Annotated in this window: 48 protein-coding genes (1 of these 48 running past the window's edge); 23 read left to right on the top strand and 25 right to left on the bottom strand. The window is 69.7% G+C overall.

The window, feature by feature from the left end; genetic code table 11:
* Positions 1 to 75 carry the 3' portion of a hypothetical protein gene (locus tag GPY60_RS17325; RefSeq protein WP_156688920.1) on the top strand. Its footprint begins 405 nt before the window's first position, so the window shows 75 of its 480 coding nt (coding positions 406–480); its start codon lies beyond the left edge, outside the window; it ends in the stop codon at positions 73 to 75.
* Here GPY60_RS17325 and GPY60_RS27555 read toward each other — a convergent pair.
* Entirely contained in the window at positions 72 to 998 is a 927-nt protein-coding gene (locus tag GPY60_RS27555; protein WP_156688919.1) for a PE family protein, read from the bottom strand. The genes GPY60_RS17325 and GPY60_RS27555 overlap by 4 nt on opposite strands.
* 196 nt (positions 999 to 1,194) lie before the next feature.
* Positions 1,195 to 2,115: a PE family protein gene (locus GPY60_RS27550; RefSeq protein WP_156688918.1), complete on the bottom strand. Its 921-nt coding sequence runs from the start codon at positions 2,113 to 2,115 to the stop codon at positions 1,195 to 1,197.
* Between the two features lie 244 nt (positions 2,116 to 2,359).
* On the opposite strand from GPY60_RS27550, the gene GPY60_RS17310 reads away from it, so the two are divergent.
* Complete coding sequence (locus tag GPY60_RS17310; protein WP_370462745.1) at positions 2,360 to 5,068, top strand: bifunctional FO biosynthesis protein CofGH; 2,709 nt, start codon at positions 2,360 to 2,362, stop codon at positions 5,066 to 5,068.
* Between the two features lie 58 nt (positions 5,069 to 5,126).
* Entirely contained in the window at positions 5,127 to 5,894 is a 768-nt protein-coding gene (locus GPY60_RS17305; protein WP_156688916.1) for a maleylpyruvate isomerase N-terminal domain-containing protein, read from the top strand.
* Between the two features lie 8 nt (positions 5,895 to 5,902).
* Here the strand turns inward: GPY60_RS17305 and GPY60_RS17300 are convergent, their stop codons facing one another.
* On the bottom strand, positions 5,903 to 6,235 hold the full coding sequence (locus GPY60_RS17300; RefSeq protein ID WP_156688915.1) for a hemophore-related protein: 333 nt from the start codon (positions 6,233 to 6,235) through the stop codon (positions 5,903 to 5,905).
* 494 nt (positions 6,236 to 6,729) lie between these two features.
* On the opposite strand from GPY60_RS17300, the gene fdxA reads away from it, so the two are divergent.
* From fdxA to GPY60_RS17285, 3 genes are all read left to right on the top strand, one after another.
* The gene (fdxA, locus tag GPY60_RS17295; RefSeq protein WP_068132416.1) at positions 6,730 to 7,056 is read left to right on the top strand and encodes a ferredoxin; all 327 of its coding nucleotides are present in this window, start codon (positions 6,730 to 6,732) and stop codon (positions 7,054 to 7,056) included.
* Between the two features lie 8 nt (positions 7,057 to 7,064).
* Positions 7,065 to 8,204, top strand: coding sequence for a succinyldiaminopimelate transaminase (gene dapC / locus GPY60_RS17290; protein WP_156688914.1), 1,140 nt, complete (start codon positions 7,065 to 7,067; stop codon positions 8,202 to 8,204).
* 186 nt (positions 8,205 to 8,390) lie between these two features.
* The gene (locus tag GPY60_RS17285; protein WP_231639699.1) at positions 8,391 to 10,727 is read left to right on the top strand and encodes an APC family permease; all 2,337 of its coding nucleotides are present in this window, start codon (positions 8,391 to 8,393) and stop codon (positions 10,725 to 10,727) included.
* 10 nt (positions 10,728 to 10,737) lie between these two features.
* On the opposite strand, the gene GPY60_RS17280 is transcribed toward GPY60_RS17285, so the two are convergent.
* From GPY60_RS17280 to GPY60_RS17255, 6 genes are all read right to left on the bottom strand, one after another.
* Complete coding sequence (locus GPY60_RS17280) at positions 10,738 to 11,388, bottom strand: GAP family protein (protein ID WP_156688912.1); 651 nt, start codon at positions 11,386 to 11,388, stop codon at positions 10,738 to 10,740.
* A gap of 231 nt (positions 11,389 to 11,619) precedes the next feature.
* A complete protein-coding gene (locus GPY60_RS17275) occupies positions 11,620 to 12,753 on the bottom strand; it encodes a YeiH family protein (protein ID WP_156688911.1) in 1,134 nt (377 codons plus the stop codon).
* A 155-nt stretch (positions 12,754 to 12,908) separates the two neighbouring features.
* Positions 12,909 to 14,792, bottom strand: a complete 1,884-nt coding sequence (gene cysC, locus GPY60_RS17270) for an adenylyl-sulfate kinase (RefSeq protein WP_197283709.1) — start codon at positions 14,790 to 14,792, stop codon at positions 12,909 to 12,911.
* Positions 14,792 to 15,709 carry a sulfate adenylyltransferase subunit CysD gene (gene cysD / locus GPY60_RS17265; protein ID WP_156688910.1) on the bottom strand — a complete coding sequence of 306 codons (918 nt, stop codon included), beginning with the start codon at positions 15,707 to 15,709 and terminating at the stop codon, positions 14,792 to 14,794. The genes cysC and cysD overlap by 1 nt, the downstream gene beginning before the upstream one ends.
* Positions 15,706 to 16,509, bottom strand: a complete 804-nt coding sequence (gene stf0 / locus GPY60_RS17260; RefSeq protein WP_156688909.1) for a trehalose 2-sulfotransferase — start codon at positions 16,507 to 16,509, stop codon at positions 15,706 to 15,708. The genes cysD and stf0 overlap by 4 nt, the downstream gene beginning before the upstream one ends.
* 618 nt (positions 16,510 to 17,127) lie before the next feature.
* Positions 17,128 to 19,761 carry a helix-turn-helix transcriptional regulator gene (locus GPY60_RS17255; RefSeq protein ID WP_156688908.1) on the bottom strand — a complete coding sequence of 878 codons (2,634 nt, stop codon included), beginning with the start codon at positions 19,759 to 19,761 and terminating at the stop codon, positions 17,128 to 17,130.
* Between the two features lie 579 nt (positions 19,762 to 20,340).
* Here GPY60_RS17255 and GPY60_RS17250 point away from each other — a divergent pair.
* Both GPY60_RS17250 and GPY60_RS17245 read left to right on the top strand, forming a co-directional pair.
* Entirely contained in the window at positions 20,341 to 22,395 is a 2,055-nt protein-coding gene (locus tag GPY60_RS17250; protein ID WP_156688907.1) for a putative alpha/beta hydrolase, read from the top strand.
* Positions 22,396 to 22,462: 67 nt separating this feature from the next.
* Positions 22,463 to 22,924: a hypothetical protein gene (locus tag GPY60_RS17245; protein ID WP_156688906.1), complete on the top strand. Its 462-nt coding sequence runs from the start codon at positions 22,463 to 22,465 to the stop codon at positions 22,922 to 22,924.
* Here GPY60_RS17245 and GPY60_RS17240 read toward each other — a convergent pair.
* Complete coding sequence (locus GPY60_RS17240; protein WP_156688905.1) at positions 22,921 to 24,522, bottom strand: PucR family transcriptional regulator; 1,602 nt, start codon at positions 24,520 to 24,522, stop codon at positions 22,921 to 22,923. The genes GPY60_RS17245 and GPY60_RS17240 overlap by 4 nt on opposite strands.
* Before the next feature lie 82 nt (positions 24,523 to 24,604).
* Here GPY60_RS17240 and pruA point away from each other — a divergent pair, with 82 nt between their 5' ends.
* From pruA to GPY60_RS17225, 3 genes are all read left to right on the top strand, one after another.
* Positions 24,605 to 26,233 carry an L-glutamate gamma-semialdehyde dehydrogenase gene (gene pruA, locus GPY60_RS17235; protein ID WP_156688904.1) on the top strand — a complete coding sequence of 543 codons (1,629 nt, stop codon included), beginning with the start codon at positions 24,605 to 24,607 and terminating at the stop codon, positions 26,231 to 26,233.
* 3 nt (positions 26,234 to 26,236) lie between these two features.
* Positions 26,237 to 27,190 carry a proline dehydrogenase family protein gene (locus tag GPY60_RS17230; protein WP_156688903.1) on the top strand — a complete coding sequence of 318 codons (954 nt, stop codon included), beginning with the start codon at positions 26,237 to 26,239 and terminating at the stop codon, positions 27,188 to 27,190.
* Positions 27,191 to 27,264: 74 nt separating this feature from the next.
* A complete protein-coding gene (locus GPY60_RS17225; RefSeq protein ID WP_156688902.1) occupies positions 27,265 to 28,011 on the top strand; it encodes an MBL fold metallo-hydrolase in 747 nt (248 codons plus the stop codon).
* A gap of 42 nt (positions 28,012 to 28,053) precedes the next feature.
* Here the strand turns inward: GPY60_RS17225 and GPY60_RS17220 are convergent, their stop codons facing one another.
* Together GPY60_RS17220 and GPY60_RS17215 are read right to left on the bottom strand one after the other, a co-directional pair.
* Entirely contained in the window at positions 28,054 to 29,109 is a 1,056-nt protein-coding gene (locus GPY60_RS17220) for a PGAP1-like alpha/beta domain-containing protein (protein ID WP_156688901.1), read from the bottom strand.
* A 5-nt stretch (positions 29,110 to 29,114) separates the two neighbouring features.
* The gene (locus tag GPY60_RS17215; RefSeq protein WP_156688900.1) at positions 29,115 to 30,329 is read right to left on the bottom strand and encodes a cytochrome P450; all 1,215 of its coding nucleotides are present in this window, start codon (positions 30,327 to 30,329) and stop codon (positions 29,115 to 29,117) included.
* A gap of 194 nt (positions 30,330 to 30,523) precedes the next feature.
* Between GPY60_RS17215 and GPY60_RS17210 the strand changes: the two genes are divergently transcribed.
* Complete coding sequence (locus tag GPY60_RS17210; RefSeq protein ID WP_156688899.1) at positions 30,524 to 31,078, top strand: TetR/AcrR family transcriptional regulator; 555 nt, start codon at positions 30,524 to 30,526, stop codon at positions 31,076 to 31,078.
* 1 nt (position 31,079) lies between these two features.
* Here GPY60_RS17210 and GPY60_RS17205 read toward each other — a convergent pair whose 3' ends face one another.
* From GPY60_RS17205 to GPY60_RS17165, 9 genes are read right to left on the bottom strand one after another with little or no spacing between them, the layout of a single operon-like run.
* Entirely contained in the window at positions 31,080 to 31,679 is a 600-nt protein-coding gene (locus tag GPY60_RS17205) for a TetR/AcrR family transcriptional regulator (RefSeq protein WP_156688926.1), read from the bottom strand.
* A gap of 11 nt (positions 31,680 to 31,690) precedes the next feature.
* The gene (locus GPY60_RS17200; protein WP_156688898.1) at positions 31,691 to 32,761 is read right to left on the bottom strand and encodes a zinc-binding dehydrogenase; all 1,071 of its coding nucleotides are present in this window, start codon (positions 32,759 to 32,761) and stop codon (positions 31,691 to 31,693) included.
* 11 nt (positions 32,762 to 32,772) lie between these two features.
* A complete protein-coding gene (locus GPY60_RS17195; protein WP_156688897.1) occupies positions 32,773 to 33,942 on the bottom strand; it encodes a lipid-transfer protein in 1,170 nt (389 codons plus the stop codon).
* Positions 33,939 to 34,391, bottom strand: a complete 453-nt coding sequence (locus tag GPY60_RS17190) for a MaoC family dehydratase (RefSeq protein WP_156688896.1) — start codon at positions 34,389 to 34,391, stop codon at positions 33,939 to 33,941. Before GPY60_RS17190 ends, GPY60_RS17195 begins: the two co-directional genes overlap by 4 nt.
* On the bottom strand, positions 34,388 to 35,503 hold the full coding sequence (locus GPY60_RS17185; RefSeq protein ID WP_156688895.1) for an acyl-CoA dehydrogenase family protein: 1,116 nt from the start codon (positions 35,501 to 35,503) through the stop codon (positions 34,388 to 34,390). Before GPY60_RS17185 ends, GPY60_RS17190 begins: the two co-directional genes overlap by 4 nt.
* Positions 35,504 to 35,511: 8 nt before the next feature.
* The gene (locus tag GPY60_RS17180) at positions 35,512 to 35,910 is read right to left on the bottom strand and encodes a Zn-ribbon domain-containing OB-fold protein (protein ID WP_156688894.1); all 399 of its coding nucleotides are present in this window, start codon (positions 35,908 to 35,910) and stop codon (positions 35,512 to 35,514) included.
* Positions 35,910 to 36,458 carry an FAS1-like dehydratase domain-containing protein gene (locus tag GPY60_RS17175; protein ID WP_156688893.1) on the bottom strand — a complete coding sequence of 183 codons (549 nt, stop codon included), beginning with the start codon at positions 36,456 to 36,458 and terminating at the stop codon, positions 35,910 to 35,912. The genes GPY60_RS17180 and GPY60_RS17175 overlap by 1 nt, the downstream gene beginning before the upstream one ends.
* Complete coding sequence (locus tag GPY60_RS17170; RefSeq protein ID WP_156688892.1) at positions 36,455 to 37,654, bottom strand: acyl-CoA dehydrogenase family protein; 1,200 nt, start codon at positions 37,652 to 37,654, stop codon at positions 36,455 to 36,457. The genes GPY60_RS17175 and GPY60_RS17170 overlap by 4 nt, the downstream gene beginning before the upstream one ends.
* Entirely contained in the window at positions 37,655 to 38,836 is a 1,182-nt protein-coding gene (locus GPY60_RS17165) for a cytochrome P450 (protein WP_231639698.1), read from the bottom strand.
* Between the two features lie 180 nt (positions 38,837 to 39,016).
* Between GPY60_RS17165 and GPY60_RS17160 the strand changes: the two genes are divergently transcribed.
* The 4 genes from GPY60_RS17160 (at position 39,017) to GPY60_RS17145 (ending at position 45,229) form a co-directional block, all read left to right on the top strand.
* On the top strand, positions 39,017 to 40,486 hold the full coding sequence (locus GPY60_RS17160; RefSeq protein WP_156688890.1) for an aldehyde dehydrogenase family protein: 1,470 nt from the start codon (positions 39,017 to 39,019) through the stop codon (positions 40,484 to 40,486).
* Positions 40,483 to 42,759 carry a CaiB/BaiF CoA transferase family protein gene (locus tag GPY60_RS17155; protein WP_156688889.1) on the top strand — a complete coding sequence of 759 codons (2,277 nt, stop codon included), beginning with the start codon at positions 40,483 to 40,485 and terminating at the stop codon, positions 42,757 to 42,759. Before GPY60_RS17160 ends, GPY60_RS17155 begins: the two co-directional genes overlap by 4 nt.
* A 159-nt stretch (positions 42,760 to 42,918) precedes the next feature.
* Positions 42,919 to 43,824 (top strand): alpha/beta fold hydrolase, encoded by a 906-nt coding sequence (locus GPY60_RS17150; RefSeq protein WP_156688888.1) that lies wholly within the window; start codon positions 42,919 to 42,921, stop codon positions 43,822 to 43,824.
* A gap of 1 nt (position 43,825) precedes the next feature.
* Complete coding sequence (locus tag GPY60_RS17145; RefSeq protein ID WP_156688887.1) at positions 43,826 to 45,229, top strand: acyl-CoA synthetase; 1,404 nt, start codon at positions 43,826 to 43,828, stop codon at positions 45,227 to 45,229.
* Between the two features lie 226 nt (positions 45,230 to 45,455).
* Here the strand turns inward: GPY60_RS17145 and GPY60_RS17140 are convergent, their stop codons facing one another.
* On the bottom strand, positions 45,456 to 45,704 hold the full coding sequence (locus tag GPY60_RS17140) for a hypothetical protein (RefSeq protein ID WP_156688886.1): 249 nt from the start codon (positions 45,702 to 45,704) through the stop codon (positions 45,456 to 45,458).
* 75 nt (positions 45,705 to 45,779) lie between these two features.
* Between GPY60_RS17140 and GPY60_RS17135 the strand changes: the two genes are divergently transcribed.
* Complete coding sequence (locus GPY60_RS17135) at positions 45,780 to 46,280, top strand: MarR family winged helix-turn-helix transcriptional regulator (RefSeq protein WP_156688885.1); 501 nt, start codon at positions 45,780 to 45,782, stop codon at positions 46,278 to 46,280.
* Between the two features lie 115 nt (positions 46,281 to 46,395).
* The gene (locus GPY60_RS17130; RefSeq protein ID WP_156688925.1) at positions 46,396 to 47,682 is read left to right on the top strand and encodes an MFS transporter; all 1,287 of its coding nucleotides are present in this window, start codon (positions 46,396 to 46,398) and stop codon (positions 47,680 to 47,682) included.
* Here the strand turns inward: GPY60_RS17130 and dapD are convergent.
* Complete coding sequence (gene dapD, locus GPY60_RS17125) at positions 47,657 to 48,601, bottom strand: 2,3,4,5-tetrahydropyridine-2,6-dicarboxylate N-succinyltransferase (protein ID WP_156688884.1); 945 nt, start codon at positions 48,599 to 48,601, stop codon at positions 47,657 to 47,659. The two genes, GPY60_RS17130 and dapD, sit on opposite strands and share 26 nt — an antisense overlap.
* Before the next feature lie 97 nt (positions 48,602 to 48,698).
* Between dapD and dapE the strand changes: the two genes are divergently transcribed.
* Complete coding sequence (dapE, locus tag GPY60_RS17120) at positions 48,699 to 49,763, top strand: succinyl-diaminopimelate desuccinylase (protein WP_156688883.1); 1,065 nt, start codon at positions 48,699 to 48,701, stop codon at positions 49,761 to 49,763.
* Between the two features lie 9 nt (positions 49,764 to 49,772).
* Here the strand turns inward: dapE and GPY60_RS17115 are convergent, their stop codons facing one another.
* Both GPY60_RS17115 and GPY60_RS17110 read right to left on the bottom strand, forming a co-directional pair.
* Entirely contained in the window at positions 49,773 to 51,260 is a 1,488-nt protein-coding gene (locus GPY60_RS17115) for a cellulase family glycosylhydrolase (protein ID WP_156688882.1), read from the bottom strand.
* 241 nt (positions 51,261 to 51,501) lie between these two features.
* On the bottom strand, positions 51,502 to 53,610 hold the full coding sequence (locus tag GPY60_RS17110) for an AAA family ATPase (protein WP_197283708.1): 2,109 nt from the start codon (positions 53,608 to 53,610) through the stop codon (positions 51,502 to 51,504).
* A 62-nt stretch (positions 53,611 to 53,672) separates the two neighbouring features.
* Between GPY60_RS17110 and GPY60_RS17105 the strand changes: the two genes are divergently transcribed.
* The 4 genes from GPY60_RS17105 to GPY60_RS17090 form a co-directional block, all read left to right on the top strand.
* Entirely contained in the window at positions 53,673 to 54,224 is a 552-nt protein-coding gene (locus tag GPY60_RS17105; RefSeq protein WP_156688881.1) for an LOG family protein, read from the top strand.
* Between the two features lie 66 nt (positions 54,225 to 54,290).
* Entirely contained in the window at positions 54,291 to 56,072 is a 1,782-nt protein-coding gene (fadD6, locus tag GPY60_RS17100) for a long-chain-acyl-CoA synthetase FadD6 (protein WP_156688880.1), read from the top strand.
* A 181-nt stretch (positions 56,073 to 56,253) separates the two neighbouring features.
* Positions 56,254 to 57,078, top strand: coding sequence for a dihydropteroate synthase (folP, locus tag GPY60_RS17095; RefSeq protein ID WP_156688923.1), 825 nt, complete (start codon positions 56,254 to 56,256; stop codon positions 57,076 to 57,078).
* Positions 57,075 to 57,671: glycosyltransferase (locus GPY60_RS17090; RefSeq protein WP_156688879.1), on the top strand; the 597-nt coding region annotated here is incomplete at its 3' end. The genes folP and GPY60_RS17090, both read left to right, overlap by 4 nt.

Genomic DNA, 57,671 nt, shown 5'->3' with positions numbered 1-57,671 from the left:
TTGGTGCTGCTGGTCCTCGGCGTCGCGCCGCCGGCCTGGGTGTTGTGGCGCGGCGTTAACGACGCGTCGAGCTAGGGACCGAAAATCGGTGGCAGTGGTGGTATCGGCGGCAACGGCGGCAGTATCCAGCCGAAGAGGTAGTAGAACTCGTCATAGAAGAATTGCCATGTCTCGTTCCAGGCGACAGTCAAGAAGTTGTTCAGCCCCTGGCTGAACGTGATGGACCCACTAAGCCAGTCAAGGGTGTTGAACAGACCGCTCTGCACCATCGGCTCAATCCAGTGGTAGAAGTACTGAATCTGCGGCGCTATCCATCCGACGTAGGGTACCCACCCCGCCGCGTATGAGGCCAAGTCGAAGCCGTACGCCACCCATGGCTCGATGGCGTTGTACAGAGCCTTGATCCCATCGCCGGATGCCGCCGGTACTGCCGCCGCGACGCCGGTGATGCCCGCGGGTTGCAGCAGCGCGCTCGCAGCGGTCAAAGCGCGGGCGGCGCCGGTCGGCAGCAGCTGAAGGGCGCTGGTGCTCGCGCTCGTTGCGGCGGCGAGCCGACCTGCGAGCGCGCCGGGACCGCCGGTGGCTTGGAAAATGCTCTGGAACTGGCTCACTGCGTTGGACACGGCGTTCTGGGCCGCGCCGGCGCCACCGGAGATGGTCCATTGCCCGAGCAACTTCTCCGCGGGCAGGGCGACCGCGTTCACCAAGTTCTGCGCGGCGCTGGCCTCGGCTGCAGCGTAGGCACTCGCGCCGGTGGTCAATGCCTCAGCGAACCGCTCGTGGAACGCCGCTGCTTGCGAGCCGAGTTTTTGAATCCACAGGCCGTGTTCGGAGAACAGCGCGGCGATCTGTGTGGAGATCTCGTCTTCGGCCGCGGCCAGGACGCTCGTGGTCGGTGCCGCCGCCGCCGCGCCGGCCGCGTTGAGCGTGGAGCCGATCCCGGCGAGATCAGACGCCGCGGTAATCAGCGCATCTGGCGCCGTCAGCAGGAATGACATCGCACACCTCCCCGTGCTAGCAGACGGAGCGCGCCCCAGCGTTGATCATCATCCGTCAATGCTGGGGAGCGTAGCGCTACGGCGGCCGGTCGGAGTCAAGACGACCTGATTCTCAGGAGGAAGGGTCTTTTGGCCCATCGCGCCCGGCCTGGGTGTTGTGGCGCAGCGGCAGTGAGCGCCCGGGAAGGCCTCTGACTTAGAGCGGCGGCAGCGGCGGCAGCGGTGGCAGGAACCCGAGGAACCAGTAGATCTCCGACTGGATGAAGAAGTTGATCGACGCCGTGGTGGCCGTGAAGAAGTTACTCAGCCCCTCCGCAAAGGTGATCTGTCCGCTGACGAAGTCGAGGATGTTGAACAGGCCGCTCTGAACGATGGGCTCGATCAGGTTGTAGAAGAACGTGATTTGCGGAGCAAGGAAGGTCACCCAGCCCGCCGCGTACTCGAGGAGTTGGAAGCCGTACTGCACCCAGGGTTCGATCGCGTTGTAGGCGTTTTCGATCGCGTCGGCGATCGGCGCGAGGGCGTTCGCCGCCGGCACCACCGCGGCCGCAGTCGCCGCGGCCGGCGACAACAGGGCGCTTGCGGCGGTGGTGAGAGCGCCGAAACCGCCGGTCGGCGCCAGGAGCAGCGCACTGGCGGCCTGGGCGCCGCGTGTGAACAGGCCGGCGCCGGTTTGGACGGCCAACTCCACCTGGGAGACCGCGGTGGACAGCGCCGCGCCGAGCCCGCTGCCGCCCGCGGACAGCGAACTCACCGCGGCGGCGCCGCTACTGATCAGGGGCTGTCCGAGCGCCGCGGCGACGGGCGCGTTCACGGCGTTCTCGAGGGTTTGCACGGCGCTCGCCTCGGCCGCCGCGTACGAGCCGGCGCCCGCGGACAGCACCTGGACGAACCGCTCCTGGAACGCCGACGCCTGGGCGCTGAGCTGCTGGAATCCGTGCCCATGCTGGGAAAACAGCGCGGCGATCTGCGTCGAGATCTCGTCCTCGGCCGCGGCCACGATGCCGGTCGTCGGCGCAGCGGCCGCCGCACCCGCCGCGCTCAGCGAAGAACCGATCCCCGCGACGTCCGAAGCCGCGGCGACCAGCGCGTCAGGCGCCGCCAGTACAAAAGACAACCCGCACCTCCCCTTTGCTTCTCATCAGCGCGGCCATCGGTCGTGGATGATGCCTTGATCGGACGGATATTAACGCGATCCCAGCTAACAGGCGGGCGAATCACGCCAAAACCTCCGCGACGGCGTTGCCGGTGGCTGCCATGGTCGACCGCTTGCGGATACGGCCCTGTCGCTACTGTTGCGCGTATGGGGCCCACCATGGTTTCCGAGAGTCCACATGCTGGGACGGGCGGATGAAATCCGGATGTGGGGGAGTTACAACAACGTGCCACTGACATCGGGGCCTTCGGGCCAGGAGCCCATCGCTCTGCCCCAACCCGTGGTTCCCGCACGGCCCGACGGGTCACGCGGCGATCGCGAGCGCGGCGAAGCCGGGCGAGGCGGGTCGCCACAGTCGTCACGCGGCGATCGCGAGCGCGGCGAAGCCGGGCGAAGCGGGTCGGCGCCACCGTCCGCGCTGCGGCGGGTGCTGCGGCGTGCGCGCGACGGCGTCGCCCTCAACGTCGAGGAGGCAGCGCTCGCGATGGCCGCGCGCGGCGACGACCTCGCCGACCTGTGCGCCAGCGCGGCGCGGGTTCGCGACGCGGGCCTCACGTCGGCGGGGCGGCGCGGACCCGCCGGCCTGCTGCCGATCACCTATTCGCGCAAGGTCTTTCTCCCGATCACGCACCTGTGCCGCGACACCTGTCACTACTGCACCTTTGTCAGCGTCCCCGGCAAGCTGCGCGCCCGCGGCGCGGGCATGTACATGGAGCCCGACGAGATCCTCGACGTGGCGCGTCGCGGCGCCGAACTCGGTTGCAAGGAAGCATTATTCACCCTCGGCGACCGTCCGGAGGACCGCTGGCCCGAGGCGCGCGAGTGGCTCGGTGAACGGGGATACGACTCCACGCTGTCGTACGTGCGGGCGATGGCGATCCGGGTGCTCGAGGAGACGGGACTGCTGCCTCACCTCAACCCCGGCGTGATGAGCTGGTCGGAAATGTCGCGCCTCAAGCCGGTGGCGCCGTCGATGGGCATGATGCTCGAGACGACGTCGCGGCGGCTGTTCGAAACGAAAGGTCTTGCGCACTACGGCAGTCCGGACAAGGACCCCGCGGTGCGGCTGCGAACCCTCACCGATGCGGGCCGGTTGTCCATCCCGTTCACCACCGGTCTACTGGTGGGCATCGGCGAGACGCTGGCCGAACGCGCCGACACGTTGCACGCGATCCGCAAGTCCCACAAGGAATTCGGGCATGTGCAGGAAGTGATCGTGCAGAACTTCCGCGCCAAGCAGCACACGGCGATGGCCGGCGCTCCCGACGCGGGCATCGAGGACTACCTTGCGACGGTGGCGGTGGCGCGGTTGGTGCTCGGCCCGGGCATGCGTATCCAGGCGCCGCCAAACCTGGTGTCGCGCGACGAGTGCCTGGCGCTCATCGGTGCCGGCGTCGACGACTGGGGCGGTGTCTCGCCGCTGACGCCCGACCACGTCAACCCCGAGCGGCCCTGGCCGGCGCTGGACGACCTGGCCGGGGTCACCGCCGAGGCGGGCTACGACCTGGTGCAGCGGCTCACGGCCCAGCCCAAGTACGTGCAGGCCGGCGCCGCGTGGATCGACCCGCGGGTGCGCGGTCACGTCGAGGCCCTGGCCGATCCGGTCACCGGACTGGCGCGCGACGTCAACCCGGTGGGCAGGCCCTGGCAGGAGCCCGACGACATCGAGTCGTCCGGCCGGGTCGACCTGCACGCCGCCATCGACACCGAGGGGCGCAGCAGCGAGGCCCGCAGCGACCTCGACAGCGCGTTCGGCGACTGGGAATCTGTGCGCGCCCGCGTCCACGAGCTGGGAGCGCGGGCCCCGGAGCGCATCGACACCGACGTGCTCGCTGCGTTGCGGGCGGCCGAACGCGATCCCGCCGGCTGCAGCGACGACGAATACCTCGCCCTGGCCACCGCCGAGGGGCCCGCGCTGGAAGCGGTTACGGCCCTTGCCGATTCGCTGCGCCGCGAGGCCGTCGGCGACGACGTGACCTTCGTGGTGAACCGCAACATCAACTTCACCAACATCTGCTACACCGGGTGCCGGTTCTGCGCGTTCGCGCAGCGCAAGGGTGACGCCGACGCGTATTCGCTGTCGGTCGACGAGGTGGCCGACCGCGCGTGGGAAGCCCACGTGCAGGGCGCCACCGAGGTGTGCATGCAGGGCGGGATCGACCCCGAGCTGCCGGTGACGGGCTACGCCGAGCTGGTCCGCGCGGTCAAGGCCCGCGTGCCGTCGATGCACGTGCACGCCTTCTCGCCGATGGAGATCGCCAACGGAGTCACCAAGAGCGGCTTGAGCATTCGCGAGTGGCTGACCGGCCTGCGCGAGGCGGGCCTGGACACGATCCCCGGCACCGCCGCCGAGATCCTCGACGACGAGGTGCGCTGGGTGCTGACCAAGGGCAAGTTGCCCACGTCGATGTGGGTCGAGATCGTGACGACCGCGCACGAGGTGGGCCTGCGGTCGTCGTCGACGATGATGTACGGGCATGTGGACACCCCGCGGCACTGGGTTGGCCACCTCAACGTGTTGCGCGGAATCCAGGACCGCACGGGCGGTTTCACCGAGTTCGTGCCGTTGCCGTTCGTCCACCAGAATTCGCCGCTGTACCTTGCCGGCGCGGCCCGTCCCGGGCCCACGCACCGCGACAACCGCGCCGTGCACGCGCTGGCGCGAATCATGCTGCACGGGCGCATCGCTCACATCCAGACCAGTTGGGTGAAGCTCGGCGTCGAGCGGACCCGGGTGATGCTCAACGGCGGCGCGAACGACCTCGGCGGGACGCTGATGGAAGAGACGATCTCGCGGATGGCCGGTTCCGAGCACGGCTCGTCGAAGACGGCGGGCGAACTCGCCGCGATCGCGGAGGGCATCGGACGCCCGGCGCGCCAGCGCACCACCACCTACGCGCCGCTGGCGGCCTAGCTTCCCGTTCGGCCGACACGCCGCAGTAAAACTCGGCGCAGCGGGGTATGGCTGCCCTATGAGCCGACACGCCATCGATGACGAGCGATTCCCCGAGTGGCGGCCGTTTGTGGACGCGGTCCAGCAGCGACGGCCCGAGGACCCCACCTGGTGCGACGGCTGGACGGTGCGCGACATCGTCGCCCATCAGGCCGGGAATGCCGAGGAACTGGCGCGGGTGCTGCGCTCGCACCTGGAGGGCAACCCCGTCGGAACGCGGAGCTTCGAGGAACGCGAGGGTCCGCTGCGATCGCTGGGCGGCGCCGAGGTGTGGGACGCCCTGCACGAGCGGATGGCGACGCTCGCCGAGGTGGCGGAGGCGGCCGAGGAGGTGCCGGCCGACACCGACGTGGCCTGGACGGGGCGCACGATGAAAGTCCCCTGGTTCGCCGAGCACATGCGCGAGGAACTCGTGTTGCACGGGTGGGACATCACGGGAGACACCGCCGCGGCGCGCGAGCTACTGGCCCAGCCGTGGATGACCACTCACAGCGTCCTGGCCGTGGGTCGGCCGCTGTTGGCCAAGGGGAGCAAAGCATTGGGACCGGGGGAGCGGATCAGCGCGCGGTTGCGCGTCGTTGACACCGACGACGTGGTGGTGAGCGCCGACTCCGACAACACGAGCATCGAACTGGCGCCGCCCGACGGCCCGGCGACGGTGGAGACCGACGCCGCCACCCGGGTGTTGCTGCTTTGGGGGAGAAGCCCAGCGGACCCGGCACGGGTATACGCCCATGCCGGGTCCGAAGCCCTAGGCCAAGTCCGCCGATTGCTCAGCGGCTACTGAGTTGAAGCTCAGTAGTTGTTGCAGCTCCCGGCCACCGCGGTCACGTCGTTGAAGTACTGCGCCGCCCCCGGTATCGCCTGGATCTGGGCCGCCATCTGCGCGCGCTTCGGCGGCGGGGAGGCCAGGAACGTGTGCAGGTAGTTCGTCGCGACCGGCGACGCGCTCAGCTGCGCGGCAGCGCTCGGGTCCGTCGCATTCAGCGCGGCCATGACCTGCCCGTAGTTACATGTCGTGTTGATCACCGCGTCCAGCGGGTCCGCAGATGCGACACCCGCGCCGGCGGTCAACGCGATTGCGACACCGCCGACCGCGGTAGCCATTTTGGTCAACGACAGCCTCACCATGTTGTGGACACCTTCCTGAGTTGATGCACCGTCGGACGACGGCGACGACATTGCCCAGCGGTTGCCGTCTGCGGACGAGATTACCAGGACCGCCGGGCTTTGTTCTATCGAAACCGTTATCGCACAACGTCCGGCGGATGTAACAATTCCCAGGTCAGAGGGTGTTCGCCAGGAGCGAAATCACTGGCGGAACCGAAGCGGCCGCCGGTGCCCTCGCCGCCGGTTCCGCCCGGTCACGCCGCACTCGCAGCGCCGCACCGGCGATCCGCGGCGCCGCCGTCGTCCCGGTGTGTGACCTCGCCGGCGCGAAAAGTGGGTGGGGGTTGCCGATCAAGCGGGTCGCCGCGACGCGTGAGGCTGGTGGTTGACGTGTATGTGCAACGTCTAGTATCAGTAACCAAAAGCTTTGTCCCGAGCGGCCCGAAGCAGTCGGGGACGCCAGGGCCGGCTGAACCCAGCCCATGCTCGCCCAGCTCATGGAGGAGACTTCTGTGACCTACACGATCGCCGAACCCTGCGTCGACATCAAGGACAAGGCGTGCATCGAGGAATGCCCGGTCGACTGCATCTACGAGGGCGCCCGCATGCTCTACATCCACCCGGACGAATGCGTCGACTGCGGCGCCTGTGAGCCGGTCTGCCCGGTCGAAGCGATCTACTACGAAGACGACGTGCCGGAGCAGTGGAGTCAGTACACCCAGATCAACGCCGACTTCTTCGCGGAGCTCGGCTCGCCCGGCGGGGCGGCCAAGGTCGGCCTGACCGAGAACGACCCGCAGGTCGTCAAGGACCTGCCGCCCCAGGGCGAAGGCGACTGAGCGGCGCGGTGCCGCAGCAGCCCACTGAAGCTCGAGCGGGGACGCGCGCCCCGGGAGGGCGGGTTTCGGCGTCCCTGCCGGAGTTCCCGTGGGATACCCTCGCCGAGGCGAAAGCCCGGGCAGCCGCCCACCCGGACGGCATCGTGGACCTGTCCGTCGGAACCCCGGTCGACCCCGTCGCGCCGCTGATCCAGGAGGCCCTGGCGGCGGCCGGATCGGCGTCGGGATACCCGGCCACCGCCGGCACCGTGCGGCTGCGCGAGTCCGCGGTCGCCGCCCTGGAACGCCGGTTCGGGATCACCGGGCTGGCGCAGGCGGACGTCCTGCCGGTGATCGGGAGCAAGGAACTCATTGCCTGGCTGCCCACGCTGCTGGGGCTGGGGCCCGCCGACGTGATCGTCGTGCCGGAGCTCGCCTACCCGACCTATGACGTCGGCGCCCGGCTCGCCGGCGCGCGGGTGCTGCGCGCCGATTCGCTGACCCAGCTCGGACCCCAGTCGCCGGCGCTGATCTACCTGAACTCCCCGAGCAACCCGACGGGGCGCGTGCTGGGCGTGGACCACCTGCGCAAGGTGGTCGACTGGGCGCGCGGCCGCGGTTGCGTCGTCGCCTCCGACGAGTGCTATCTGGGCCTGGGCTGGGACGCCCAACCGGTGTCGATCCTGCACCCCTCGGTCTGTGGCGGCGACCATGCCGGGTTGCTGGCGATCCATTCCCTGTCGAAGAGTTCGTCGCTGGCCGGGTATCGCGCGGGCTTCGTCGCCGGCGACCCGGGTCTGGTGGCCGAGCTGCTCGCGGTGCGCAAACACGCCGGGATGATCGTGCCGACCCCGGTCCAGGCGGCCATGGTGGCCGCCCTCGACGACGACGCCCACGAGCGGGTGCAGCGCGAGCGGTACGAACGGCGCCGCACCGCCCTGCTGCCGGCTTTCCGCGCGGCCGGCTTCGCGGTGGACCACTCCGAGGCGGGCCTCTACCTGTGGGCCACCCGCGACGAGCCGTGTCTCGACAGCGTTGCCTGGCTGGCGGCGCACGGGATCCTGGTGGCGCCCGGCGACTTCTACGGCCCGCGCGGCGCCCGTCACGTGCGGGTCGCGCTGACCGCCTCCGACGAGCGCGTCGACGCGGCGGTGCGGCGACTCGGCTGACCGCCTAGGCCCCGCCACCTGCGGCGCGGCCGGCGGTGACGGCAGAATGCATCGAAACGCGGTTCAAGCGGTCGACTTCGGGTTAGGACTGTGGTCGTGACAACTACGTCGGGTACGTCGGGTACGTCGGGTACGTCGGGTACGTCCGATACGTCGGGTACGTCCGGTACGTCGGGCAAGCCCCGCATCCCCCTGTCGGTCGGCGACATCGCCAAGCGCGTCTTCCTGGGCAAGCCGCTCATCACCGAGGAGCTGTCGAGCGAGAAGCTGTCGAATCCGGTTGCGCTCGGAGCGCTTTCGCCGGACGCGATCTCGTCCACCGCGTATGGCCCCGAGCAGGTTCTGATCGAGCTGCTCCCGCACGCCGGGCTCGCCGCCTTCCTGTTGCTGCTGCCCGTCACCGGCGTCATCCTGCTCATCCTGGTGCTCGTGGCCGCGTCCTACCGGCAGGTCGTGATGGTCTACACCCGGGCGGGCGGCTCCTACATCGTCGCGCGGGACAACTTCGGGCCCCGAGTGGCGCAGGTCGCCGCGGCGGCCCTGCTGATCGACTATGTGGTCACCGTCGCGGTCCAGTCGGCGGCGGGAACGGTCGCCGTCGTCTCCGCCATCCCCGCCCTCGGCCCGCACAGCCTGCAGATCACGGTGGCCGTCGTGCTGCTCATCTGCTACGCGAACCTGCGCGGGCTCAGGGAGGCGGGCTGGCAGTTCGCGTTCGCCACCTACTTCTTCGTCATCATGGTCGGCGTCACGATCATCATCGGCGTCACGCGGGTTGTGCTGGGAGACATGCCGGTCTACGACCCCGCCCACCTACCCGGTACCGTGCCGGTTCACCAGGGCGACGGGCTGGTGATGGGTGCCACGGTCCTGGTGTTGCTGCGCGCGTTCGCGAACGGCGGCTCGTCGCTGACCGGGGTGGAGGCGATCTCCAACACGGTCGACTACTTCCGAAAGCCGCAGGGCCGCAACGCGCGCCGCGTGCTCACCGTGATGGCGGTCATCCTCGGCTTCCTGCTGGCGGGCGTCGCATACCTCGCGTACGTCACGCACGCCACCCCGTATCTCAGCGAATACCCGTCGGTGCTCTCGCAGATCGCCCGCGCGGTGTTCGGAAACGGTGTGGTGGGCAACGTCGCCTACATCCTGGTTCAGGCGGCGACGGCCGCCATCTTGTTCACCGGCGCGAACACCAGCTTCAACGGCTTCCCGGCGCTGGCCAGCTTCGTCGCCGAGGACCGCTTCCTGCCGCGGCAACTGACGAAACGCGGTCACCGGCTGGTGTTTTCGAACGGCATCATGACGCTGGCTGCGCTGTCGGTGGTGTTGCTGCTCGCGACCGGCGGCTCGGTCAACGCGCTGGTCCCGTTCTACGCGATCGGCGTGTTCACCGGGTTCGCGATGGCCGGCTACGGGATGACGAAATACCACCTGACGCACAAGGAACAGGGTTGGCGCCGGCGGCTGGCGATCAATCTGAGCGCCGCCATCCTGTCCACGGTGGTGGTGGGAATCTTCGCGGTGGCGAAGTTCACCGAGGGCGCCTGGCTGGTGGTGGTGATCTTCCCGGTCCTGGTGTTCATCCTGCAGCGCCTCAATCGCGAATACCGCGCGGAGGCAGCCATTCTCGAGATGTTCCGCACCGACCGCCCGGATATGGTGAAGTACGCCCGGCACAAGGTCTTCGTCTTCGTGGACTCGGTGGACCTCGCGACCATCGAGGCGTTGCGGTACGGCAAGGGTTTGCGGGCCGACGAGCTGGTCGCGGTGCACTTCATGGTCGACGCCGCGTACGCCGCACGGCTGCGAAAGCGTTGGGACCACTTCGATCTCAGTACGCCGCTGCGGGTGGTGGACTGTCCTGACCGGCGGATCACGCGGGCCGCGCAGCTACTGGTGGCCAAGGCGCGCGACGAGCATGCGGACACCAACGTGACCGTGCTGTTGCCGCGGCGGACGTTCGCGCCGCTGCTGGGCCGGTTGCTGCATGACCGCACGGCCGACAAAATCGCCCGTGCCGTCAGCGTCATCCCGGATGCGGCGGCGACGATCGTGCCCTACGACGTCGAATCGCGGATCAAAGAGGCCTACCCCGACAACCTCGAGCAGCGCATCGCCCAGGAGATCGACAAGCTGCAGGCGTGGGTGTCGCGGGACGAGGACCGAAACGTCGAACAGTACGAGCACCCGGAGCGGTCACCCTCGGTGATCATGGTGGCGGGCCTCATCGCAGGGCAGCGTGCCACGATCGAGGGTCGGGTCAACGAGGTCCAGGACGTCGCCAGCGGCCGGCGGACCCTGCGGCAGGTCGTCGTGGGCGACAGCAGCGGCGAGCTGACGGTCACCTTCCGTCCCGGCCATGGCGGCGCCGACATCCAGCCGGGCCAGGTGCTGCGGATCACCGGCAAGGCGCGGCAGACGGGGAACCGGCCGGTCTCGATGCTCGATCCCGTCTATCACGTCGTGGAGGACCCCGCCGAGGACGCCGAGTCCGGGAAGAGCGAACAGGCCACCGAGGGCTGAGGCCGGCCGCTCACAGGCTCGCGACGCCGACCGCCAGCAGGGCGGCGCCGACCACCCCGAGCAGGGCGGCGACCTCCAGGCGCCGGCGGGCCCGGATCCACTCGTTCAGGGCGGTCATCGACGTGCGGGTCCGCTCGGGCGCGACGGCGAAGGCGACCAGCGGGGCCTCCACGAACGCGAACGCGACCACGTTGAACAGAGCCAGCGCCCCGACCTGTGCCCACGCCGCGGCGCCCGAGGCCAGGATGACGGCGAGCGCGGCCAGGTAGTCGACGGACGGCAGCGCGATTCCCAGCCCGGCCACGCCGGCCACCCACAGCGACGGCCCGCGCAGCACCCGCTGCGCCCGGGTCGCGACCCGCCCGGCGCCGACATCGCGTCCCGCCAAGGGATTCGCGACGAGCACGGCGGCGGCCGCGAGCGCCAGCGCCCCGATCGCGATCTGCACGGTGGGCAGGGTGAAGTAGTCGATCCCCGCCAGCACTCGCCGCAGAATGAACAGCACCACCAGGCCCACGCTCATGCCCATCACGAAGCCGCCGCACAGAAACGCGCCCAGCTGAAGCGCGGGCCGCGGCCTGTTGAGCATCAGCACCGTCATGCCGATCCGGAACGGTTCCAGGCTCACGGCCAGGGCCATCACCAGGATGGTGAGCAACATGGCAGGGTTCGACGCCGGCGCCTCAGGCGCCTGAACCGCCGCCGTCGCACGGCAGCGAGACGACGGGCGAGTGGGGCATGCGCGCCAGGCTACCGGCTCAGTGCGCCGAGACTGCGCTCAGCGCGCCGAGACTGTACCCAGCGCGCGTTCGGCGGCGCAGTCGCGATGTGCGGTCAGGCTCGACGCGCAGGCCGCAGGCTCAGTGCGCCGGCCGCACCGCCGTTCATCGCTCTAAACGCCCGCACCCCAATGGAACACGCGCGTGGTCAGCAGGACGAGTCCCAGCGACACCGAGGCCACGACGACCAGCCCGATGATCGCGACGACGAGCGGGCGCCAGCCCGTCCGCGCGATCTGGCGGATGTCGGTGGTGAGTCCGACCCCGGCGAAGGTCAGCAGGAACGCCCACTTCGACACGTTCGCCAGATTGGCGGCCTGGCCCTTGGTCAGCCAGTGCGCGGTCGCGATGGCCGACACCGCGAGGAACCCGAGTACGAACTTGGGGAACTTGGCCCAGACGAAGGCGCCCTTCGCCTTCGCCCCGGGCGCGATCTCGTCGGCCTCGCCGCGCGCCGCCCAGTACAGCGCGAAGCCCAGGACCACGAAGCCGATCAGCGCGTTGCGGGTGGACTTGACCAGCACGGCGATCTTGCCGGCGTGGTCGGAGAACAGGTAGCCGGTGGCCGTGGTTTCCGCGGTGTTGTCCACCGACAACCCGGCCCAGAGGCCGAATTCGTGGTCGGTGAGGCCGATCAGGTGGCCCAGCGGCGGCAACACGAACAGCCCCACGGCGCCCAGCGCGAGGATCGCCGCGATGGCGTAGCTGACGTCGGCGTTGCGCGCCCGGATCGCGCCCTTGGCGGCGACGATCGCCGAGACCCCGCAAATCGATGTGCCGATGGCCAGCAGGGAGCCCAGCTTGCCGGACAGCCCGAAGGCGCGGGCCGCCACCAGGATGATCGTCCCGGCGATCGTCATGTCGACCAGGATCTGCACCAGGCTGGTCGCCCCCAGCTTGGCGATGTCGCCCAGCACGAACCGCGAACCCAGCGCCACGATGCCGACCTTCAGCCAGAATTGGTAGGTCAGCACCCCGGGCCGGAAAACGCGATGCAGGCCAACGGTATTGGTGATCACCAGGCCGATCACGATGGCCCACAGCACGTACTCGATGTCGGGCACCGTCCAGTGGTGGTGCTTGGCCGTCGCGTTCCACCAGACCTGCGCGTACTTGCCCAGCACGCCCACGGCGATCAGCAGCAGGATGCCCGGAACGTAGTCGAGTGGGCGGTGACTGACGAAGGCGGCCTCGCCGGGCTCGTGAGCCGACGTCTCGTCGGTTTCGACGCTGCTGACGGTGCTCACCGCGTCACCACGGAATCTTCGGAAGCACGTCGGCCACCGCCAGCGCGACGATCACGCCGGCCAGCAGGGTTGCCCACCAGTCTTCGGATAACCGTTTCACGCCGATATGGTCGCGTGCCCGACCACGGCGACCAAGTGATTCGCTCGCGCTGAATCTAGGTTCGAAGGGGGCTGACCTCGTCGAGCAGGGCGATGACCCGCGCCGCGAGCTCGTCGACGTCGGCGTCGGCGGTGTCGAGCACCAGGTCAGGGTTCTCGGGTGGCTCGTAGGGGGCGTCGACGCCGGTCAGCCCGGTCAACTCGCCGCGGCGGGCGCGCGCGTACAACCCCTTGGGGTCACGCTTTTCGCACTCGGTCAGGGAGGTGGCGACGTGGACCTCCAGGAACGGCAGCTTGGCCGCCTCGTTGAGGGCGCGGGCGGTCTCGCGGTCGGAGCGGAGCGGCGAGACGAGCGACGCCAGCGCCACCACGCCCGCGTCGGCCAGCAGCCGGGTGACATGCCCGACGCGCCTGATGTTTTCGGCACGGTCGCCGGGGGAGAAGCCGAGGTCGTCGGACAGGCCGTGGCGCAGGTTGTCGCCGTCGAGCAGGTAGGCCACGCGCCCGGATTCGACGAGCGCGCGCTCGACGGCGACCGCGATCGTCGATTTACCGGAGGCGGGCAGCCCGGTGAACCAGATCGTCGCGCCCGCCTGCCCGGTCGCCCGCCAGCGGTGGCCGCGGTCGAGCGCGGAAGGGTGCCAGCGGATGTCGGTGCGCTTGTGTGTGCCGGGCTTGACCTCGCGCGCCTCGATGATGGTGCCCGCGCCGACCGTGTCGTTCGTGGTCTCGTCGATGAGGATGAATGCGCCGGTGTCCCGGTTGTCGGTGTACGGGTCGGCGATGACGACGGAACTGGTGCGCAGCGTGATCGTGCCGATGTCGTTGAGCGCCAATTCAACCGGGCCGTCGAGCTCGTCGAGCGTCTCGGGGTCCAGCCGCGAGTGCAGCTCCTGCACGGTGGCTCGCACGGTCTTGGTGGTCTGTTTGAGCGCGAGCCGGTCACCGGCCCGCAGCGGCGAGTCGACGAACCAGCACACGGTGGCATCGAGCTCGCGGGCCAGCGTGGGCGGCACCGCGTCGTCGGCGCCGCTCACCAACACGTCGCCGCGTCCGACGTCGATGTTGTCGGCCAGCTCGACCGAAACCGAGAGCGGCGCAACGCCCGTCGTGCGGTCGTCGTCGAGGGTGTCCAGCGCGGTCACCGTGGACCGGGTGCCGGCGGGCAGGGAGACGACCGGATCGCCGACGCTGAGCGTTCCGGCCGCGATCCGGCCCGTGTAGCGGCGCCGCACGTCGGCGGTCGGGCGCGACACCCATTGCACGGGCAGCCGCAGCCGCCGCGACTCGGCGTTCGGCGCGGCCAGTTCGACACTTTCGAGGTACTCCAGCAGGGTGGGGCCCTCGTACCACGGTGTGCGCTCCGAGCGGTGCACCACGTTGTCGCCGTGCTTGGCGGCGATCGGGATGACCGTGATGTGGGCGTCGCCGAGGCGGTCGGCGAGTTGGGCGAGTTGCTCGGCCACCCCGGCGAACGTGGATCGGTCGAAGTCGATCAGGTCGATTTTGTTCACCGCGGCGACAAAGCGCTTGACGCCCAACAGCTTTGCGATCCGCGCGTGCCTGCGGGTCTGGCGCAGCACGCCCGCGCGCGCGTCGACCAGCAGGATGGCGACGTGCGCGTTGGAGGCGCCGGTGAACATGTTGCGGGTGTAGCGCTCGTGACCGGGCGTGTCGGCCAGGATGTAGCTGCGGGTCTGCGTGGAGAAGAACCGGTAGGCGACGTCGATGGTGATGCCCTGCTCGCGTTCGGCGCGCAAGCCATCCGACAGCGCCGCCAGGTCGGCGACACCCTCGGAGTCGGTGACGGCGGCGAGGTGGTCCAGCGGCAGGCTGTCGGTGTCGTGCATCAACCGGCCGATCAGTGTGCTCTTGCCGTCGTCCACCGATCCGGCGGTGGCGATGCGCAGCAGTTGACGGGTGATCCCAGGTGGTGTCATCAGAAGTAGCCTTCGCGCTTGCGGTCTTCCATCGCGGCGGCCGAGGTGCGGTCGTCGGCGCGGGTCTCGCCGCGCTCGGAGACCGTTGCCGCGGAGATCTCGTCGATGACCCGGGCGATGTCGGTGGCCCGCGAGCGCACCGCCCCGGTGATGGTCAGGTCGCCGACCGTGCGGTACCGCACCCACTCGACGGCGGGGGTCTCCCCGTTGTCGGGCGAGGCGTACTCCGAGACCGCCAGCAGGATGCCGTCGCGCTCGAACACCTCACGCTCGTGGGCGTAGTATATGGACGGAATCTCAAGGCCTTCCAGCTCGATGTAGCGCCAGACGTCGAGCTCGGTCCAGTTGCTGAGGGGAAACACCCGCACCTGTTCGCCCCTCTTGATCCGGCCGTTGTACAGCGACCACGGCTCGGGGCGTTGCGCGCGCGGGTCCCACTGGCCGAACTCGTCGCGGAAGCTCAGGATGCGTTCCTTCGCGCGGGCGCGCTCCTCGTCGCGGCGGGCGCCGCCGAAGGCCGCGTCGAACCCGCCGGCCTCGAGGGCGTCGAGCAGCGTGCGGGTCTGGGCGCGGTTGCGAGACGCCCCGGGGCCGGGGTCGGGCACGCGGCCGTTGTCGATGGATTCCTGCACCGAGGCGACGATCAGCTTGTGCCCGTGCCCGGTGACCCGGCGGTCGCGGAACTCGATCACCTCGGGGAAATTGTGTCCGGTGTCGACGTGCATCACCGGGAACGGCAACGGCAGCGGCCGAAAGGCTTTCTCCGCCAAGCGAAGCAGGACGATCGAGTCCTTGCCGGCCGAGAACAGCAGCACGGGCCGCTCCAGCTCGGCGACGACCTCGCGGATGATGTGCACCGCCTCGGCCTCCAGCAGCCGCAGTTCGTCGACGCGCCGCGCCTCTGCAAGTGCGGTCACGTGGGTAGCCCCTCTCGTTCGGCATCGGCTCGGTAGCGGTCCACCCACTCGTCTGAACGCTGGTCGGCCTGGCGCTCGAGCACCGGCTCGGGAGCCAGGCGGGGGTCCAGGCCGAGTTCGGAGAGGATGTTGCCCACCACCTCGGTGAGATTGCGCCACAACGTCGGGTACGGAATCTCCATCGGCTCAACGTTCTCCTCGGCGAACCAATTCCGCCACCCCTGCTCCTGGGCGCGCAGCATGGTGACGACGTGGGCGATCGCGCCCGCGTGGTAGGTCGCGCGCGCGTCGCGCACGGGATCCGGCCTGCCCCGCCACACCCGCGTCTGCACCGCCCGCCAGAACGACACGGCCTGCGACACGACGTCGGGCCGGAAGACATGGATCAGCAGCGGGTCCTCACCGATGACATCGCGGATGGCGGCCAGCAGGCCGTCGCCGGATCGATTCGGCAGGTCCTTGGCCCGGCCCAGCAGCAGCGGCGTCTGGTTCCACATCAGCTTGCCGCCCCAAATGCCGTTGGGCGTGCGGCCGACGGTGCGGACGTAGTCGCGCCAGATTTCGGGCGGCGCCAGGTCGGGCTTGCCCTCGTCGAGCGGATCGAGCAGGCTCAGAATCGACTCGTCGTGCGCGTCGGCGAACCACTCGCGGGGCTGCGGCGCCTGGCTGGTGGTCGGCAGGTACTGGAAGAACTCCTGGGGTTCGCCCGCCACGCCGGTGGCCCGCAGCGATTCGACCAGCAGCGTGCTGCCGCTGCGCTGGGAGGCAAGCACCAGATACGACGAGGGAGAATTCGCCACCCGGGAAGCCTAGCGAATTGCAAATCCGCTGCAAGACTTGCATTTAGCTTCACCCTGAGCGTAACTCTTGCGCCGGGATTCCGGAGCCGGGACCGCGCCGGCCATCGCCCGCGAGCAAATCGAGTAGTCCATGAGTAGTGAAACGAGTAGTCGTCCTTCCGCGTCCGCGCATTGTTCGCTGGGACGATGGTCTGACCGGTCCCGGCCGGCGCGGGACCCACAGTCGAGGTGGCGGTATGAAGACCCTGACCGTTCGGCGCCTTCGCCGATTGCTGCTAGTCGTGTCCGGCAGCCCGCGAAGCGATCGCCGCCGCGCCGCGCCGTGCGATCTCCGGGCCGGCCGGGCTTCGAGCGTCCCACTCGACCGCGGCTCGATGGTGCCGCTCTGCGTCCTGTGCATCGAAGCGGGCCGGGCAACCGAAGCCACTTTCCAGACGCGGGAAATGCTCTGCGGCTGTGACGAACACATCAAACTACTCGAACAGCACGGCCGCGCCGCGATCCGCGAACAGCGGCGGGCTTCGCGGTATGCGAGGTCCGGCCCCGCCGACGAACTCGTTCGCGTGGCGGTCGGGGTCGACGTCACCCGATGAGTGCCGGGCAAAGGCCCGCCACAACCTAATTCGAGGGCGAGCGGACACCGCCCAGGTGCAGGAGTTGGTCGCGCCGCTCGACGCCGAGCTTGGCGAAGATCCGGTAAACGTGGCCCTCGACCGTCCGCACGGAGACGACCAGCCGATCGGCGATCTGACGGTTGGACAGGCCGGCCGCGACCAAGTTGACGATCTCGCGTTCGCGGTCGGTCATCTGCGGGGGTGGGGCCGCGCAACGCAGGGCGGGCGTGACGATTTCGTGTTCCCCGGCCAACCAATGCGCGCGGATCGACGACCGAATTTCCTTGCCCCGCTGCCGCGTTCGTGCGTGTTGGCGTGCCGCGTGGGCCGCTGCGTCGACGGCGAGCGCCATCGCGCCGATGTCGGCGAACCGGTCGGCGGCGGCGTCGAGCAGGTCACCGTCGGGGTGCGCCAGGCCGCGGGCGTGCTCCGCAATCGCCTCCGCCAGGGGGGTGTTGAGCGTCTTGGCGAGTTCGATCAGCCGGTCGGTGTGCGAACGGTCGTCGAACCGCAGCGCGGTGTGCAGGGCGCGCATCTCGACGGCGTCCATCCCCGATTGCCGGGCGATGTTCGCCGCGCGCACGGCGTGTGTCCGCGCCGCGGCGGTCTCGCCGACGGAGGCGCGCTCCCACGCGCGGGCCAGCTCGAGTTCCGGCAGGAACACGGCGACCTGCGGTCCGTACGCTTCCTCGGACTTGCGCAATGCCGCAGCGGCGGCCGCATTGTCTCCCCGTGCGCCTTCGGCCTGCGCCGACCACGAGGACACCAGCATCAACCAGCCCGCCGTGAACCCGGACGACATCGCCGCGACCGAATCCCGAAGCGCCGCACAGGCGGACTGCAGCTCGCCCCCCGCGAGCTCGATCAGTCCGAGCATGGCGTGCAGGAACGCGTCGGCCGCGGGCCACACCCTGGTCGCGGAGGCGTAGCGTTCCCACACCCGCTCTGCCGCCGCGTTGTCGCCGGCGGACGTGAGCGCCGCGACCTCCGCGAGCCCCAGCGCGAACCGGCACGGCCCCGATTTGTCGAACGCGCCCACCCGGCCCGCATCGGCCGCACGCTGGACTTCACCGAACCGGCCGACGAGGACCAAAGCCCAGCACGTCCACGTGGCGGCCCACGTCTTCACCACGGCCGCCACATCGGATCGCAGGACGGCGGCGCCGATCTCCTGCGCCGTGCCGACGTCTCCGGTGAAACACGCGAACGCGGACTCCATGGCCGCGATGATCGGACGCTGGGTGGCGGAAACACGCGTCCTCAGGTCGGCGAGCGCCGCTTGCGCCGCCTCGACCCTTCTGCAGCTGAAGAAGAGGTTCGCCGCGCGCAGGCAGCCCCACTGCGCGATCAGCCACTCGTCGGCGCCGTCGAGGTCGACGCCATCGAGCAACACCTCGACCTCGTCACCTCGCCCCTGCCAGCCGAGCGCCTCGGCCAGGACGAGCGCCGCGGTGGCGCCGGCGCCCCGTTCGAACGCGAACCTCGCCAAGTCCTCACCGGAAGCGACGTCGGACATGGTCATCGCACTCGCCGCCGCATCGACGATCAGATCGAGGTCCGGCGCCAGATCACTGCGCATCATGAACTGCGCCAGGCGAATTCGGGTACGAACGTCGGGCACGCCCGATCGCTCCTCCTGCGTTCGGAGCTGCTTCTGGAATTGCCGCGCGAGCCAGGTGATCAGCTGGCGCGTGCGCACCACTCCGGCTCGGTGTATCGCCACCTCGCCCATGATCGGGTGGCCCAGCCGCGCCACCGCGTGCGAGCCGTCCGCAACCACCTGGATCATGCCCCGGCGCTCGAGGGCCGCCACCACGTCGGCGTCGCAGAGTTCGCGCAGTATCTCCCAGTCCAGCACCTCGGCGGCCGCCAGGAGCTCCACCGCCTCCAGTTCCTCCGGCGCGAACGATTGCAGCCGAAACTCGAGCAGGTCGTAAAGCTGGCGGTCCGCGTGCAGCGCGCCACGAAGTTGCCAACCCGTATCGGTGTGCGCCAGCACGCCACTTTCCCGGCCGGCGATCAACAGGCTGCGCAGCAGCAGTGGGTTGCCCGCGGTCCGATGGTGCAGCTCGTTGATCAGCCGGGTGTCGACCACCCCGCTGAGCACGGCGCGGGCGACCTCCCGGGTCTGCTCCGGGGTGAACGCTTCGATCCGCAGGCTCTGCAGTAGCCGGTCCTTCAACAGCGCCGTCACCGCGTCGGGCACCGGTTCGCCGGACCGGATCGTCACGATCAACCGGGCACTACCACCGGCCGCGAGCTGGTGCACCAACGTCGAGGACAGCGGATCGAGCAACTGCGCGTCGTCTACGACGACGACGAGGTTCTCCACCCGCTCGAGGGCATCGTGCGCGGCCGCGAGCATGGCGGCCGGCTCCCGCGGGGCATCGACGGTCAACGACCGGTAGAACGCTCCCAGCGGCACCGTCGAGCCGGTCAGGGTGCCCAGGACATACCGCACCGTGGCCCCACTGGACTCGAGTGTGTCCGCGAGGGCGCGAGCGAGAGTGGACTTGCCGACCCCGCTGTCGCCGAGAAGGGCCACGCCGTGGAATTCTGTGCGGTCCCCGAGGGCCGCCAGCGCTTGGCGCCGCTCGTCATCGCGGGCCACAATCGGCCACTGCGAGCCGCTCGCCATTTCCACCAGACCTCTGACCTCCTGTGCGCAGACAGTACTGAGCCGACCCTGCAATCGCGCTGAAATCAGCCATTTCAAACCATTGCGGATAACCGTGTTTGGCGATTGCGCCCCATCAAATCATCCCCTTTGCAAGTCTTCCAGGGGGCGAATCGTACTGATGGTCATCAATCGCGGCGCAAATCATTCTGGCGGCCCATGACAAGCGGCCGCTGAGGCGTCGCGGCGCGACCCACGCAGTGGGCCGACGTGCAAATATCACACCGCTGACCGACCACGCTTCACTTGCGGCCATTCGACGGCGCACGCCGTCGAGCGATTCATTTAAGGGGTACCGCTGAATGGCGCCGAGTCCGCCGTTATTCCAAGTACATGGTGTGGATATCCCGGTTCGGGAATGGCGCACCACCGGAACGTCTCGGCGCGATCGGCAAACCGCATAAATGCGGCGTAAACGCGCGACCCCGCCCTGGTAGTACCGTGAGCCGCAAGCTTGCACTCCGAAGTCGGCGAGGTTGGCGTGCATACGGGGGACACAGGGTTGATCGGCATGGCTGGGCGTGACGCCGGGAAGCTGCGATGCGGCTGCGGTACATAAGCGTCCCGGCGCTGATCGCCGAGGCGGGCGGTGACCCCTGGGCCATCGATCGAAGCCTGCAGTCCGGCCGTCCGGGGGAGATCGCCGGCCTCGCCGGGGCCTTCCGTGCGGCGGGCCGACGGACCGCCGAGTCGACCGCCGCCTTCGAGGACGCCCGCCGCCGGTTCGAGGCGTCCTGGACCAGCGACAACCGCGAGCACGGCGAGCACCCCATCAACGACTCCGGCGAGGTCGAGCGGGTCACGCGGTCGCTAGGGGCACAGTCGGAGCAGTTGCCCAAGATCGGCGTGGACCTCGAGAACATCGCCGCGGCGCTGGCCGAGGCGCAACGAACGGCGGCCGGCGAGATCGCCACCCTCGAAGCGCAGCTGCAGCGGCTCGACGACCTGATCGGCCTGGCCGTCGACCAGGAGAAAGATCCGAAGCTCACGGCGCAGGACACGACCGCGCTGAACGCCCTGGTCACAGCCTGCGAGGACGACGCCATCGCCGACACCAAGGCAGCGCTGGCTCAGCTGCGGTCGCTGCGCGGCGGCTACTCGGACTACCTGCAGCGGTCGCTGACCACGCTGCGCACAGACGGTTACGACCCCGCGGTCCTGGGGACGGTGGACGCTCCCGAGGCGCCGAAACCCGGCGACCCGATTCCGCTCCCGCCGCCGGGAACGAGCTCCGAGGACGCCGACCGATGGTGGCGGACCCTGACCCCCGATCAGCAGCGGCAAATGATCGCCCAGCACCCGCCCGAACTCGGCAACCTGGACGGGATCCCCGCCGAGGTGCGGGGCGAGGTCAACGGTGCGGTGCTCAACGACGACCTGCACACCGTCGAGGACGTCGCACAACGGCACGGCCTCTCGCCGGAAAGCCTGCGGGACAACGCCCTCAAGGGCGAGGGCAACGACGTGTTCGCCGATCCCGGCAAGTATGGGCTGTCGGCCGCCGACATCACCCGGTACCAGAACGCGGTGAAGACGAACCATGGTCTCGAGCACGACAAGGGGTCGGTCGCGGACCACCCCCGTCCCGTCCTGTTGTGGGCGTACGATCCGCTGGCGTACAACGGCAAGGGCAGGGCGGCGATCGCGATCGGCAATCCGGACAGGTCGCAGAACACCGCGGTGATCGTGCCCGGCACCAACAGCAGCGTGCGGGGCGGCTGGCTGTACGACGGCCACAACGACGCCATCAACCTCTACGACCAGTCGCGGAAAGCCGATCCCACGCACTCGACCTCGGTGATCGCGTGGATGGGCTACAACGCGCCCGTGTTCGATTTCCAGCACCCGGAATCCGCCGTCGCGGACCCGGCGAAGCTGCAGCAGGTCGGCACGCCGTGGATGGCCCGCGCGGGTGGCGCGGTGCTGGCGGCCGACGTCAACAGCCTCGCGGTCACCCACGACCCGAACGTCGCGTCGCACGTGACCGTGATCGGCCACTCCTACGGGTCCACGACGGTGGCCGACGCGTTCGCGGGCAGCGGCATGCGCGCCAACGATGCCGTCCTGATCGGTTGCCCCGGAACAGATTTCGCGCACGGCGCCGGTGACCTTCACCTCAACGGTGGTCAGGTGTACGTGGGCGCGGCGTCGACGGACGCCATCAGCTGGATCGGGGAAGCCGGTTCTCTGCCACCCAATGTGCTCAACGTCGCCCTCGGCGAGCCCCTCGGCGCGCTGGCGGGCCTGGGCACCGATCCCGCGCACGAAGGCTTCGGCGCGGTGCGGTTCGACGCCGAGGTCGCGGGCTCACAGAGCGTGGTGCCGTGGTTCAACGATCACTCGCACTACTACGACATGGGCAGTGAGTCGCTGCGCAACATGACGGAAATTTCGACCGGACACGGCAATAATCTGGCCAATGAAGGCATGCTGGCCCCGGCGCGCGACGAGGAGCGGGTGTCCACGCCGACCGGGGTGCGCACCCCACTCGGGACGATCCCGCTGCCCCACGTCGAGGTGCGCACCAACGTCACGGTCGACCCGGAGTGGGATCGGCCGTCTGACACCGTCACCAAGGACCATGAGTTCAAGTAGCTTGCGGAAAGGACCGGTCCGAATTGCGGCCCTGATCGCGGCCGCCGTGTTGGGAGGATGCGCGCACATGTCCCCGGCCAGGCACGAACCGGACCACCCCGGGCGGCCGATGACCGATCAGCAGGCCATCGCCCAGGTCGTCGACCCGGCCAAGCAGATCGCGAAAGTGGCTGCGTTGCAGGACCCTTCCGGTGGCTTCAGCTGGGAGTCGTGCAACGACCAGGGTGAGCCGCCCTACCGGGGCCGAGTCGACATGACGTTCGCCGTTCCCGCCGGCGTCGACCACGGCGCGTACTTCCAGCGGGTCGCCGACACGATGGTCGCCAACGGCTGGACGGCCGGTGCACCCCCGGGCCAGCGTGTTGCGGGCGCGGCGATTCACCGCAACGGCGTCATGGCGACCATCGGCGCCAGCCCTTTCGAGGGCGCCGACGGAGCCGTCCAACTGTTCGGCGAGTGCCTGAACATGAACGACCACCGCCACGACAGCAACGGCTTCAGCATCAAGGATCAGCTGCGCGGTCCTTAGGTGCGCTCGACGGCCCGCAGGCCGAGCGAAAACAGCAGGCGCACATCGGGATCGGCGAGCGACGTCGACAGCGCCCGCTCGATCCGGCGTACCCGGTACCGCACGGTATTGGGATGCACCTGCAGCGCCCCGGCCGCCGCGGCGACGTCGCCGAAGCTGTCGAGGTACGCCCGCAGCGTGTCGGCCAGCACCGGATCCTGCGAGCGCAGGCGGCGGATTCGCGGATCGAGCAGGCGCTCGTCGGCACCGATCAGGGTGACGATCTCGTCGAGCAGCACGGTGGTGCGCGCCTCCGCCGGCGTGGTGACCCGCCCGATGGCGGGATGGCGCTCGGCACTGTTCAACACGCGGTCCACTTCCGCGCGGGCGCCGGCGAGCTCGCCGAGGACCGCCACCGGTGCGGCGATCACCGCCCTCAACTGCACGCCCAGGTCGCCGCTGAGCGCGGCGATCGACGCCCGGACCCACGAGGCGACGGATCGGGTCCGCGTCAGCCTGGGCAGCACCACGTACACGCGCGAACCGGACGAGGTGACCTGGGCATGCTGATGAAAAGCGCTGGCGCTCAACGCCAGAACGTTGACCAGGCGCGGCGGGCGGGCCGCCGGCTCCAGGGCGTCCCACCCGATCAGGACGGCGGTGTCCTCGGGGCTGAGGCCGAGTTCGCGGGCGGCGGCGGCGACGTCCGCTGGTTCCGGGGCAGCGCCGTCGGCGAGGCCGAGCAGCTGCTGCACCCGTCGGGCATCGGTCGATGGGCCCGCCGCCAGGCGTGACACGATCCGGGCGGCCAACACCGCGGCACCCCGCAAGAGTTCCTCGGCATCGTCGGCCAGCGGCTGCGAACCCTGTTGAACCCAGATCGTTCCGGCGAACGCCGGGGGCCGTCCGGAGTCGGCCGGCGGTAGGTGGATGCCGACCGCCAGCCGCGGACGCAAACCCAGCTCCGGGCGCTCCGCGACGCGCACCACCTCGGTGCCCGACCGCAACGCGTCGAAGATGCCCCACTGGCCGATCCACTCGAGGTGCTCCGGCGGACCGGCCCTGCCCAGGATGGACAGCCGGCGCAAGTCGTCGGCTTCGTCGTTGGAGGCCGAATACGCCAGCACGTGCGACTGCTCATCCTCGATGCTGACCATGCCGCGGATGCGGTCCGCCAGCGACTGGGCCAGCCCGAAGAGGTCGGTGCCCGGATCGTCGAGCGGATCGGCCCTATCGCCGTGGTGTTCGAAGACGTGGTTCACCAAGCGGTACAACCGCTCCCAGCGCGCACGCGGGTCCACGGCCACCACCGCCGACCCCATCCCGGCCGCCGCGCGCACCAGCGCGTCCGACGGCTCCTTGACGAAGACCGCGATCGGAGCGCGCTGGCGGGCCTGCTCTCCGATCCATCCGAGCGCTTCCTCCTCGTTGACGCCCAGCAGGAAGAAGGCATCGGCCGAGCTGGCGGCCGCGGCGAGCCCGAGCCGTACGTCGTCGGAATCGATCAGCGCGGCGGAGGCCACCGCCAGGTCCAGCCCGCGCGGGGCCTCCACGAGGGTGACCAGGGTGGCGTCCAGGGCGAGCAGCAGTCGGCCCAAGCCCACTCCGTCGCGGCGCATATTGTCGAATCCTACTAGCTGTTGACATTATCTTGTCGAACCGACCAATACATTCGCGTCCCGGGACGGGGACCCTGGCACCATGGATGCAATCACCCAGGTGCCCCTGCCGGCCAACGAGCCCGTGCACGACTACGCCCCGGGGTCGCCGGAATGCGCGCGGCTGCGGGCCGAATTGGCGAGGCTGGCGGAGCGCCCGACCGACCTGCCGCATGTCATCGGCGGCCGGCACCAGATGGGGGACGGCGAGCGCGTCGACGTCGTCCAGCCGCACCGGCACTCCGCCACGCTGGGCACCCTCACCAATGCCACGCCCGCCGACGCCCAAGCGGCGATCGATGCCGCGATGGCGGCCAAACACGACTGGGCCGCAATGCCCTTCGACGAGCGGGCGGCGGTGTTTCTGCGGGCCGCGGACCTGCTCGCGGGGCCGTGGCGGGAGAAGATCGCAGCCGCCACGATGCTCGGCCAATCGAAGTCGCCCTATCAGGCGGAGATCGACTCGCCGTGCGAGCAGGTCGACTTCTGGCGGTTCAACGTCGCGTTCGCGCGCCAGATCCTGGCGCAGCAGCCGGTGAGCGGGCCCGGGGAGTGGAACCGCAGCGACTACCGTCCTCTCGACGGCTTCGTCTACGCGATCACGCCGTTCAACTTCACCTCCATCGCCGGCAACCTGCCGACCGCGCCGGCGCTGATGGGCAACACGGTGGTGTGGAAGCCCTCGATCACCCAGACCCTGTCGGCCTACCTGACTCTGCAACTGCTCGAGGCGGCGGGGCTGCCATCCGGCGTGATCAACATGGTCACCGGCGACGGCTTCGCGGTTTCGGATGTCGCCCTGGCCGACCCGCGGCTGTCCGGCATCCACTTCACCGGGTCGACGGCCACCTTCCAGGCGCTGTGGCAGCGCGTGGGTGCGAACATCGGCCGCTACCAGAGCTATCCGCGGCTGGTCGGTGAGACCGGCGGCAAGGACTTCGTCGTGGCGCACGCCTCGGCGCGCCCGGATGTGTTGTGCACTGCCCTGATTCGCGGTGCGTTCGACTATCAGGGCCAGAAGTGTTCGGCGGCGTCGCGCGCCTTCATCCCGCGTTCGCTGTGGCAGCGCATGGGAGACGACTTCTTGGGCGCTGTCGCGGCTCTGCGGTACGGCGACGTCACCGATCTCACCAATTTCGGTGGGGCCCTGATCGACCGGAGGGCCTTCGTCAAGAACGTCGACGCCATCGAGCGGGCGAAGGGCACCGCGGGGGTGACGATCGCGGTCGGGGGCGAATACGACGACAGCGTGGGCTATTTCGTGCGGCCCACCGTGTTGCTGTCCGACGATCCGACCGACGAGGCTTTCGCCACCGAGTACTTCGGCCCACTGCTGTCGGTGCATGTGTACCCCGACGACGACTACGACCTCATCCTCGACGTGGTCGACACTGGATCGCGGTACGCCCTGACCGGCGCGGTCATCGCCGACGACCGCGCCGCCGTGCTGACCGCCCAGAACCGCCTGCGCTTCGCCGCCGGGAACTTCTACGTCAACGACAAGCCGACCGGCGCCGTGGTCGGGCGCCAGCCGTTCGGGGGGTCGCGCGGGTCGGGCACCAACGACAAGGCCGGTTCGGTGCTGAACCTGTTGCGTTGGACGTCGGCGCGCACGATCAAGGAGACGTTCGTCCCGGCGACCCGGCACACCTATCCGCACATGGGGTCGTGAGCGATGGCCGGAGCGTTCGCGCACACCCTGCGTCCGGTGATCTTGGCGGCCGGCCGGCGGGACGGGTTGCGTCGGGGCGTCGAGCGTCTGCCCGCCACCCGGAGGGTGGTGCGCCGGTTCGTGGCGGGCGAGACGGTCGAGGGTGTGCTGAATACCGTTGCTGCGTTGCGTGATTCCGGGCGCTGCGTGAGCGTCGACTACCTCGGCGAGGACGTCACCGATCCCGGCGCCGCCGAGGCGGCCGTGCGGGTGTACCTCGATCTGATCGACAGGCTCGGCCGCTTTGGGAGCGGCGGCGGCGTCCGCCCGCTCGAGGTGTCGGTGAAGCTGTCCGCCCTGGGGCAGTCGCTGGAACCCGACGGCGAGAAGATCGCGCGGGAGAATGCGTGGACGATCTGCGAGGCGGCCCAGCGGGCCGGCGTCTGGGTGACGGTGGACGCGGAGGACCACTCGACGACGGATTCGACGTTGTCCGTCGTGCGCGACCTACGGACCGACTTCCCTTGGCTCGGTGTGGTTTTGCAGGCGTACCTGCGGCGGACGCCGGCCGACTGCGAGGAATTCGCCGGGGCCGGGGCGCGGGTCCGGTTGTGTAAGGGCGCGTACGACGAACCGTCGTCGGTGGCGTACCGCGACGACGCCGAAGTCACCGACTCCTACCTTCGGTGCCTGCGGGTGCTCATGAGGGGCGCGGGGTATCCCATGGTGGCGTCACACGACCCGGCGATCATCGCCGCGGTGCCCGCCATCGCGAGCGAATCAGGCCGTGGGCCGAGGGATTTCGAATACCAGATGTTGTACGGCGTCCGCGACGATGAACAACGGCGGCTGGCCTGCGCCGGCAACTCCGTCCGCGTGTATGTGCCGTTCGGTTCGCAGTGGTACGGCTACTTCATGCGGCGACTGGCCGAACGCCCCGCCAACTTGAGGTTGTTTCTACGGGCGCTCGTGAACTGACCGTCGATCGGCCGACCGGCCGGTGCCTGCCCCGTTAACCCGCATCCCCGGATCTCCGGCGTAACGTCGCGCTCATGAGCCTGGTCATCGAAGAGATGCCCGACCTCGGCATCACCCGGCTGTCACGCTGGATCTTCAACTGTTACGTGCTGCGCGGCAGCGACGGCGTCGTGGTCGTCGACGCCGGATTGCCCAGGGTTGCCGGTGATCTGGCACCGATCGTGAACCGCCTCGGCGGGCAGCTGCACACCGTCGTGGCGACGCACGGACACAGCGACCACGTCGCGGGTGCGGCGGAGCTGGCCACGCGCTACCGCGCGCCTATCTGGCTGCCGCTCAACACGCTTGACTATCTCGACGGAACCAAACCGCGCACACCGACGCCGGCCCGCGCGGCGCGGATCTGGCCCGCCTTCCTCGACCAGCCCTTCGATCGGGTGGGTGCTGCCGGCCTCCTCGGCGGTGCGCGCGTGGCGGGATACGGCACGCCGGCCGGTATGCGGTGGAAGGGACCGCGTCCCGCGGGCGGCCTCGCCGAGGGCCAGGGGCTGCCCGGCGCTCCGGAGTGGACGGTGGTCAACGCTGGTGGTCACACGGATGACAGCATCGCGTTGTGGAATCTCACCACCCGAACGCTGCTGTCGGGCGACGCGGTGCTGGCCGTCGGCGGGAAGGTCTGGCACACGCCGGAAATCGTCGACGCCGCGAGCGCCGCCGCCACCCGCGAGCGCCTCGAGGAACTCCCGGTCGCTCACTTGCTGCCCGGCCACGGCCGGCCGGTGCACGCCGATGACACCGTCTGGCCGCTGCAGCGCCGCTGACGATGCGCTGCGGTACCTGGGCCCGACGGCGCACCTGAACTTTCACCCGCCGGGGCAGCCTTGGCGGTTCGGGGCGTCGAGTGCTTTGGGCGCGTCCTCAAGCGCGGCGTGGAGCTTGTCGAACACCTGCGGATCCCAGGTGAGCGCCGTCTTCCAGTCCAGGCCGGCCTCATTGGAGACGAAGATGCTGTGCGTGTCGTCGAATTCGTAGCAGCGCCGGTGGGGTAACCCCGAGTCGGCGACATCGACCGCCAGCGCGCTGCGCAACGCCACGATGCCGTCGTTGGGCCACACCGCGGGATTGACCTGACCCGTCTTGGTGAACTTCTTCCCGCCGATCAGCACCACCGGCACCTTGTCCAGCACCCCGGCCTGGAACTGGTTCCAGCCGTCCTTGCCCATCAGATAGGCCTGACTCACCTCACGGCCGGAGCCCGAAACAAGCCGCAACACCTCGGTTTTGAAGTTCTTCATGGCGTTCTCGCACAGCTGGTCGCCCGCGCAGTCGGTGAGCGGCAGGGTGTCGTTGGCGTAGTCGGACAGGTACGAACCCTGCCACGGTGTCCCGATGGTGGTGAGCGAGCGGACGTGCACGGGGGAGTTCGTGGTCGTCAGGACGCGGATCGCCGCGCGCGAGTAAAGGCCGCCCATCGAATGACCGATCAGGTCGACCTCGTCGATGTGCTTGTCCGTGTGCAGATAGGTCAGGAACCGCGCCAGGTGTTCGCCCGCGGTGTCGATGCTGCCGGTGGAGTTGACGGTCATGTTCTCCGCCAGGGTGATTGGGCACACCCCGAACGGGCCGAAGCCGCTCTGGTCCACCACCTGCCCGCGGCCGGCCATCGCCGGTGAGGTGAACACCTTGTAGCCCTGCTTGAGCAGGTACTCGCGGATCGCGGTGTCGGTGTTGCCCGCCGCCAGCCCGGTGGAGCACGCCTGGTCGGGGGTGGTGAACGGGCTCGTCGCGTCGCCACCCGAAACGATGACGACGGCCTGCGACTCCGGGCGCTTCCCGCCGGAGCCGCCGCAGCCCACCAGCAGAGCCACTGTCGCCATCGCGACCGCGGTCAGCGTCAGCGGCCTGCGCAGGGGCGACATCGCCGTCACCGCACGGCCAATTCCAGCCGCGTCCGCCGCCGGACGAGGATGCTGGGTAACCACTCTCCGACGTCGGCCGCCTCCAACCAGGTCGTGCGGTTGAGCAGCTTCCCCAACACAATCCGGGCCTCGAGGCGTGCCAGCGCGGCCCCTACACAGAAGTGCACACCCCGGCCGAACGTGAGATGGCCCTTGGCGCCGCTGCGGTCGAGCCGGAATTCGTTCGGCGCCTCGAAATGCGCCGGATCGCGGTTGGCCGCTCCCCACAGCAGGATTAGATGGGAATCGGCGGGGACGTCGACGCCGGCGAGGGTGGTGTCGCGCCAGACGTGCCGGTAATGGCCACGAAAGGGCGGCTCGTAGCGAAGTGTCTCTTCGATGAAAGTTCCCAACAGCCCTGGGTTCTCGCGGACCTGGCGTTGAATGTCGGGACGGTCGGCGAGAATCCACGCCGCGCTGCCCAGCAGCGACGCCGTCGACTCGCCGGCGGCGCTGAACAGCGTGAGCATGATGCCCAGCGCCGGCAGTTGCTCCAGCTCGCCGGAGCGGCAGCGCGCGGCCAGATCGGGGATGAGGCCCTGTTCGGTTCCGCCGCTTGCCTTTTCGAAGTGTTCCGTGACGTAGCCGGAGAGCTCGAGCGCGGCCGCGAAGGCCGCTTCGAGCTGATCGGGGGTGACGACGCCGTCCAGCAGGGTGGTGGTGGCGTAGCCAAGCCGGATGAGGTTGTCGACGTCGTCCTCGGGCAGGCCGAGCAGCCTGGCGACCACCATCATGGGCAGCCGGTTCGCGACCGCGCTCATCCACTCGATGCGGTCGTCGCGCAGGTTCTCCTCCCACAGGCGGTCGGCGGTCTGGTCGGCGAATTCTTCGATGATGCGCACCCGTTTGGCCGACAGGTGCGGCAGCAGGATCTTGCGGTGCAGCGCGTGCGCCGGGTCATCGGCGGTGGCCAGCGCGTGAGCCGCGCCGCCGGCCGGACCCATGTCGAACGGGGTCACGGTGCCGTCGTCGTGGAAGACCATGGTCGCGGTGAGGTTCGACGAAAAGTCCTCCACCCGGTCGACGGCCTCCTGCATGGCGTCCCAGCCGCAGACGGCGTAGAACACGGAATCCCCGATCCGGTGCACCGGCGCCTCGGCGAGCATGCGGTCGTACAGCCGGCCCGGATTCTGCAGCGCCTCGGCGCCGAAGAGCTGCACCGGATCGTCCAACACGGTCATGCGTACAGGCTGATGACGCTGACCTGCTGCGTCAATGGGGCGCGACCAAGTTGAGGAAAGACCGCGCGCGGGCCGCCGCATCGCTGAGGCCGGCGGGATAGCACGATCAGGGCGTTGTGCTGAGAAGAATTGGGCAATAATTCTCAGGGTGAGAGAAGTACTTCATTCCCGGCTGAGGAACGGACCTAGCTGACATGCCGCGCGATGACTGGCTGGTGGGACGCGATCGCCGCAGCGAAGCCACCGACCGAATCTACGCGGCGGCGGCCGACCTCATCGCCCGGCGCGGATACGACGAGTTCACCATCGAGGCGCTCGCGGCGAAGGTCCACTGCTCGCCCGCGACGATCTATCGGCATGCCGGCGGCAAGTCGGCGATACGCGACGCCGTGGTCGCCATCCAATCGGAGCGCATCCTCGCCACGGTGCGCGAGGCCATCAAGGAGCTCACCGGCCCCGACCGAGTGGTGACAGCCACCATTGTCGCCCTGCAGAGTCTCCAGTCAGATCCGCTCGCGCATCTCATGCGTTCGGTGAACACGACCCCGGTGAGCGACTGGGTCACCGACTCTCCCACCGTGACCCGCCTGGCCGCCGAGATGCTCGGCGACGACGACGCGGACCCGCTCGCCGTGCAATGGCTCATCCGGGTGTTCCTGGCGCTGTGGTGCTGGCCGCTCAAGGACCACGCCGCCGAGCGCACCATGGTGCAACGTTTTCTCGGACCGCCCTACATGCCCGCCGGATGAATCACTGGGCCCGTCGCGGCCGCGCGCGATCGTTGGCGAATCCGCGCACCACATGGGCGCGGACGAACGCGGCCACCACCTCGGGGTCGTCCATGTCCAATGTCGACGACGGCGTGCTGAACAGCGAGAACAGGATGCGCGCGAACCATTCCCCGGCGGCCTCGATGTCGAGGTCCTTGCGGACCTCGCCGGTGAGCCGGGCCGCGGCCAGATAGGGCGCGATGAAGTCGACGCACTCGCGCAGCAGCACCGCGGCGTCCTTCGTGAGCAGCAGGCTGACCGCGTCCTCGTCAAAGTACTTCTCGGAGGCGATGACCCGCCGGGCCTGCGTCACGAAGACGGCGGCCTGGCTCAACTTTTCCTCGAGGGAGCCGCCGCGGTCCATCGCTTTGGACATCTCGCGGTAGAACTGTTCCGAAGCATGCTCGGCACAGGCCTCGACGATGGCGGCCTTGTCGCTGAAGTACTCGTAGACGGTGCTTCGGGAAACTCCGGCCGCCCTGGCGATGTCGACGATCGTCGCCTTGTGCAGCCCCTGTTTGCCGAAGCAGGAAAAGGCCGACTCGACGATGAGTTCGCGGGTGTCGGTGAGCTGGTTCATCGCATGCGTGGTCACGGCACCAGGGCACCTCGCGGGACGGACCCGGCGTCGGCCGAGGCGTAGGCGGCGTTGACGTCGGCCAGCCGGTAGGGTTCGGGCATCAGCCGGCCGAACGGAAAGCGACTGTGCTGGAGGAACTTCAGGCCGACGGCCAGAGTGACCGGGTCGTACATCATCACGCCGCGGATGGACTTGTTGCCGTACACGAGGACGCTCGGATCGAGCTCGAATGTTCTTCCCATGCCGACGTTTCCGACCTCGAGCAGCGTGCCGCCGTTGTTGAGGAACCCGACCCCGTCGGGTATCACGCCGGGCGCGCCGACGACCTCCAGCACCCAGTCGGCCCCGATGCCATCGGTGCGGGCGCGGACCCGCTCGGCGACCTCGAACGTCGAGATGCCGCTCGCATCGATGCAGTGGGTGGCGCCGAAATCGGCTGCCACGTCCAGCCGCTCGGCGATCATGTCGACGACGACGACTTCCGCCGCGCCCGCCGTGCGTGCGACGGCCGCGGCGTTGATTCCCAAGCCGCCGGCGCCCTGGATGACGACGGTGTCGCCCAACCGAACGTCGCGCAGCGCGAACAACACCTGTGCCAGGGCGCAATTCAGCGGCGCGACCGCCTCGTCGGCCAGGTCCTCGGGCACCTTGTACAAGGGCTGCCGCCGGCTGGTGTAGTAGTACTCGCCGTGCGCGGCGACGAAGTGTGGCGCCTGATCGTGGGTGCGGTATTCCCCGGCCATCAGGTTCTGGCAGGCGTGGGAGCGGCCACGGGCGCAGGCGTGGCATTGTCCGCAGGTCCAGAAGTACGGCGTGACCACGCGGTCCCCGACGGCCAGCGGCTTGCCCGTCGCATCGGTCGTCAATGCTTCGCCCAGTTCGGCGATTTCGCCGACCATCTCGTGTCCCATCGCGAAGGGGCACGGCAACGGCAGCTCGCCGCGGAAGATGTGCAGATCCGAGCCGCAGATGCCGGCCATCCGCAGCTTGAGGGCCGCCGTGCCCGGGACTGGTGTGGTGAGGGGGAATTCGGCCAGCTCGATCGGCCCCCCGGGTGCGGTCAATACCGCGAGCTTGGGCATGGTGTTTCCCCCTAGTCGGTCGGCGCGAGGATCAGCCCGCTGGTGGGCACGCCGGTGCCGGAGGTGACCAGCACGTGCTCGACGTTGTCCACCTGGTTGCAGGAGGTGCCGCGCACCTGACGCACGCCCTCGGTGATGCCGTTCATGCCATGGATGTAGGCCTCGCCGAGCAGGCCGCCGTTGGTGTTGATCGGGAACTCGCCACCGAGGGACAGCCGTTCGACGGTCGCGAAGTCCTTGGCCTCGCCGCGCCCGCAGAAGCCGAGCTCTTCGAGCTGGGCGAACACGAACGGGGTGAAATGGTCGTAGATGAAGGCGGTTTGGATGTCCTGCGGCTTGAGGCCCGAGTCCCGCCACAGCTGGTCGGCGACGACGCGCATCTCCGGGAGGCCCGTGATGTCGTCGCGGTAGTAGCTGGTCATCATCTCGCCGTTGGCGGCGGCGCCCTGCGCGGCCGCGGTGATGACCGCGGGTGGCTGGCGCAGGTCGCGGGCGCGTTCGGCGCTGGTCACCACCAAGGCGACGCCGCCGTCGCTCTCCTGGCAGCAATCCAGCAGGCGCAGCACCGGTTCCACGATCCAGCGCGAATTCTGGTGGTCCTCCAGCGTGATCGGGCGCTGGTAGAACCAGGCGTCGGGGTTGGTGGCCGCGTGCGTGCGGTCGACGACGGCGATGCGGCCGAAGTCCTCGTTCGTGACCCCATAGGTCGACATGTAACGCTGGGCGTGCATCGCGACCCACGCCGCGGGCGTGAGCAATCCGAACGGCGCGTAGTGCGCCATGAACAACGGGGTTCCCAGGTCGGTGCGCCCGCTCCCGCCGAAGCGCATGCCGGAGCGTTCGTTGAAGGCGCGCCAGCACACCACGACGTCGGCAACTCCGGTCGCGACGGCCATCGCCGCGTGCACCACGGTGCCGGCCGCGGCGCCGCCGCCGTGATGCACGCGGCTGAAGAAACTCAGGTCACCGATGCCGACGTTGCGGGCGATGTCGATCTCGTCGCTCGAGTCCATGGTGAAGGTGACCATGCCGTCGACGTCGGCCGGGGCGAGACCGGCATCGTCGAGCGCGGAACTGACCGCCTCGCAGGCCAATTGCAGTTCGCTGCGCCCGGAGTCCTTGGAGAACTCGGTCTGGCCGATGCCGACGATGGCGCAGCTGCCGGGCAGCGAGCTGCTCATCTGCCGGCCCCGTCGAGCAGGCTCAGCACCGCGGTGCCCGAGACGTGATCGCCCAGGCTGTTGGAGCCCCTGAACCCCACCTCGACGAAGTTCTCTCCGTCTTGCCCCTCGGTTTTGCCGGTCACCGTCCCGGTGAAGGTCAGCGGGTCGTCCGGGAAGCACGGCACACCCAGCCGGATCGACAGTTTCTTGACCATCGCCTCGGGCCCGGCCCAGTCGGTGAGGAAGCGCACGCAATATCCGTTGGTGGTCAGGATGTTCATGAACAGGTTCGGCGACCCCTGCTTGTTGGCGTAGTCGCGGTCGTGGTGCACCGGCATGAAGTCCCGTGAGGCGATCGCCCCGGCCACGATCATCGTTGTGGTGATGGGGATTTCGAGCGGTGTGACCTCGTCGCCGACGCTGATGTCGGCCCACTTGAGGGTCGTGCGGTTCCTCGCGGTCGTCATCGGATTCCTTCCGGATAGGTGCTGCCGATACCGGCCAGCTGCGCGGTGGCGGGACCGAGGGAGAGCTCGTTGTGCTTGGCCCAGAGGAAGTAGCGGTGCAGGGGATAGGTCACGTCGATCCCGATGCCGCCGTGCACCTGCTGGGCGGTGTCGGCGACCCGGGAGCCCGCCTCGGCGGCCCAGAACTTCGCGATGCGGGCCGCGCGGTGCGCCTCGTCCGCGGGTCGTCCCCGTGCGATCAGCCACGCCGCGTGCCACGTGGTCCAGCGGATCGCCTCGACGTCGATGAAGGCGTCGGCCATGCGCTGCTGAACGGCCTGAAAGCTGCCGATGGGGCGGCCGAATTGCTCGCGCCCGGTCGTGTAACTCGCCGCGATCCGCAGCGCGCGCTCGGCGACGCCGAGCTGAATGGCGCAGAGGCCGACGAGCGCGCGGGCGTACAGGGAGTCGACCGACCCGTCGAGGCGGTCGTCGGCGGAAACGGTTGCGCCGTCGAGGAGGACGTCGGCGTGCGGCTCGCGGTTGGTCGTGGCCACGGGGCGGACCTCGACGCCCCGGGCGTCGGTCCCGACCAGGAACAGGGCGACGTCCCCCTCGTCCGTGCTCGCGGGCACCAGCACGGTGTCGGCGATCTGCGCGGCGGGCACCAGTTCCTTGACCCCCTCCAGCCGCCAGTTCGGCCCGTCGCGGCGCGCCGTGGTCGACGGGCTGAACGGGTCGGAGCGATTGGGCTCCTGCAAACCCGCGGTGAGGATGCGGGATCCCGCCGCGACGCCCGGCAGGAAGCGTTGCCGCTGCTCCGGCGTTCCGTGCCGGGCGATGGGATCGGCGCCCAGCACCAGCGTCGCGTAGACCGGCACCGGTGCGACACTCCAGCCCACCTCGGCCAGCAGGACCCCCAGCTCCAGAAACCCGCCCCCGTTACCGCCGAGCGCTTCGGGCGTCGCGACGCCGAGCAGATCGACCGAGGCCAGCTCCTGCCAGAGGGCGGGATCGTAACGGTTGTCGCCGGCCTCCAGCTCGGTCAGGCGCTCGGGCGTGGCCCGCCGCTCGAAGACCTCGCGGGCCACCTTGGCGACCGTCTCCTGTTCTTCGGTGAAGGTGAAATCCATTGCGGCGCCTAGGCCCGGGGCCGGAACTGGTGCAGCACCAGGTCGTTATCGAATGCCTGGTAGAAAACCTCGACCGGCATCCCGACCCTGACGTCGGCGGGGCCGATGCCGCACAGGTTGGAGACCAGCCGCACCCCCTCGTCGAGTTGGATCAGCGCCACGATGTAGGGGTATTCGAAGAACGGGAACTTGGGTTCGTGCGGCATGACGTAGCTGTAGACGCTGCCGTGGCCCGACGATTCGATCGCCTCCCACTGCAAGCAACGGCAGTGGGGGCACATGGGACGCGGCGGGTGGCGCAGCGTGCCGCATCCGGAGCAGCGCTGGATCAGCAGCTTGTGCTCGCGCAGCCCGTTCCAGAAGAACTCGGTGTCCCGGCTGATCGCCGGTGCCAGTCGGGGGGCCATCAGCCGGCCGGCCTGAATCGCAGGACGCGGAAGCGCTGGCGCCCCAACACCTCACCGTTCTGGTCGGTGTAGGTCGTCAGCCAGGTGAGGAAGAAGCCGGTGCCCAGCGCGGTCTTCTTCTCGTCGGACACGTCCTCGTAGACCGTCGTCGCGCTGATGACATCACCCAACCGGGGATAACGTTCGATCTCGAACTCCGAGTTGGTGGCGACGGTGCTCGTATAGCCCGCCTCGTCGAGGAAAGCCGTTGGATTGCTGGTGATCTCGATGGGGGCGCCACCCCGGTCGCCGATGCCCTCCAGCTTCGGGGACGGCATGGTCCACGTCTGCAGCATGACAGGCGGCGACACGATGCCCCCGAACCGCGACGACGCCGCGAACTCCGGATCGAGGTAGACGGGGTTCATGTCGTCGAGCGCGTGCGCCCAGTGCCGGATCATCGGCTGGTTGACGGGATCCGGGGCCACCGAGGGCTTCCCGGTGCCACCCGTGGGCTTCCCGACGAGCGCCCGCAGCTTGGCGCACACATCCGAGTCGTGATCCGTCATGATCCTCCTGACTGTTGCTGGGCCCGCAGGTCACGCGGGGCCCTGGGCATGCCCAAGCCTGCCATGGCGATGATGTCACGCTGGATCTCGTTGGCGCCGCCACCGAACGTGTTGATCACAGCGAATCGGTAGGCGGATTCCAGCGCGCCACGCAGCGGTGCGTCCGGGCCGCGGCGAATCCCGTTGCCGTCGAGCACTTCCAGGAGCTGCCGGGCGACCTGTTGGGTGAGCTCGGTGCCGAACACCTTGGCGGCCGAAGCCTCGCCCATACTCAGATCGCCCTTGGTCATGGCCGCGTTGACCCGCGCGTTGACGAGCTTGTAGGCGGCGACCTGCGCCTCGACGCGGGCCAGGGCGAGCCGCACCCAGGGCCGGTCGATGACGCGGCCGCCGTCGAGCTCCGTGGCGCACGCCCAGTCCAAGGTTTTCTCGAACAGCGGCTCGAGCGCCCCGAGGTTGCCGAGCGCGGCGCGCTCGAAGTTCAACTGTGTGGTGATCAGCTGCCAGCCTTGGTTCTCTCCGGCCACGATGGCGCTCGCCGGGACGCGGACGTCGTCGTAGAAGGTGTAGTACGTGGAGACGCCCGGCATGGTGTGCAGCGGCTGCCAGGAGAAGCCGGGCGAGGAGGTGGGCACGATGAGGATCGAAATGCCCTTGTGCTTCTTGACGCTGGGGTCGGTGCGTGCGGCCAGCCAGACGTAATCGGCGTGCGCGGCGCCGCTGGTGAACATCTTCTGACCGTTGATCACGTAGTCGTCCCCGTCGCGAACGGCCGTGGTGCGCAACGACGCAAGGTCGCTGCCCGCGCCCGGTTCGGAGTATCCGATCGCGAACTCCACGCTGCCGTCGAGGATCGCGGGCAGAAACCGGCGCTTCTGTTCCTCGGTGCCGTACTGCATCAGGGTCGGTCCGACGGTGTTGAGCGTCACGAGCGGGATCGGCGCGCCCACCCGCTGGGCCTCCTCGGCGAAGATGAACTGCTCGAGGGCCGAGAAGCCGCGCCCGCCATACTCTTTCGGCCAGCCCACGCCCAGCAGGTTGGCGGCACCCAGGGCCTTCACGCACTCGCGGACCGCGGGGCCGCCCTCGGCGCCTTCGCCCACCGCGGCGGTCCGTTCCGGCGTCATCACGCGTTCCAGCGCCTCCCGGATCTCGGCGCGGAGGCGCTGCTGTTCGGGCGTGTAGTCGAGTTCCATTCAGCCCGCCGTCCCGAGCCGCACCGGCATCCGCTTCACGCCGGGCACCATCGTCGCCCGCATCCGGTCCACCTCACCGACCAGCTCCAGGGTGGGGAAGCGCCGCAGCAGCTCGTCGAACATCACCGACGCCTCGAGACGCGCCAACTGCGCCCCGACGCAGGAGTGTTCGCCGCAGCCGAAGGCGATGTGGGGATTCGGATGTCGGGTCACCTTGAACTGTTCCGAGTCGGGGCCGAAGATGTCCTCGTCGCGGTTGGCCGAGCCGTAGAGCATCACCACCGTGTCGCCTTCGGCGATCCGCTGCCCGCGGATCTCGACGTCGGCGGTCGCGGTGCGCGCCATGTGTACCACGGGGCTGTTCCACCGCAACATCTCCTCGACCGCGGACGGAATGAGCGCGGGATCGCTTGTCAGGAGCCGGCATTGATCGGGGTGGGCGATCAACGCCAGCGTGCCCAGCGCGATCAGGTTGCGGGTGGTCTCGTTGCCGGCGACCAACAGCAGGAACGCGAAGTTGAGCAGGTCTTCGTCGGTGAGGCGGTGCCCGTCGATTTCCGCGCCGGCGAGCACCGAGAGCATGTCGTCGCGCGGCTCGGCCCGCCTGGCGCCGATGAGCTTCTGGAAGTACTCGTACAGCTGGCCCATCGCCACGAGGGGGTCGAGCTCGATCTCCGGGTCGGCGCTGCCGGTGGCCGCGTCCGACCAGGCGCGGAACTGCTCCCAGTCGTCGGGCGGGGCGCCGATCAGCTCGGCGATCATCCGGGTGGGCAGGGGGGCGGCGAACTCCTCGGCGAACTCGTGGACGGATCCCGGCTCGACGCCGTCCAGAAGGCCGCGCACGATCTCGCGGATCTTCGGTTCCAGCACGGCGACCCGGCGCCGGGTGAACCCGGAGTTGATCAGCTTGCGCAACTGCCGGTGCCGCGGCGGGTCGGTGAAGATGAGGTTGCCCTCCTGCACGGGGTTGGGCTGGTCCGGGTCGGGGATCGTGATGCCCTTCGTCGAGGTGAACAGGGCCGGATTGCTCGACACGAAGCGAATGTCCTCGTACTTCAGCAGCGCCCAGAAGTTGGTGACGTCGTTCCAGCACACCGGCGACGTGGCACGCAATTCGCGGTAGGCGGGGTAGGGATCGCCCGCGTAGAAGTCGGGGGAGTGCAGTGGAAACGTAGTCCGCACGGCGAACCTCCCTGACCGAGGATCCGACACATTGGTCCAATGTGTCCTGCGCGTCGTGTCTACTCCGTACGGGCCGCCCCTGTCAATCATGTCGTCATAGCGCAAAATTGGTGATTGACGCGTGGTGACGGGAGGTGAACACTGGCCCTCTAGATGACCGACTCCGGGTGAGGGACACACATGGCCGAACTAGCGCCTGCGGTACCACTTGTCGACACCTACCAGCTCTACATCGACGGCAGATGGGTGGAACCGGAGGGCGGCCGCTACGACGACGTCGACCCGGCCACCGAGCAGACCATCGCCACCGCGCCCGATGCGAGCGTCGGACAAGTCAGTGCGGCGGTCGGGGCCGCGCGCCGGGCTTTCGACAGCGGACCGTGGCCCGCGATGGGCCCCGAGGACCGCGCCCGGTGCCTCAACCAGCTCGGCGACGCGCTGCTCAAGCACGCCGACGAGTTCTTCGCCCTGTCGCAGGCGGAGTGGGGATGCGTCGCGAACGAGCGGATGATGCAGATCGACGGCACCGGATACATGTCCATGTATGCGGCGCAGCTCGCCACGCAGCTGGTCGACGAGCCGGTCACCGGCGTCGGTGCCGGGACGACGCTGCTGCGCCGCGAGCCGCTCGGCGTCGTCTCCATATTGACGCCGTGGAATTTTCCGCACTGCCTCAACGTGATGAAGGTGAACAACGCTCTGGCGGCGGGCAATACGGTCGTGCTCAAGCCCTCGCCGCTTACGCCGCTCGCCGGCCTTGCGCTCGCCCGCATCATCGACGAGCACACCGACATCCCGCCCGGTGTCGTCAACGTCGTCACCCCGTCGGCGTTGGACGCCGCCAAGCTGCTCACCACCGACCCCCGGGTCGACATGATCAGCTTCACCGGCAGCTCGGCCGTGGGCTGCGAGGTCATGCGGACCGCCGGCGATTCCATGAAGCGGCTCTTGCTGGAGTGCGGCGGGAAGTCGGCCAGCATCGTGCTCGACGACGCGCAGGTCGACGACGACATGCTGCGCCAATTGCTGTTCGACTGCTGCTCGCTGCACGCCGGCCAGGCCTGCATCCTGCACAGCCGGCTGCTGCTTCCCGACTCGCTGCACGACGACGTGGTCGACCGCCTGGTCACACTCGCCCGCGACGTGAAGGTGGGTGACCCGAGGGACCCGGATGCCCAGATGGGTCCGCTGATCAGCGCGGCGCAGCGCGACCGAGTCCAGGCGCACGTCGACACGGCCGTCAACGAGGGGGCGAAGCTGGTCGCCGGCGGCGGGCGACCGGCCGGCCTGGACACCGGGTTCTATTTCGAGCCAACGATTTTGACCGACGTCGATCCGGATTCGACCATCGCGCAGGAGGAGGTGTTCGGCCCCGTGCTGTCGGTGCTCCGTTATCGCGACGACGACGACGCGGTCGCGATCGCCAACAACTCGCGCTACGGGTTGTCCGGCGCCGTGTGGGGCGGCGACGTCGACCGGGCCGTCGGTATCGCCCGCCGCATCCGCACCGGCCAGGTCGCGGTCAACGGCGTCGGCCCGGGGGACGCGCCGTTCGGCGGGTTCAAGCTCAGCGGGTTCGGTCGCGAGAGCGGCGCCGTCAGCGGACTGCACCAGTACATGGAGGTGAAGGCCATCGGGGTTCCCGCATGACGGGACCCCTCGCCGGGCTCCACGTCGTCGATCTCGCCACCGAAATCTCAGGCCCTTACGCCGCAAAGCTTCTCGTCGACCTCGGCGCCGAGGTCGTCAAGATGGAGGCGCCCGGCGGTGACCCGCTGCGCCGGTGGGGCCCGTTCCCCGGCGGGGTGGTGGATCCACGGCGCGCCGGCCTGTTCGAGTACCTCAACGCGGGAAAGACCGCTGCCACAGCCGATCTGGCCACGCGGGAAGGCTCGCAATTCGTCGGTGACCTCATCGCGCGGGCGCACTTGCTGGTCGAAGACTTCGCGCCCGGGACGCTGGACGGCTGGGGGCTGGGTCCGGACGCGCTCGCTCACCTGAATCCAAGCCTGGTCGTGCTGCGGATCTCTCCGTTCGGCCAGTGCGGGCCGTGGCGGCACCGGCCGGCAACGCCGCTCACGCTCGAGGCCGCGTCGGGTTGGGTCTCGTCGCGCGACCCCCAGCGCCCACCCGTGCAGGTGGGCGCCCGCATCTCCGAATACGTCGCGGGCGCCTACGGCGCGCTGGGCGCGCTCACCGCGCTGCGGGTGCGCCCCGACGGCCGGCTTCGGGAGGTCGACGTCTCGCGGTTGGAGACTTTGGTGTCCACCTTGCCGTACCCGATGCTGATGGCCGAGCGCATGAAACGCCTTGGCCTGCCGCCGAACCTGCGTTCGGCGCCGATGCTGGGTGTCGTCCGCGCCGCCGACGGATGGGTCGGCATCAATTGTCTGACCGGTCAGCACTGGCTCGACGTCTGCGCGATGCTCGGCCTGCCCGAGTACGGCGAACACCAGATCGCGATCATGATGGGCGGGCCCGAGCGCGACGAGTTCTTCGCGAAGGCGGAGCCGCTGCTCGCCGCACAGACCGTCGCCGAGATTGTGGAATTGGGCCAGGCGCTGCGGATTCCGACGGCCCCGGTGAACGACGGCGCCACCGTGCTGGACTGCCCGCAGTACGCCAAGCGCGGGTTCTTCGTGCAGGCGGGGTCGTTTCGCCGACCGGGCGCGGCGTTCAGGTTCTCCAAAACCCCGGTCGGGCAGCCACTTCCGGGCGCGGGCGAACCGCCCCGCCAGTTCGCCACCGAACCGCGGTTCCTGGCGCCGGCCGGCGGTGGACTGCCCTTCGACGGCGTGCGGGTGCTCGACCTCACCACCTTCTGGGCCGGGGCCTACCTCACGTGCTACCTGGGCGCGTTCGGCGCCGACATCGTCAAGGTGGAGTCCATCCAGCGGCCCGACGGGCACCGCTACTCGGGCGCCTTCGCCTACGAGGGCGACGACTGGTACGAGCGCAGCGCCATCTGGCAGGGCACCAACCTCAACAAGCGGGACCTGACGCTCGACCTGACGTCGGCCCGCGGCCTGGACATCGCGCGGCGACTCGCCGCGCAGGCCGACGTCGTCATCGAGAACTTCTCCCCGCGCGTGGTCGAACAATTCGGCCTCGACTACGACTCCCTCGTCACGCTCAAGCGCGACATCGTCGTCGTGCGGATGCCGGGCTTCGGCCTGGAGGGCCCTTGGCGCGACTACGTCGGCTGGGCGCTGAACATCGAGCAGACGTCGGGCATGTCCGCGGCCACCGGCTATCCCGACGGGCCGCCGTGCAACCCGCAGGGACCGGCCGATCCCATCGTCGGCGTGCACGCCGGCGTCGCGCTGGTGGCCGCCCTCGAGCACCGCGCCCGCACCGGCGAGGGGCAACTGATCGAGGTGGCCCAGATCGAGGTCGCGGCGTGTGTGACCGCCGAACCGGTGATCGAGTATTCGATGAACGGTGTCGTGCGCCCGCGCGAGGGCAACCGCCGGCGCGGCTACCTCCAGGGTGTCTACCCGACCGCCGAGGAGGGGGTGTGGGTGGCGCTGGCACTGCGCGACGACGGGTCGATGGACCACGACCTGTTCGACGTCATGGTCAGCGCATGGACCCGCACGCAGGCTGCCGCGTCTATCGTGACAACGCTGCAGGCGCAAGGCATTGCTGCGGAACGGGTGATGACGGGCGACGACCTCTACGACCTTCCCCAACTCGACGCGCGCGGTTACTACGAGCAGCTCGAGCACCCCATCACCGGGCCGCACCGCTACCCCGGCTGGCCGTTTCGGATCACCCACGGACCGGCGCGCCACCACCGCACCGCGCCGCCGACGTTGGGTCAGCACAATGACGAGATCTTGCGCGGGCTGGGCTTGTCCGACGCGGAGGTGGAGGGACTGCGGGCCGAGGGGGTCATCGGGGAGAGGGTGATGAACGCGTAGGGAAGCCACATCCGTCACGTTCGCACCATCACGTGGGTGATAGTGCTCTTCGCAAAGCGATATCGCCGGTGATAGCGGATTGACGAAACAACCCCACCGGTTGGACAGCCGCCGCCCTCGGGCTTTGGGCAACCGCCCGTCGCATGCGAAGCTCTGGGCATGGCCATCGAGATCGCCCGTCCCAAGCTCGAAGGAAACATCGCGGTCGGCGAGGACCGCCAGATCGGCTTCGCCGAGTTCGGCGACCCGCAGGGGCGCGCGATGTTCTGGCTGCATGGCACCCCCGGCGCGCGGCGGCAGATCCCGGTCGAGGCCCGCGTCTGCGCCGAAGAGCGCGGCATCCGCCTGATCGGCCTCGACCGGCCCGGCATCGGTTCGTCGACGCCCCACCGGTACGCGAACATCCGGGCGTTCGGCGACGACCTGCGCACCATCGCCGACACGCTCGGCATCGACAAAATGGCGGTCATCGGGCTGTCCGGCGGCGGCCCGTACGCGCTCGCGTCCGCCGCGGTGCTGTCCGATCGCGTGGTCGCGGTCGGGGTGCTCGGCGGCGTCGCGCCGTTCCTCGGCGACGAGGGAATCACCAGCGGCCTGATGAACCTCGGCAAGCGGGTGGCTCCGCTGCTGCGGCTCGGGGGCGACCCGCTGCGCATCGGCGCGAGCCTGGTGGTGCGGTCCATCCGTCCCGTCGCGAACACGGCGCTGCAGCTTTACGCCGCGATATCGCCGGAAGGCGACCGGCGCCTGCTCACCCGGCCCGAGTTCGGGGCCATGTTCCTCGACGACCTGCTCAACGGCAGCCGCAAGCAGCTCGCCGCCCCCTTCAACGACATCATCCTGTTCACCGGTGACTGGGGCTTTCGGCTCGAGGACGTCAAGGTCCCGGTGCGCTGGTGGCACGGCGACAGCGACCACATCGTCCCGTTCGCACACGGCGAGCACGTGGTCTCCCGCCTCCCCGACGCCGAGCTCATCGTGCTGCCGGGCGAAAGCCACCTCGGCGGGCTCGGCCGCGGCGAGGAGATCCTGTCCACCCTGACGAAGATCTGGGACCAGCAGTAACGTGCTGCTGGCCTCCCTGAATCCCTCGGCCGTCAGCGCCAACGACGTCGCCGACGCGGTCCGCATCGACGGCGCGGTGCTGAGCCGTAGCGACCTGGTCGGCGCCGCGACGTCGGTGGCCGAGCGGGTCGCGGGGGCCGGGCGCGTCGCGGTGCTGGCCACCCCGACCGCGGCGACGGTGCTGGCCGTCACCGGCTGCCTTATCGCCGGGGTGCCGTTCGTTCCGGTTCCCGCCGACGTCGGCGCGGCCGAACGACGGCACATGATCACCGACTCCGGGGTGCGTGCGTGGCTCGGGCCGCCGCCCGATGACCCGGAAGGGTTGCCGCACATACCCGTTCGCTTACACGCCCGATCCTGGCACCGCTATCCGGAGCCGTCGCCCGACGCGACCGCGATGGTCATCTATACCTCCGGCACCACCGGTCTGCCCAAGGGGGTGATCCTGAGCCGGCGGGCGATCGCCGCCGACCTCGACGCGCTCGCCGAGGCCTGGCAATGGACCCCCGACGACGTGCTGGTGCACGGCCTCCCGCTGTTCCACGTGCACGGGCTGGTGCTGGGGCTGCTCGGGTCGCTTCGGATCGGAAACCGCTTCGTGCACACGGGAAAACCGACGCCGGACGCCTATGCCCGGGCGGGCGGCACGCTCTACTTCGGGGTGCCGACGGTGTGGTCGCGGGTGGTCGCCGACGAGGCGGCCGCCCGGGCGCTGCGACCCGCCCGGCTGCTGGTGTCCGGCAGCGCGCCGCTGCCGGTGCCGGTGTTCGAGGGACTGGCCCGACTCACCGGGCATCAGCCCGTCGAGCGCTATGGCGCCTCCGAGTCGCTGATCACGATCTCGACGCGCTTCGACGGCGAACGGCGCGCGGGCTGGGTGGGCCTGCCGCTGGCCGGTGTGGAGACCCGGCTGGTCGACGACAACGGCGACCCGGCGCCGCGTGACGGCGAAACCGTTGGGCGGCTTCAGGTTCGGGGTCCGATGATGTTCGACGGCTACCTCAACCGCCCCGACGCGACGGCCGAGGCGTTGGACGCCGACGGCTGGTATCGCACCGGTGACGTCGCCGTCGTCGACCCCGGCGGCATGCATCGCATCGTGGGCCGGGAGTCGGTGGACCTCATCAAGTCCGGCGGGTACCGCATCGGTGCGGGGGAGATCGAGACGGTGCTGCTCGGACACCCGGACGTGCAGGAGGCGGCCGTCGTGGGCCTGCCCGACGAGGACCTGGGCCAGCGGATCGTCGCCTTCGTCGTCGGCTCGGCCGAGCCGGATGGGCTGGTCGACTATGTGGCCCAACAGCTTTCGGTGCACAAGCGGCCCCGCGAGGTGCGCATCGTGGAGGCGTTGCCGCGCAACGCCATGGGCAAGGTGCTCAAGAAGCAGCTGCTGTCCGAGGGCTGATCCAGGGGGCTGACAGCGCGAGCGTGCGCTCGAAACTGCGTCCAGCGCGCCGAGACTGCACACTGCGCGAGATCCGCTGGGTCGTTCGCGATCTGTATGCAGGCTCGGCGCCGCCAGCGCAGTCTCGCCCGCGGCGCCACGGGCGCGCCGGATGCCGCGAGCGTGCGCGGATGTACGCGCTCAACGGCGTGTCGCCGGGCAAACACGCACGCTCGCGGCGGGACGGCTAGGGCACCAGCGCCCAGAAGGGGTGCGTCACCGACCAGACGGGGTGCGTCAGGTCGTCGGCGTAGTGGTAGATCGGGTGGTCCGGCGGCGGCACCGGGTGCGTCGGGGCCCCGCCCGGGTGCGCGTACGGCGCCACGGCCGGCGGCTGCCCGGGGGCGGCGTTGGCCACCGCGGGGCCGGCGAGCATCCCGGCGAGTGAAAGCCCGGCGGCGCAGAGGACGCCGGCCGACAGGGTGCGGATCTTCATGGTCGTGCTCCCTTCTGGGAATGTCATACATGGTTGACAATTGCAGAGTAGGCGCCCGCCGGTAGACTGTCAACCATGGTTGTCGAATCGGGGTACCGGTCGCCGCAGACGGATCTGGGTCAGGCCCTGCGCGTCGCGTGGTGGAGCTACGTCCACCGGCTGGACGCCGACATGGAGGCGGCGGGCTACCCGGAGCGGCGCGCCGCGATGAACTACGTGTTCGCCCTCTACGCCCAGCCGGGGCCGATGACGATCTCGGAGATGGGCCGGCAGTTCGACGTCAGCCGGCAGGCGGCGAGCAAGATCGTCGCCGAACTGGGCCGCCGGGGCTACGTCGAGACCGCCGCGTCGGAATCCGACCAGCGCGAGAAGGTCGTCGTGCTGACCCCGAAGGCGATCGAGCACGTGACGGCGCGGCGCAAGGCGGCGGCCAAGCTGGACCGCGCCATCCGCAAGCGCGTCGGGGACGCGGGCCTCGCCCGGCTACACGAGGTGCTCGACGCCCTCGGCGAGGTGTCCCGGGGCACGGCCGAGTTCGACCCGGCCAACCTCTACCGCGCGCCCAACCTCTGGTGAGACGCCGTAGTGCGACACGCAGGATGTTGCCAGGATTTCAGGCGAGCGCGACGGCAAACCTTCACCTACCGTCGTAGGCGTGCAAACGGTGGTGGCCTCCCGGCGCTCCACGCCGATGCGGCGCGTGGCGGCCGCGTGCCTCGTCGGCTCGGCGATCGAGTACTACGACTTCCTGATCTACGGCACCGCGGCGGCGCTGGTGTTCCCGTCGGTGTTCTTCCCGCACCTGAGCACTACCGTGGCCATGATCGCGTCGATGGGCACCTTCGCCGCGGCCTTCCTGTCGCGGCCCCTCGGCGCGGCCGTTTTCGGCTACTACGGGGATCGGATCGGCCGCAAGAAGACGCTGATCGCGACGTTGCTCATCATGGCGGTATCCACGGTCACGGTCGGCATGGTTCCCAGCACGGCCTCCATCGGCGCGGCGGCCCCGCTGATCCTGGTGGTCCTGCGGCTCCTGCAGGGCTTCGCCGTCGGCGGCGAGTGGGCGGGCTCGGCGTTGCTGAGCGCGGAATACGCCCCCGCCGACAAGAGGGGCCGCTACGGCATGTTCACCCTGCTGGGCGGGGGCACCGCCGGCGTGCTCAGCAGCCTGACGTTCCTCGGCGTCAGCTACAGCATCGGTGAGACGAGCCCGGCGTTTCTGCAGTGGGGCTGGCGGCTGCCGTTCCTGATCAGCGCGGGCCTGATCGCCATCGCCCTCTACGTGCGGCTCAACATCGACGAGACCCCGGTGTTCGCCGAGGAGAAGGCCCGCAACCTGGTCCCCAAGGCGCCGCTCGCCGAGCTGCTGCGCCTGCAGCGCCGCGAGATCGTCCTGGCCGGCGGCAGCATCCTGGGCGGCCTGGGCTTCGCCTACATGGGCAACACCTACCTGGCCATGTACGCCCATGCGCACCTCGGGTATTCGCGAACCTTCATCTGGTCCGTCGGCGTGCTCGCCGGGCTGGTCAGCATCACGGCCGTCGCGCTGTCGGCCACCCTGTGCGACCGTGTCGGGCGCCGCCGCATGATGTTGATCGGGTGGTCGGGCTGCGTGCCCTGGTCGTTCGTCGTCATGCCGCTGCTGAATACCGGCAACCACGCGCTGTACGTAGTCGGGATCGTCGGGATGTGCGCTTGCGCCGGCATCGGCGGGGGCCCCACGGCCGCCTTCATTCCCGAATTGTTCGCGACCCGCTACCGCTACAGCGGTTCGGCGCTGGCGCTGAACCTGGCCGGCGTGGTGGGCGGTGCGTTGCCGCCGTTGCTGGCCGGAACGCTGCTGGCCACCTACGGCAGCTGGGCGATCGGCGTGATGCTCGCCGTGCTCGCGCTGGCGAGCCTGGCGTGCACCTATCTGCTGCCAGAGACCAACGGGACGGCGCTGGTGCCGCTCAGTTGGCGTGCAGCTCCTCGTTGAGCGCGATGCCCTGACCGTCGCGCGCCACCACCTCGACGGCGCCCGACACCGAATTCCGCCGGAACAGCACGTTGTTGGCGCCGGACAATTCCCGTGCCTTGACGGCCGTGCCGTCGGGCATGGTGACCTTGGTGCCCGCGGTGACGTACAGGCCGGCCTCGACGACGCAGTCGTCCCCGAGTGAGATGCCCAGCCCCGCGTTGGCGCCCAGCAGGCACCGCTTGCCGATCGAGATGACCTCGGTGCCACCGCCGGACAGCGTGCCCATGATCGACGCGCCGCCCCCGACGTCGGAGCCGTCGCCCACCACCACGCCCGCCGAGATGCGGCCCTCGACCATCGATGCGCCGAGCGTGCCGGCGTTGTAGTTGACGAACCCTTCGTGCATCACGGTGGTGCCGGGCGCCAGGTGGGCGCCCAGTCGCACCCGGTCGGCGTCGGCGATGCGCACCCCGGTCGGCAGCACGTAGTCGACCATGCGGGGGAACTTGTCGACGCCGTAGACGGTCACCGGGCCGTGCCGACGCAGTCGCGCGCGGACCGCCTCGAACCCCTCGACCGCGCAGGGTCCGCGGTTGGTCCACACCACGTTCGTCAGCACTCCGAACATGCCACCGGCATTCAGCCCGTGCGGCGCCACGAGCCGGTGCGACAGCAGATGCAGCCGCAGGTAGGCGTCGTAGGCGTCGGTGGCGACGTCGTCGAGCGAGCCGATGACCGTCGCAACGGCGATCGTCTCGGTGCCGCGATCGTCGTCGCGGCCCAGCAGCGCCGCCAGCTCCGGCGGGATGTCGGAGAGCGCGAGGCGCGACGTGCCGGCGGCGCCACCGTCGGTCAGCTCCGGCGCCGGGAACCACGTGTCGAGGATCGATCCGTCGAAGGCCAGCGTCGCCAGGCCGATACCCGCAGCTCCAGTCACGCCTCGACACGGTACTTGCCTCTGCCGAGCAGACACAAAAGCACTCGACACGCCGGCGGAAAGGGTGCGTTTGCGTCTTCTCGGCATACTTGGGGGTGTGCTGGACTTGGGCGGCGATCCGATCGAGCTGACCGCGGCGCTGGTCGACATCCCCAGCGAATCGCGGGACGAGGCGCGCCTGGCGGACGAGGTGGAGGCCGCGCTGCGCGCCCAGGCGCCGGGCTTCGAGATCGTCCGCAGCGGCAATGCGGTGCTGGCGCGGACCTCGCTGGGCCGGCCGACGCGGGTGCTCCTGGCCGGGCACCTCGACACGGTCCCGGCGGCGGGCAACCTGCCCAGCCGGTTAGATGGCTCTGACCTTTACGGCTGCGGCACCGCGGACATGAAGTCGGGCGACGCGGTCTTCCTTCACCTGGCGGCGACGGTCGCCGAGCCCGCGCACGATCTGACGCTGGTGCTCTACGACTGCGAGGAGATCGATGCGGCCTCAAACGGTTTGGGCCGCATCGAGCGCGAGCTGCCGAAGTGGTTGTCGGCGGACGTCGCGATCCTCGGCGAACCAACCGCGGGTTTCATCGAGGCCGGGTGCCAGGGCACGCTGCGCGTGGTGATCAGCGCCACCGGAACCCGGGCGCACTCCGCGCGATCGTGGCTGGGGGACAACGCGATTCACAAGCTCGCCGCCGTCCTCGACCGGTTGGCGGCCTACCGTGCGCGCGACGTCGAGATCGACGGCTGTGTGTACCGCGAGGGCCTGTCGGCGGTGCGGATCGACGGTGGTGTGGCCGGCAACGTGATTCCCGACGCGGCGTCGGTGACGGTGAACTTCCGGTTCGCGCCGGACCGTACGGTGGCCGCGGCGCTGCAGCACGTGCACGAGGTGTTCGACGGTCTCGACGTGCGGATCGAGCAGACCGACGCGGCGGCGGGCGCTTTGCCCGGCCTTTCCCAACCCGCGGCCAAGGCGCTGGTCGAGGCCGCCGGCGGTCAGGTGCGGGCGAAGTACGGCTGGACGGACGTGTCGCGGTTCGCCGCCCGGGGCGTGCCGGCGGTCAACTTCGGACCCGGTGACCCCAACCTTGCGCACACGCGCGACGAGCGGGTTGCGGTCGCCAACATCACCGCCGCGGTGGAGATGTTGCGCGGCTACTTGAGTGCGTGAACGCCGTCGTCACGGCGTCACGACCACGTCTACGGTATCGGCTCCGGGATTCGCCACGACCGTCAGCACCGGTGCGTTGGGTGGCGAAACCGCCTGTCCGCCTTGCACCGTCGCGTGGTAGCCGTTCGGGTACTCGATGGGCGGCGTGGACACGAGCGTCTGTGCGGCGGGGCCGAAGCGTCCCGCACGGTCGGCCCGTACGGTCGAGTAGCACAGCCGGAAGGTGCCGTTGCGAAATGACCACTCCCGCGGCGTGCCCGCCACCACTTGCGGATACGGCGCGGCGAGCACCGCGAGCTTGCCCACGTTGACGTTGCCACCGGCCGGCGGCTGGCTCGGATCAAACACGAGCGCCTGGCCGTTGGGCGACGAACTCGTCTTGTCGTTGCCGGTATAGGCCCACTCCAGCCAGCCCATCCGGTGCCGGTCGGTGTGGCGCATCACCTCGGCCAGGTTCGCGAGGTCGTCGGTGGCGCCGAACTCCGTCAGCAGCGGCGGAATGTGATTGATGTCCGCGTACAGGCCGGCGTTGGTGATCGTCAGCCCATCCTGCAGTCCGCAGCCGACGTTGCTGTGCAGCGCCGACTCGATGGCGCAGTAGTCGTGGAAGGCGAAGCCCGTGCTCGGGTCCACGACGTGGCCCATGTCGGTGTGAATTCCCTCGTCGAACAACAGGTCCGGCTCGTAGAACACCAGCGTCGTGGGGTCGGCCGCACGGATCGCGGGAACCACTTTGCGGTAGAACTCGACCATCTTGTGGTCCTGCAGCGGGCAGCCCAGGACCGGGTTGAAGCAGCCCTCCCAGACGAATCCGGCCCACGGTTCGTTGAGCACCTCGTAGCCGAATACGCCCGGTTTGCCGCGGAAGAACGCCGCGACGTGCGCCCAGGCCCGCGTGTAGTGGTCCTGCAGCCCGATCCCATCGGGCGCGGGGTTGTTCCGCCAGAAGGCGTGCCAGGCGTACTCCTCGGCCGGGTTGGCGAAATAGCTTCCCGGGAAACCCAATTGCGGGTTGGGGAGCCCACCGGTCTGCACCGCCCACGCCGGTGCCCCCTCGCCCTGGAACGCCTCGTTGTACAAATCCTGATGGAAGTCCAGCAGGCTGACGATGCCGTGGGACGCCAGCGTCGCCACGGTTTGCGCGATCGAGGCGAGGTAATTGTCGTCGTAACCCAGCGGCTGCGGCTCGACCGCCGCCCAGATGACACCGATCCGCATCGCGTTGAAGCCGTTCGCCGCAAGGAAAGCCGCGTCGTCGTCGTCGAAGCCGTCGGCCGAGGGCGTGTAGGGCGGCACCTTGTACACCTGGTTGAGCCCGTGCAGCACCACCACCCGCCCGTCGGCGTCGGTCACCCACCTGCCGACGTGGCCGAGTGGCATCGTCGGCCCGGTGGCCGCCGCGCGCGCCGCCGGCGGGGCGACTACCGACGAAGCATCAGTCGTCAGCGCGGCGAGCAGTAGGGCCGCCGCGACGAATCTGGCCGCACGGATACGCATCGTGCCTCCAAACCGGCGGCTGAACTGTAGCTCGCGCAATCACTTTGGAAACAGTGAGGGCTGATGGTCACCGCGCAGCCACGACGCGGTCACGGTTGGCGCACGATCGCGCGCGTCCGTTGCCGAGGCCGCTGCCCCGCGGCAGTGACGCGCCGAGGCGATGTGCGACGGTCGAGCGTCACGCTGGCGTGACACTCGGCGCCGGCGGTCACGCTGGCGTGACGCTCGGCGGAGCATCACCCTACCGGCGCGAAGCCTGCGCGGCGGCGTCGGCGGCGGCGGCGCGCAGGCCGATGCCGGCGAGCTCGTCCGACACCGCGAGGAGCGCCGCGCCGTCGCCGGCCGCCAGGGCACGCGCGTGGGCGAGAGCGAGGTGCCCGGCGGCACAATCGATTTCACCGACGAGGCGGGCCAGCGGATCGGCGGCACGGGTGTCCCCGAGGCGGACGGCCTCGTGCCAGGCGCTCACCGCCACCGCCGACTGCCCGCCACGTTCGGCCATGCGCGCGGCCTCGCGGGCGGTCGCCACCGCGCCGGGCCAGTCACGCACGCAGGCCATCCGCCAGGCCCGGGCGATGCCCAGTTCCGGCGCGAAGAGCGCTGACTTGGTTCCATGCCGGGATTCCGCGCGGCTCATCGCCTTTGCCGCGGCCGCGGTATCGCCCTGCCGGGCAAGCGCGGTCGCCAGCAGGGTCAGCGAGAGCGGCCCCCAGGAATATCCCGTGCGTTCGAGGGTGGCGGCCGCCGGCGCCAGCAGCGTTGCGGCGCGGTCGAATTGACCCTCGACCAGCAATGCATGCGCCAGCAGCACCTCGCCGATCGCGCGGCCCGGCTGCTGCAGCTCGGCGAAATCGGTGTACTGCTGCGCGATTTCCCGCGCCTCGTCGTATCGGCCGGTCATCATCAGCGCGCTGGTTTGCGCCAGACCGATCGTGAAGCGCAACAGCCCGGGATGCTCGGCGGCGAAGGCGCGTCGCGCGAGCGGTTCGACGTCGTCGAACCGCCCCTGCCGCGCCGAGCACAGCGCCGCCGCGCTGGCGGCCCAGGCCACCGCCTGGTCGCCCGCCGCCGGCGACGCCAGCACCTCGTGGCCGACGCGGACCGCGTGCCCGACGTTGCCGGCGTTCATCGCGAACGTGGCGCTCAGCGCGTCGAGGGTGGTGCGCGCGCCCGCGTCGCCGATCCGGTTGCGGACGGTCCGCAGGAACGCGGTGGCGCGCTCGGGCTCGCTGAGCATCCAGAACTGGTTCGCGGCGCGCAGCAGCGCCCAGTCCATCAACGCGGGCTCGGCCAGGGCGTCGGCGTCGACGGCCGCCAGCACGGTGTCGGCCTCGCGGCCCCTTCCCCGCCACGCGAGGGAATGCGCCAGCGCGAGGCGGGCCGCCAGGCCGCCGGAGCGCTCCAGCGCCGAGCGGGCCAGCCGCTCTCCGAGCGCGAGGTCGCCCAGCCGCAACGCCTGCTGCGCCGCCGCGACCACCTCGGGCACCGGCCGTGGCGCGTCGCAGTCCAGCGCCAACGCCGCCAGCCGCAGGCGGTCGCTGAGGTGGTCCGGCGAGCCCTGGGAGAGCAGCTTGACCACCTCGGTGCGCCGGTGCCGCGCCTCGTCGGTGCCCAGCGACGCGCGCGCCCGCTCGGTGAACAGGGGGTGCGCCGTGTAGACGACCGGATCGTCGCTGCGCCCGCCCCGCTCCCGCGTCTCCGCCGCCCCCCATTGCACGGCCTCCTGCACCGCCCCGTCCCCGGCCAGCGCGGTCAGGTCGGCGAGCGACAGCGGTTCGCAGACGGCGAGGTAGTCCATTACCGAGCGCGCGGGCGCCGGCAGCTCGGCGAGGAAAGCGTCGACCTCCGCGGCGGTGGTCGCCCCGCCGGGTGCCTCGATGTCGATGCGGTCGAGCAGGCCGTCGGTCCACAGGGCGGCGACGGCATCCGGGGCACCCCGCGCGCGGCCGGTCACGATCATCCTGGCCGAGCCCGCCAGCGCCAACTGGTAGACCAGCGTGGCCGACAGGAGGTCCAGTTCGTGGGCGTCGTCCACCACCAGCAGCAGCTCGTCACCGCCCAACGACGCGCGGGCCGCCCGCAGCAGCGCCGCCGGCTTGCCCAGTTCGGATATCTCCACCAGGTGGCTGAAGGCACCGAACGGAACCGCACGCTCCGTCGGGGTGCCGGTGACCCACCGGGTCAGCGTCGCGGGATGCCGCCGGCCCACATTCTCGGCCGCCACCCGCGCCAGGGTGGACTTGCCGCAGCCGTCGGGGCCGAGGATGACGGCGACGCGGCCGTCCGCGAGCGCGGCGTCGAGCCGCTCCTGGGCCGTCGCGTGTTGCGGCACGTTCCATCGAATCGGCATTGCCCGCAGTTTATTGCGCGCCGTGTGCGGGCCGCATCGGGCGTGGACTACCTTTGGCGGATATGCGCCAGGGACGGGAATGGGCGGTATGCGTGTACTGCGCGTCCGGTCCCGAGCATCCCGAATTGGTCACTCTCGCGGCCGAACTCGGCGAGGCGATCGCCGAGCGCGGCTGGACGTTGGTCTGGGGCGGCGGCCGCGTGTCGGCGATGGGTGCCGTGGCGAGCGCGGCGCGGGCGCGCGGTGGGCGCACCGTCGGCGTGATCCCCGAGGTCCTGATGCGGCGCGAGATCGCCGACGCGGACGCCGACGAGCTCATCGTCACGGCGACCATGCATGAGCGCAAGCAGGTCATGGAGGAGCGCGCCGACGCGTTCGTCGTGCTCCCCGGCGGCGTGGGCACCCTGGACGAGCTGCTGGACGCCTGGACCACCGGCTATCTCGGGCTGCACGACAAGCCCGTCGTGTTGCTGGACTCGCTCGGCCACTACGAGGGCCTGTGGGTGTGGCTGTGCGGGCTGGCGGACAGCGGTTACATCTCGCAGGCGGCGATGGACCGGTTGGTGCTGGTCGACAAGGTCAGCGCGGCGGTGGAGGCGTGCGCGCCCGCCTGAGCCGATTGGGGTCGCGGACTCCCTATTAAGCTGGCTTGACTTGTTCGAGAGGCAGTAGGGAGTCACGTGTCCGATCACGACGGGGGAGCGCGCGCGTCGGTCAGCCTGACAGACATCGCAACGCGGGTGCCGGGCCTGCTGGCCGACGCGCCGGTGATCATGCGGGGCGCGCTGACCGGGTTGCTGGCGCGGCCCAATTCCAAAAAATCGATCGGCACGGTGTTCCAGGATCGCGCCGCCCGCCACGGCGACCGGGTGTTCTTGCGCTTCGGTGACCAGAAGCTGACCTACCGCGACGCCAACGCGGCCGCCAACAGGTACGCCGCCGTGCTGGCGTCGCGCGGGGTCGGCAACGGCGACGTCGTCGGAATCATGCTGCGCAACTCGCCGAACGCCGTGCTGGCGATGCTGGCGGCGGTCAAGTGCGGCGCCGTCGCGGGCATGATCAACTACCACCAGCGGGGCGAAGTCCTGGCCCACAGCCTCGGGCTCCTGGACGCGAAGGTGCTGATCGCCGAAACCGATCTGGTGAGCGCCATCGCGGAATGCGGGGCCGAAACGACGGAGACGCTCACCGTCGAGGATCTGGAGCGATTCGCCGCAAGCGCACCGGCCACCAACCCCGCCTCGGCCTCGGCCGTCCAGGCCAGGGACACCGCGTTCTACATCTTCACGTCGGGCACAACGGGTTTCCCCAAGGCCAGCGTGATGACCCATCTGCGGTGGCTCAAGGCGCTGGCCGCGTTCGGCGGGATCGGGTTGCGGCTCAAGGGTTCCGACACGCTGTACAGCTGCCTGCCGCTCTACCACAACAACGCGCTGACGGTCGCGCTGTCGTCGGTGATCAATTCCGGGGCGACGCTGGCGCTCGGCACGTCGTTCTCGGCGTCGAGGTTCTGGGACGAGGTGATCGCCGCGGAGGCCACGGCGTTCATCTACATCGGCGAGGTGTGCCGGTATCTGCTCAACCAGCCGCCGAAGCCGACCGACCGCGCGCACAAGGTACGCGTGGTGGCGGGCAACGGCTTGCGCCCGGAGATCTGGGACGAATTCACCGAGCGGTTCGGCATCGCGAGGGTCTGTGAGTTCTACGCCTCGAGCGAGGGCAACACCGCGTTCATCAACGTCTTCAACGTGCCGAGGAGCACCGGCGTCTTCCCGCTGCCGTTGGCCTACGTGGAGTACGACCCCGACACCGGGACCCCACTGCGCGACGAGGCCGGCCGCGTGCGGCGGGTGCCCCCGGGCGAGCCCGGCCTGCTGCTGAGCCCCGTCAACAAGCTGCAGCCGTTCGACGGCTACACCGACAAGGAGTCCAGCGAGAAGAAGTTGGTGCGCAACGCTTTTCGGGAGGGCGACGTCTGGTTCAACTCCGGTGACGTGATGAGTCCGCAGGGCCTGGGTCACGCCTCGTTCGTCGACCGGCTCGGCGACACCTTCCGGTGGAAGGGCGAGAACGTGGCCACCACCCAGGTCGAGGCGGCGCTGGCGTCCGACAACTCCGTCGAGGAGTGCACGGTGTTCGGCGTCGAGATCCCGCGCACCGGCGGGCGCGCGGGGATGGCCGCGGTCAAGTTGCGCGACGGCGCCGAGTTCGACGGCAAGTCGCTCGCGGGCGCGGTGTACGGACACCTCCCGCCGTATGCCCTGCCGCTGTTCGTCCGTGTGGTCAAGGAGCTGGCGCAGACGACGACGTTCAAGAGTCGCAAGGTTGAGCTGCGCGACGAGGCCTACAGCCCGGACGTGACGGATCCGCTGTACGTGCTGGCCGGCCGCGACGAGGGCTATGTGCCGTTCTACGACGAATACCCCGACGAGGTAGCGGCCGGTAAGCGGCCGCGGGGCTGAGTGCGGCGATCGAGTCTGCGTTGACGGCGCCGAATCTGCGCCCAGCGCGCGATTCCGCGGCGTGGGCTAGCACTGGGCGCAGTCTCGATCCCGCTGAGCGCCCGACGCGCTGACCAGGCACAATGTTGGGGTGCAGTCCACGCTCTGCGGCCGCCCGGTTGCGGGCGATCGCGCCCTGATCATGGCGATAATCAACCGCACGCCGGACTCGTTCTACGACAAGGGCGCGACGTTCCGCGACGAGGCCGCTCGTGAGGCCGTGCACCGCGCCATCGCCGACGGCGCGGACGTCATCGATGTCGGCGGCGTCAAGGCCGGGCCGGGCGAGACCGTCGACCCCGCCACCGAGATCGCGCGGCTTGTGCCGTTCGTCGAATGGCTCCGGGGCGCCTACCCCGACCAGCTGATCAGCGTCGACACCTGGCGCTCCGAGGTCGCCAAGGTGGCGTGCGCGGCGGGCGCGGACCTGATCAACGACACCTGGGGCGGCATCGACCCGGCGCTGGCCGAGGTGGCCGCGGAGTTCGGCGCGGGACTGGTGTGCTCCCACACCGGCGGGGCTCTGCCGCGGACCCGGCCGTTCCGGGTCAGCTACGGATCCACCGTCCGCGGCGTGGTCGACGACGTCATTCGCCAGGTCACGGCCGCGGCCGAGCGGGCGGTTTCGGTGGGAGTGGCCCGCGACCGGGTGCTGATCGACCCGGCCCACGACTTCGGCAAGAACACATTCCACGGGCTCGTCGTGTTGCGGCACGTGAGCGATCTCGTTAACACCGGATGGCCCGTCTTGATGGCTTTGAGTAACAAGGACTTCGTCGGGGAGACTCTGGGTGTGGGATTGACCGAACGGCTGGAGGGCACGCTGGCGGCCACCGCGCTCGCGGCGGCGGCCGGCGCGCGGATGTTCCGGGTGCACGAGGTGGTCGCCACCCGGCGGGTGCTCGAGATGGTGGCCTCGATCCAGGGGACACGCCCGCCCGCGCGCACCGTGAGGGGGCTGGCATGATGGCATCGGATCTGGCTCTGGCCAACGACAGGGTGCTCGCCGCCCGCCCCGGCGACACCTGGCTGCCCTCCGGCGGCTGGAACCGTCGGCGCCGGACAATCGGCGAGCTGGCGGAGGCCAAGGCAGGGCGGACGATCTCGGTGGTGCTGCCCGCGCTCGACGAGGAAGACACCATCGGCTCGGTGATCGACAGCATCTCGCCGCTGCTGGATGGTCCCCACAGCCTGGTGGACGAGCTGATCGTGCTGGACTCGGGTTCGACCGACGACACCGAGATCCGGGCCATCGCGGCGGGCGCCCGCGTCGTCAGTCGGGAGCAGGCGCTGCCCGAGGTGCCCGTCCGGCCCGGCAAGGGCGAGGCGCTGTGGCGCTCGCTGGCGGCCACCAGCGGGGACCTCGTGGTGTTCGTCGACTCCGACCTGATCAACCCCCACCCGATGTTCGTGCCGTGGCTGGTGGCCCCGTTGCTGACCGGTGACGGCATCCACCTGGTCAAGAGCTTCTACCGGCGCCCGCTGAAGGTCGGCGACGCGAGCGGCGGGCCGGGGGGCACCCGGGGGGCGGTCTTTTATACCACCGAGACCCGCGGCGGG

This window comes from Mycobacterium sp. Marseille-P9652 (assembly GCF_902652685.1).
Lineage (GTDB): Bacteria > Actinomycetota > Actinomycetes > Mycobacteriales > Mycobacteriaceae > Mycobacterium.
The sequence above is the reverse complement of the archived record's forward strand: the minus strand, read 5'-3'. Positions and strand labels throughout refer to the sequence as shown.

What these genes read in the sequence shown, in the direction of transcription:
- GPY60_RS27555 (WP_156688919.1), bottom strand. Translation starts at nt 998, where the DNA reads ATGTCATTCCTGCTGACGGCGCCAGATGCGCTGATTACCGCGGCGTCT.
- GPY60_RS17310 (WP_370462745.1), top strand. Translation starts at nt 2,360, where the DNA reads ATGTGGGGGAGTTACAACAACGTGCCACTGACATCGGGGCCTTCGGGC.
- GPY60_RS17305 (WP_156688916.1), top strand. Translation starts at nt 5,127, where the DNA reads ATGAGCCGACACGCCATCGATGACGAGCGATTCCCCGAGTGGCGGCCG.
- GPY60_RS17280 (WP_156688912.1), bottom strand. Translation starts at nt 11,388, where the DNA reads ATGTTGCTCACCATCCTGGTGATGGCCCTGGCCGTGAGCCTGGAACCG.
- cysC (WP_197283709.1), bottom strand. Translation starts at nt 14,792, where the DNA reads ATGACACCACCTGGGATCACCCGTCAACTGCTGCGCATCGCCACCGCC.
- GPY60_RS17255 (WP_156688908.1), bottom strand. Translation starts at nt 19,761, where the DNA reads ATGGCGAGCGGCTCGCAGTGGCCGATTGTGGCCCGCGATGACGAGCGG.
- GPY60_RS17250 (WP_156688907.1), top strand. Translation starts at nt 20,341, where the DNA reads ATGCGGCTGCGGTACATAAGCGTCCCGGCGCTGATCGCCGAGGCGGGC.
- GPY60_RS17245 (WP_156688906.1), top strand. Translation starts at nt 22,463, where the DNA reads ATGTCCCCGGCCAGGCACGAACCGGACCACCCCGGGCGGCCGATGACC.
- GPY60_RS17240 (WP_156688905.1), bottom strand. Translation starts at nt 24,522, where the DNA reads ATGCGCCGCGACGGAGTGGGCTTGGGCCGACTGCTGCTCGCCCTGGAC.
- pruA (WP_156688904.1), top strand. Translation starts at nt 24,605, where the DNA reads ATGGATGCAATCACCCAGGTGCCCCTGCCGGCCAACGAGCCCGTGCAC.
- GPY60_RS17230 (WP_156688903.1), top strand. Translation starts at nt 26,237, where the DNA reads ATGGCCGGAGCGTTCGCGCACACCCTGCGTCCGGTGATCTTGGCGGCC.
- GPY60_RS17225 (WP_156688902.1), top strand. Translation starts at nt 27,265, where the DNA reads ATGAGCCTGGTCATCGAAGAGATGCCCGACCTCGGCATCACCCGGCTG.
- GPY60_RS17220 (WP_156688901.1), bottom strand. Translation starts at nt 29,109, where the DNA reads ATGTCGCCCCTGCGCAGGCCGCTGACGCTGACCGCGGTCGCGATGGCG.
- GPY60_RS17215 (WP_156688900.1), bottom strand. Translation starts at nt 30,329, where the DNA reads ATGACCGTGTTGGACGATCCGGTGCAGCTCTTCGGCGCCGAGGCGCTG.
- GPY60_RS17210 (WP_156688899.1), top strand. Translation starts at nt 30,524, where the DNA reads ATGCCGCGCGATGACTGGCTGGTGGGACGCGATCGCCGCAGCGAAGCC.
- GPY60_RS17205 (WP_156688926.1), bottom strand. Translation starts at nt 31,679, where the DNA reads ATGAACCAGCTCACCGACACCCGCGAACTCATCGTCGAGTCGGCCTTT.
- GPY60_RS17200 (WP_156688898.1), bottom strand. Translation starts at nt 32,761, where the DNA reads ATGCCCAAGCTCGCGGTATTGACCGCACCCGGGGGGCCGATCGAGCTG.
- GPY60_RS17195 (WP_156688897.1), bottom strand. Translation starts at nt 33,942, where the DNA reads ATGAGCAGCTCGCTGCCCGGCAGCTGCGCCATCGTCGGCATCGGCCAG.
- GPY60_RS17190 (WP_156688896.1), bottom strand. Translation starts at nt 34,391, where the DNA reads ATGACGACCGCGAGGAACCGCACGACCCTCAAGTGGGCCGACATCAGC.
- GPY60_RS17185 (WP_156688895.1), bottom strand. Translation starts at nt 35,503, where the DNA reads ATGGATTTCACCTTCACCGAAGAACAGGAGACGGTCGCCAAGGTGGCC.
- GPY60_RS17180 (WP_156688894.1), bottom strand. Translation starts at nt 35,910, where the DNA reads ATGGCCCCCCGACTGGCACCGGCGATCAGCCGGGACACCGAGTTCTTC.
- GPY60_RS17175 (WP_156688893.1), bottom strand. Translation starts at nt 36,458, where the DNA reads ATGACGGATCACGACTCGGATGTGTGCGCCAAGCTGCGGGCGCTCGTC.
- GPY60_RS17170 (WP_156688892.1), bottom strand. Translation starts at nt 37,654, where the DNA reads ATGGAACTCGACTACACGCCCGAACAGCAGCGCCTCCGCGCCGAGATC.
- GPY60_RS17160 (WP_156688890.1), top strand. Translation starts at nt 39,017, where the DNA reads ATGGCCGAACTAGCGCCTGCGGTACCACTTGTCGACACCTACCAGCTC.
- GPY60_RS17155 (WP_156688889.1), top strand. Translation starts at nt 40,483, where the DNA reads ATGACGGGACCCCTCGCCGGGCTCCACGTCGTCGATCTCGCCACCGAA.
- GPY60_RS17150 (WP_156688888.1), top strand. Translation starts at nt 42,919, where the DNA reads ATGGCCATCGAGATCGCCCGTCCCAAGCTCGAAGGAAACATCGCGGTC.
- GPY60_RS17140 (WP_156688886.1), bottom strand. Translation starts at nt 45,704, where the DNA reads ATGAAGATCCGCACCCTGTCGGCCGGCGTCCTCTGCGCCGCCGGGCTT.
- GPY60_RS17135 (WP_156688885.1), top strand. Translation starts at nt 45,780, where the DNA reads ATGGTTGTCGAATCGGGGTACCGGTCGCCGCAGACGGATCTGGGTCAG.
- GPY60_RS17130 (WP_156688925.1), top strand. Translation starts at nt 46,396, where the DNA reads ATGCGGCGCGTGGCGGCCGCGTGCCTCGTCGGCTCGGCGATCGAGTAC.
- GPY60_RS17115 (WP_156688882.1), bottom strand. Translation starts at nt 51,260, where the DNA reads ATGCGTATCCGTGCGGCCAGATTCGTCGCGGCGGCCCTACTGCTCGCC.
- GPY60_RS17110 (WP_197283708.1), bottom strand. Translation starts at nt 53,610, where the DNA reads ATGCCGATTCGATGGAACGTGCCGCAACACGCGACGGCCCAGGAGCGG.
- GPY60_RS17105 (WP_156688881.1), top strand. Translation starts at nt 53,673, where the DNA reads ATGCGCCAGGGACGGGAATGGGCGGTATGCGTGTACTGCGCGTCCGGT.
- folP (WP_156688923.1), top strand. Translation starts at nt 56,254, where the DNA reads ATGGCGATAATCAACCGCACGCCGGACTCGTTCTACGACAAGGGCGCG.